This window comes from Tardiphaga sp. 866_E4_N1_4, from assembly GCF_052076075.1.
In the GTDB taxonomy this organism is placed as follows: Bacteria; Pseudomonadota; Alphaproteobacteria; order Rhizobiales; family Xanthobacteraceae; genus Tardiphaga; species Tardiphaga robiniae.
This window is the reverse complement of record NZ_CP197242.1, coordinates 2,816,727-2,873,552: the sequence shown is the minus strand read 5'-3', so window position 1 is coordinate 2,873,552 and position 56,826 is coordinate 2,816,727. Positions and strand designations below refer to the sequence as shown.

Here is a 56,826-nt window from a genome sequence, read left to right as displayed (position 1 = left end):
AAGGCAATGAGGCTTTCGTATGAGTGATATGCGTACTGCGCAACGTAAGATCTCGCCGGTCCTCGATCACGTGGTCATCAACGTGATGGGCCAGCTTGATGAGGCTGCTGCGCAATATACACGCCTCGGATTTCAGTTGACGGAGCGCGGCCACCATACGCTCGGATCCAGCAACAACCTTGCGATTTTCGGTACGAACTATCTCGAATTGCTCGGCTATCTGCCGGGGCGTGAAACGATGCGTGCAGATCTCTGGACACATCCGCCGGGATTGAGTGGTCTGGTTTTCAAGTCTGTCGATGCCGATCTGGTTTATGCGACACTGAAGGACAATACCGTTCCCGTCATGGAGCCAATGAGCTTCGCGCGGCCGGTCGAATTGCCGGGCGGCGCCCAAGACGCGCGTTTCAAGGTCATCCGCGTGGCGGGCGACGAAGTGCAAAACGGCCGCACGTTCTTCTGCCATCATGATACGCCGGAACTGGTGTGGCGCCCCGAATGGCAGACGCATGCCAATGGCGCCAATGAAATCGTCGAATTTGTCATCGCCTCGCAGCAGCCGGCACGAACTGCAGCGCTCTATGAACGCATGTTCGGCGCACCGCTCCTGACGCCGACGGATGGCGGCTTTTCGTTCAGCGCCGGTGCTGCGACGATCTTCGTACTCGATCCTGCAGCCGTGGCCGATCGCTACGTCGGGGCTGCGCTGGTCAGCCCGGATGGCACGGACCGCATGGTCGCGCTGGTGTTCAAGGTCGCGTCGCTCGACACGCCGCGCGCCGTATTCGATGCGGCCGGCGTTTCCTTCAAGCCCTGTGCGGGCGGCATCATCGTGTCGCATACCGACGCAGCCAATGTCGCTCTGGGGTTCACGGCGTGATGGTAGCGCTCCCTAATGATTTCACTCGGAGTTTTGCGCTCGACTATGACGGCGCGCGCGTGAAGTTTCGCAACGCTGCGAATGACGTCGGCGCTGCGTTGACCACTTACACCCATCCGGCGCTCAAGAGTCCGAATGGCCAGGATCTGTGCATCGATGTGGCGCGGCTCGGCGATCCGCGCGCAGCTTCGCAACTGGTGATCCTCAGCGGTACGCACGGCCTCGAAGGCCTCAGCGGTTCGGCGGCGCAGATCGGCTGGATGCAGAGCAAATTTGCGCGCACGCTTCCGCGCGGCGTGTCGATTCTCTTTGTTCACGCGATCAATCCCTACGGCTTTGCCTGGGGGACGCGGACCACCGAGAACAATGTCGATCTCAATCGCAACTTCATCGATTTTTCCACGCCCCGTCCGGGCAATCCGGGTTATGCGAAGCTTTATCCGCATCTCCTTCCGGAGGACTGGACGCCGGCAGCTCTGCAGATCTACGCCGACGCCGTGGAAGCCTTCAAGGACGCGCATGGCGATGACGGTCTGTTCGACACGCTGGCGCGCGGGCAGTACGACTTCCCGGATGGCTCCAATTATGGCGGCTCCGGGCGCGAGTGGTCCAATCTGACTCTGGAGACCATCATCGCCGATCATCTCGGCGCGGCCGAGCGCATCGGCTTCATCGATTGGCATACCGGCATCGGTGATTTCGGCGAGTCCTTCTTCCTGTGCTTCAACCCTGAAGGCGGCGCGCTTCATGCGGAAGCCGTGCGCTGGTGGGGGCGTGAACGCATCGTTGGCCAGAAGCCGAACAATTTTGCGCGGCCCAATTATCAGGGACTCGTATTTCACGGCATGACCAGGTTCCTTGGCGAGCGACCGATGGTCGGCGCAGTGATCGAATTTGGTACGCGTGGTACCAAGGTTCGTCGCGCCTTGCAGCTCGATCTCTGGCTGAAGTTCAAGGCCGAGAAAGATAGCGAGCGCGTTCGCATGCTGCGCGCAGACCTGCACGATTGCTTTGTCCCGGTGTCGTCGCACTGGCGCGAAGAAACCACCGAACAAGCCATTTCCATCACTCAACAGGCGGTGGAGGGGCTGGCAAGCTGGTCCCTCTCCGTCGCAGCCTGAATCAACGGAGCGAGATAGATCATGCGAGCAGTTGTCCTTTACGAACACGGCGATAACGATAAGCTGCAATTCACGGCGGATTATCCGACGCCGAAGGCCGGCGAGGGCGACGTTGTCATCCGCGTGCGGGCATCGTCGATCAACTATCACGACGTTTTCACCCGCCGCGGTATGCCCGGCATCAAGGTGCCGCTGCCTGTCATCATTGGCCTCGACGTGGTCGGTGAAATCACGGAACTCGGCGCCGGCGTCACCGGCTGGAACATCGGTGATCGCGTGCTGATCGATCCGGTCAACCGCGTCGAAGGCGGCCTGATGGGTGAGACCCAGGACGGCGGCCTCGCCGAATTCTGCCGCGCCAAGGCGCATCAGCTCGTCAAGATTCCGGACGGCGTCAGCTTCGAGCAGGCGGCCGCACTGCCGGTCGCCTATGGCACCGCGATCCGTATGATGAACACCATTGGTCAGATCAAATCTGGCGAGAAGGTTCTGATCCTGGGTGCCAGTGGTGGCGTCGGCGTGTGCTGTGTCCAGCTCGCCAAGCTAGCAGGTGCTTATGTGATCGCCTGCGCCGGTAGCGAGGAGAAGGGCAAGAGGCTCACGGAGCTCGGCGCGGACGAGATCATCCTCTACACCCAGTCCGACTTCATGAAGACGATCTATGAGCGCCACGGCAAGCCGCATCGCCGGCGCTTCGTCGAAGGTGGCGGTGTCGATGTGGTCGTCAACTTCACCGGCGGCGACACCTGGGTGAAATCGCTGCGCTGTCTGAAGCTCGGCGGCCGCATTCTGACCTGCGGCGCGACCGCCGGCTACTCGCCTACTGAAGATCTTCGCTTCATTTGGACCTTCGAACTGGAGATCAAGGGCTCCAACGGCTGGGAACGTGACGATATCACAAAACTGTTCGATCTCGTCGCCGCCAAGAAGCTGCAGGTACTGATCGACAAGACCTATCCGCTGGAAGAAGCGAAGGAAGCGGTGCGCGTCATTGAGGATCGTGCGGTATTCGGCAAAGTCGTGGTGACGCCGTGAGCAAGCCCGACGTCAAGATTCTGACGGCTGCCGAGATTCAGCAGATGCTGGACGTGTCGCCGTTCAATCTGTTCCTCGGCCTTGAGGTGATCAAGGCCGATCCGGCAACCCAGGAAGTGACGATGCGGTCGCCGATGCGGCCGGAATTCGAACGCCGACCGGGCTCGAAGCAATGGCATGGCGGCGTCATTGCTTCGGTCATCGATACCGTCGGCGATTTCGCCGTCGGCATGATGGTCGGGCGCGGCCTACCGACCGTGAATTTCCGCGTCGATTACCTGAAGCCGGCTGTCGATACCGCCTTGGTCGCCGTGTCGCGGGTGCGCCGCGCCGGCAAGAGCGTCGGTGTGGCTGACGTCGATGTGTTTGACGAAAAGGGGGCGCTGCTCGCCATCGGCCGCGGCACCTATTCGACGCTTGAAGCAAAATAATAGCAGGGCCGGGCAGCGCACGATGGCGGACCGATTCCTGTCTGCAACAAAGGAAGAACAATGAGCGGTTTTAGCAGACGTGATTTTTTGATGACGACAGCCGGTGCTGCTTTGGCCTCCGGCTTTGCCGGTTCTTCCAAGGCGGCAACCGGGGCGCCGAAGCGCGGCGGCACGCTGGTCGGCACGTGGGGCGGATTTGAGCCGCAATCGCTGTTCGTTCCAGCGGGTGGCGGCTCCAGCCCGTATTTCACGTCGACCAAGGTGTTCGAGCGGCTGATCCGCCTGACCGCCGATCTCAAATTCGAACCGGTGCTAGCTCTCGGGATCGAACCGGCAGAGGATTTTCGCAGCTACACGATCAAGCTACGTCCGAACGTCACTTGGCATGATGGCAAGCCGCTGACCTCGGACGATCTCGTCTTCAATGCGATCCAATACTGGAAGCCGATCTCCGCTGGCGTCACCCTCGATGCGCTGCAGACTGCAGAGGCCGTGGATCCGCTGACCGTGGTGCTGAAATTCAAAGTGCCGGTGCCAGAGTTCTTCCTCAAGTCCGTGCTGGCCGGCAAAGCCGGTCTCGTCATTCCCAAGCATATCTATGACGGGTCGAACATCATTACCAATCCGATCAACAACACGCCGATCGGCACCGGTCCTTTCAAGGTCAAGGAGTGGGTGCGCGGCAGTCATGTCGAATATGCCCGCAATGACACCTACTGGAATTCGGGCTTGCCCTATCTCGACAAGTTGGTGATCCGCTGGTGGCGAGATCCGGCGTCGCGGTCGGCCGCGTTCGAGGCTGGCCAGCTTGATATAGGCACATTCAATCCGATCCCGGCGCCGGACATCGCGCGCCTGACGGCAACCAAGAAGTTCGTTGCCGAGACCAAGGGCTACTCGAATTCGGCGTGGATCACGAGTGTCGAGTTCAACCAGCGTCGCGAGATCTTCAAGAAGCGCGAGGTGCGCCAGGCCCTGCTCCATGCGATCGACCGCAGCTTCATCGCGGATACGGTTTTCTTCGGTCGCGCGCGTCCCTCGCTTGGCGCTCTCCACTTCTCGAATTCGATCTTCTTCACCAAGGACGTTCAGGATTATCCGTTCGACGTCAAAAAGGCCGCGGCATTGCTCGATGCCGCAGGTTATCCGGTGAAATCCGGCTCGCGCTTCAAGATGAGCCTGGTATCGGCCGGGTGGTTCGAGGAAAACGTCAAGATCGGTCAGTACCTGAAGCAAGCCTTCGAGGACGTCGACATCACCGTCGATCTGGCGATCCCCGATCGCGCGACCTCGCTGAAACGCATCTACACCGACTATGAATATGACGTCGCGGTGTCGAACAATTCAGCCAGCATCGAGCCGATCCCGCAGACAACGCAATACTACACCACCGATGGTATCGTGAAGGGGGCAGCCTTCCGCAATGCCACCGGCTATTCCAATCCGAAGATGGACGAGACCGTCAGCAAGATGGCGATCGAGACCGATGAGAAGAAGCGCGTATCCCTGGTGCACGAGTTCGACAAACTCGCAGCGAGCGACGCGCCGGTCCTGCCGATGGTCGACCTTGAACCCGTGACGATCGCTCGTTCCGATGTCCGCGATCATTCGCTGACAGCGGACTTCATGGGCGAAAGCTGGGCCGAGGTCTGGCTGGACCGCTGAGAGCGGAGGCAAACGTGCGTCGCATCATCATCCGCAGGCTCGTGCAAATCATTCCGCTGATCTTCGCGGTCATTGTGATGAATTTTGTTCTGATCCATCTGGCGCCGGGGAGTCTGTTCGACGTGATGACGTCCGAACAGCAGATCACCGACCCGAAGATGCTGGATCAGCTGCGTCACACCTACGGCGTCGATCAGCCGGTGTCGGTGCAGCTTGCCAAATATATCTGGTCGGTGATGCGGCTCGATCTCGGCTATTCGTACCGGCAGAACGCGCCGGTGTTTGATGTGATCATGCAACAGCTTCCAGCGACCTTGATCCTGATGCTGGCGGCAATCGGAATTGCCTTGCTCGTTGGCGTCACAGCCGGCGTGCTGGCGTCGATCAGGGTCAACACGATCTGGGATAATCTGATCTCGCTCGGTGCGGTATTCTTCTTCGCTGCACCGAGCTTCTGGCTTGGCATCATGATGACGGTGATGTTCGCCGTGAAGCTCGGCTGGTTTCCGGTCGGCGGCATGCGCACCATCGGCGTCGACGAAAGTGCCTTCGGTGCCGTTCTGGATGTGATGCATCATCTCGTCCTTCCCGCGACGGCACTGGGACTGTTCTACGCAGCGACCTTCGCGCGCGTGATGCGGGCCTCAATGTTGGAGGTGGCCCAGCTGGATTTCGTGCGGACGGCGCGTGCCAAAGGCCTGTCGGGCGGTCGTGTGGTCCTGGCACATGTGATGCGCAACGCGATGTTGCCGATCGTTACGCTGCTCGGATTGCAGCTTGGCACCATGCTTGGCGGCAGCGTCGTCATCGAAGCCGTGTTTAGCTGGCCCGGCATAGGCAGTCTGTTGTTCGACAGCGTGATGAGCCGCAATTTTCCCATGGTGCTCGGTGTGCTCGTCCTCGGTTCGCTGCTGGTGGCTGTCTGCAACGCGACCGTCGATCTGCTGTATCTGCGGCTCGATCCCCGGATCAAGGCGAGGTAGATCATGCCGACATTGTTCTTCGACTTCGCCCGGCGCTTCGCCCGCAACCGTGCGGCGCTGGTCGGTCTGTTTCTCGTCCTGGTCGTCGTCGGTGTTGCTATTGCCGCGCCATGGTGGTTCCCGCGCAACCCGCTTCGTATTGTCGGGCGGCCGGAGATCTGGCCCTTCATGTCGTCGCGTTATCCGCTTGGCACGGATTCTCTGGGTCGTGACATTGCAGCGATGATTGCCCACGGCGCCCGCACCACGCTTCTAATCGGCCTCTGCGCCAGCCTGACCGCCACCATCATCGGCATCACTGTTGGCGCCACCGCGGCCTATGTCGGCGGTTGGGTCGACGAGCTGTTGATGCGTCTGACCGAATTGTTCCAGACCATCCCCAACCTGATCTTCGTACTGACCATCGTGTCGATCCTCGGGCAGAAGATCGAATATGTGACAATCGCCGTGGGCGTCGTGACCTGGACGCCGATCGCACGGCTGACGCGTGCCGAGTTCATGTCGCTGCGCGATCGCGAATTCGTGCAGGCCTGCCGCGCCATGGGGATGGGCAGCCTGCGGATCATGTTCGGCGAGATACTGCCGAATGCACTGCCGCCGGTGATTGTGCTGTCGTCGCTGGTCGTTGCGGGCGCCGTTCTGTTCGAGTCCGCCGTAGCATTCCTCGGGCTCGGCGATCCCAATGTCACCAGTTGGGGACAGCTGATCGGGGACGGCCGGACGCTCATTCGCTCGTCCTGGTACATCTGCGCAGTGCCGGGTCTTGCGATCATGCTCACTGTGCTGGCGCTCAACCTTGTAGGCGATGGCCTCAACGATGCGCTCAACCCCAAACTGCGGGATCGCTGAGATGATCATGGGCAGCAAAGCCGGTCCAGCGCCAATCCTCTCCATTGAGAACCTGCAGGTATCGTTGTTCACCCGCCGCGGCGTATTGCCTGCGGTCGATGGTCTGTCGCTGACAGTCTCGGCCGGCGAGACTCTCGCCATCGTCGGTGAATCCGGCTGTGGCAAGTCGTTGACGGCGCTGGCGATCATGCGGTTGTTGCCGAACCCGCCGGCAAAGATCGTCGGTGGCGCCGTCCGCTTCATGGGGCGTGATCTCGCGGCCTTGTCCGAGCGCGAGATGCAGCGGGTCCGCGGCAAGGACATCTCGATGATCTTCCAGGATCCGATGACATCGCTGAACCCTGTGGTCGCGGTTGGGGATCAGCTGATCGAGGCAATCAGGCGCCACACTGACGTGTCGCGCCACGAGGCGAGAGACCGCGCAATCGAATTGCTGCGCCAGGTGCGTATCCCGGATGCGGAGCGCCGCTTCAATGATTATCCGCACCAGATGTCTGGTGGCATGAGCCAGCGTGTCATGATCGCCATGGCGATTGCTTGTGGGCCAAAGCTCCTGATCGCCGACGAACCGACCACGGCGCTCGACGTCACCATCCAGGCGCAGATCATCGAGCTGATGAAGGAATTGCAGTCCTCATCCGATATGGGCCTTATCATTATCACCCATGATCTCGGCGTGGTTGCCGAAGTCGCCGACCGGGTGGCCGTGATGTATGCCGGCCGCAAAGTCGAGGAAGCGCCGGTGGAGGCCTTGTTCGAGCGGCCGCTGCATCGCTACACGCGGGGGCTGCTGGGGGCGACGCCGTCGGCACAGCGCCGACGTGGCAGTCGTCTCGTCGAAATTACGGGCAACGTGCCGGCACTGTCCGATTTGCCGCAGGGCTGCGCCTTCCAGAACCGTTGTCCCGATGTACTCGATCGCTGCCGTGCCGAGCGGCCGCAACTGGCGCCGTTGCTGCCGCACCGTTCCGCCGCCTGTTTTGCTGCCGAGAAGGAGTTATCGCGCGATGCCGCTACTATCGGTGCTTAGTCTCTGTGTCCAATACCAGAGCGCACAGGGCGTCGTGCGGGCGGTCGACGATGTGAGTTTCGACCTGGAGCCCGGCGAGACTGTGGGGCTGGTCGGGGAATCCGGCTGCGGCAAGTCCACGCTCGGCAAGGCGATCATGCGTCTGGTGCCGACGTCCGACGGACGCGTCTTCCTCGATGGTGACGATGTCACGCGGATGCAGGCCGGCGCGTTGAAGGCCTCGCGGAAGTCGATGCAGATGATCTTCCAGGATCCTTATGGATCGCTCAATCCGCGCCACGACGTCGGCACCATCGTCGGGCAACCGCTCAGCGTCGCCGGCTGGTCGCGCCGTGATATCAAGGATCGTGTCATCGAGCTGATGGGACAGGTAGGCCTGCCGGCCGATGCGATGCGGCGCTATCCGCATGAGTTCTCTGGCGGCCAGCGCCAGCGTCTCGGCATTGCACGTGCACTTGCGCTCAAGCCCAAGGTCATCATCTGCGACGAGCCGGTATCTGCGCTGGACGTTTCGGTGCGCGCGCAGGTCATCAATCTGCTCGAGGACCTGCAGCAGGCAACGGGCGTGTCGTATCTGTTCATCTCGCACGATCTTTCGGTCGTCGAGCATATTTCGGACCGGCTGATCGTGATGTATCTCGGTCGGATCGTCGAAACAGGCCGCAGCGAGGACGTCTGGGATAGACCGGCGCATCCTTATACGGAGGCATTGCTTGCCGCCGCACCGATCGCCGATCCGCGCACCGCACGCAGCCGCACCCGCAGCGTGCTGCAGGGTGAGTTGCCCAGCCCGCTCAATCCGCCGCCAGGCTGCAGCTTCAATACGCGCTGCCCCTACGCTCAGGCGCTTTGCCGCGAGGAGCGACCGATGCTGCGCGATGTCTCCGATGGCCGCAAGGTGGCTTGTCACTACGATCTGCTTGAACAACCCGCGGCGCTGCCACGGGTTGCGCGGGTAGCCAATTAAGTTCTCAGAAGTGGAGTATTGCCAATGCGGTGGAATAATCTCGGTGACCTGATCGATCGCAGCGGTGACCTTGATCGGGAGGCGGTCATCGATCTGATCGATCCCGCGCATCCCAGGCGCTACACGCACCGTCAGATCGACGAGATGGCAAACGGGGTCGCCCGGTATCTTGTCGATAGTGGTTACAAGCGCGGCACGCATGTCGCGATCCTGTCGTTTAACCGCGCCGAGTACATCATCTGCTATTTCGGCATCATGCGCGCCGGATGCATCGCTGTTCCGGTCAATATCAAGGCTGCGCGCGACACGGTCGATTTTGTGATGGACGACGCGAAGATCGCGCTGGCATTCGTCGACAATGCCAATCGGTCGATGGTGCGCGACGGCATTCCCATCATCAATTTCGACGACAGCGGCCCAAGCGGCTTTGCTGCGACCATCCAGCCCACAGCGTTCACCGCCGTCGAGACGACGCGGGAAGAGGTCGGGCAGATGCTCTACACGTCCGGCTCCACCGGCCGCCCCAAAGGCGTACCGCTATCGCATTACGGCCAGCTCTGGGCGATCTCGACACGTACCAGCGGTGCGCTCAATCAGGATGATCGCTACATCATCGCGCAGCCGCTGTTTCACATGAATGGCCTGTTCGCCATCAAGACGATTTTCGCTCAGAATGCGTCTGTGGTGGTGCTGCCGTCGTTCGAGACCCGCAGTTATATTGAGGCCATCGCCAAGTACAAGGTGACCGCCGCCACGGCCGTTCCCACCATGTGGGCTCGTGTCGTCAAGGAAACGGAACTGCTAGCGAAGAATGATATCACCTCGGTTCGTCGCCTGATGCTTGGGTCGGCGCCGATGACCATGGGTCTGTGGGACAGGATCAAGCAGGCGCTGCCCAACGTCGTAATGACGATGGGCTATGGTACGACTGAAGCAGGGCCGGCCGTGTTCGGTCCGCATCCCGACAAGATCCCGACGCCGCCTTTGGGGCTAGGTTATCCGATCCGTCTGGAGGATGTCCGGCTCGTCAACGGCACCGAGAACGAAGGCGTGCTGTTGATGCGCAATCCCGCGGTGCTGGATCATTATCACAATCTGCCGCAACAGACCGCTAAGGTGCTGACCGATGGCTGGTACTACAGCGGCGACGTGATGCGACGCGATGCCAACGGATTCTATTTCTTCGTTGGCCGTGCCGATGACATGTTCGTCTGCTCCGGTGAGAACATTTATCCGGGCGAAGTCGAGAAGCTGTTGGAGCGTCACCCGCAGATCCAGCAGGCGGCAGTAGTGCCGTTGCCCGACGAGGAACGGAGCCAGGTGCCGGTTGCGTTTATTGTCACGCGGGAGCAGCCTACGCCGAGCTTCGACGATATCCGTCAGTTCGCCATCGCCAATGGTCCGGCATATCAGCACCCGCGCCGCGTTGAATTCGTCCACGAATTGCCGTGGGCGGGCACCAACAAGATCGATCGCAAGGCGCTGATCGATCGGGCGCGCAGCCTGGAAGCCAGTCACGGCTGGTCGGCATGAGCGGGCTAACAGGGAAGATCGCGCTGGTCACCGGTGCAAGCCGGGGGATCGGTCGGGCTATCGCGCTTCGCCTGGCGAAGGACGGCGCAACTGTCGCGGTCCATTACAACGCCTCGGTCGATGCGGCGAATGAGACTGTAGCGGCCATCGCCGCTGCGGGGGGCAATGCCTTTGCCATCAAGGCCGATCTCTCGGAACGCAGTGGAGCAACTTCCCTGGCCGCTGGTCTAGGTGCCGAACTGACCAAGCGTTATGGCAGCCCTGCATTCGATATTCTCGTCAACAACGCCGGCGTCGGAAAACGCGCGGTCATTGAGGATATTTCCGAGGACGACTTCGATCTTCTGCTGCAGACCAATCTGAAATCGCCGTTCTTTCTGATCAAGGCACTGATGCCACATCTTCGCAATGGCGGACGTATCATCAATATCTCGTCGATGGGGACGCGTTCGGCCTATCCGACCATGGCCGCCTACGCGCCGGCCAAAGCGGGTCTGGAAGCGCTGAGCCGCTTGCTGGCCGTTCATCTCGGGGGTCGAGAGATCACGGTGAATTCCGTGATGCCCGGCGCGACGGCGACGGACATGAACATCGTCGCGCGCGACCCGGTGGCCAGCCGCGCAGTGGCTGAGACAATCGCGCTCGGCCGGGTCGGGCAACCCAACGATATCGCCAGGGTCGTCGCCTTTCTCGCGTCGGACGAAGCGGGCTGGGTCACTGGCCAGCAGATTGATGCTAGTGGCGGCCAGCGGCTGTAAGAGGCCACGGATTCAATCAACGCGCCGATATCACGATACGCGGTGGCAAATTCATCTTAGCGCTGCGTCAGCGGAGGCGTCGCTTTTGACGCCAGCCTGCTGCTCGAATGCGCAGCGATGATAATTGTTTATGCTCGCGAACTTTCAAATCTCGCAATAGCATTGCGTCACGATGGCAATGAACGGCAGAAATATTCTGCGTACACCTTTCATCGGAGGCAACTATGCTCGACGAGCTCGACCGCAAAATTCTCGCGGCACTCCAGGTAGACAGCAGCCTTTCCATGCAGGACCTGGCTGATCGCGTTGGCCTGAGTTCCACGCCGTGTTGGCGTCGCATCCAGAAGCTCGAAAGCTCTGGCTACATCAAGCGGCGCGTTGCACTTCTCGATGCAGACAAGCTGAATTTGGGTGTCAGCGTTTTCATCGCCGTGCGAACGAATCAGCATAACGCGGAGTGGGTTCAGCGTTTCCGGAAAATCGTCGTCAGCTTCCCCGAGGTGGTCGATTTCTATCGCCTGAGCGGTGATGTGGACTATTTGATCCGGGCTGTGGTCTCGGATATCCGGGCCTACGACGATCTTTATCAGCGGCTGATCGCCAAGATTGATCTGCATGATGTGTCGTCGATGTTCACCATGGAGCAGATCAAGTCGACGACCGAATTGCCGCTCATGAATGCTTTGGTGAAGCAGGGGCGGGGCGATATATCTTCGGCGGCGCATTCCCTGTCGCATTGAGAGGCCGCGGCTCCGAAGCTGCCGCATGGAGTGTAATCGTTCGTGTGCTGCGGGCAGCACCGTTCCACGATTTCTCGCTAGAGCGGCACGTGCCGGCTGATCGCATCTGGCGTCACTCTACGGTTCGATGGGCCGGGTCGAGGCATTATGTGCCCCAAACGAAAAACCGGCCGGTTAGGGCGGGGTCCGCGGCGGTCGTCTCGATTTTGGTCCGTCATTCAAAGCCACAAGCGTACAGCCCCCGCGAGGGGTCTGTTCCAAGTTCGTTTGAGTCCGGTGATACGGCGGCTGCTTATGCCGGTTGATTGGAACGGGCAGGGAACAGACCCCCGATATTCCCGTATTGAACCGCGATCTCGCGTTCTGTTCTGCCGCGCGCTGCCTGATTGTCAGGTGCCTCGGTCGGGAAAACTTATTGATTTAACAGGGGAAAATGGTGCTGCCAGACAGGATTGAACTGTCGACCTCTCCATTACCAATGGAAAGGCATCGTCTTTCTCGCGGTTTTGCAATGTGGAGGATGTGCAGGATGGCTGAAAACAAAAGGCTTTTCGCTTTCTGTTCTCATGGGCATCCTCCACACTTAGGGTCCTCTGTGTGGGACGACTGTGTGGGAAAGACAATGGCTATCGATTATCAGCCTTCCAAGCCGTCCGGAGCGGCTAGAGCTCCTCAAATCGATACGCCTGCGAAGCGCGGCAAACTGCAGCCTCGGAAGAACCCCTATTGGATCGGTGTCAGCGGAGGACGCGGCGGCGTCTCGCTCGGCTATCGGAAAGGCAAAGGCGTTTCAGTGTGGGTCGTCAAAGCCGTCATCGACGGTGATCGGATTGAGGCACGGCTCGGCTCAGTCGCGGACGGCGATGAGATTGCGGGCGAGACCCTGAACTACACGGCCGCGGTTTCTGCGGCCCTCGCGTGGGGGCGACAGCAAGCCTCGATCATTGAGGCGAGCCGGGAAGCAGATCGCGTCGCGGCGGTCCCGACGGTCCGATCGGTGGTTGAGGCTTACGAAGTGCAACGCCGCAAGGCCGCGGGCGGCAGGTCGACATCCGCCTCCGCATTGCTTGCGCATCTGCCGCCCGATAGCAAATTCGCCAAACTGCGACTGGCGCAGGTCAGCGAAAAAGCGATCGAAGAGTGGGTCGGCCAACTGAAGCGGCAACCTCAGTCGAAACCCTCGCGCCTGACGAAACGGCCGCGTCGGTCGAAAAGCGCGCCGGTCGCCAATCTGCCGCCGCTCAAACCCGCTTCGCGAAATCGCTTGGTAGGTGATCTACGGGCAGCACTAAACGTTGGCGCTGAGCGCCACCGCCGTGAGATCCCCGGACATGTCCAGGCTGAGATAAAGGCGGGCACCCGTAATGAACCGACTGAAGACGAGGCGCGGAAGCAACTGCTCACTGACGGTCAGGTTCGCGCGATCGTCGCAGGTGCATTCGAGGACGACGAGGACTTTGGTTACGTTGTGTTCGTCTTGGCAGTCACCGGCGCCCGTTTCTCTCAGATCGCCCGGTTGACGGTCGCTGACGTTCAAATTTCCAAGAACCGAATAATGGTGCCCAGCTCGCGCAAGGGCAGGAAACGAAAGCCGAGCCCGCCAGCGGCCGTTCCGATAGACGCCAACGCGATGGCGCGCTTGACTCCGCTGGTCGCGGGCCGTGACACAGGCGAACCGCTGCTACTTCGCTGGGCGCATAAGCGGGTACCGGGGCCGAAGCGTTGGGCGCGGGATGTAAGGAGGCCATGGGGGCCAGCATTTGAGACGTCGAAGTCCTGGCAAAAAGCGGTTCAGGCTTCAGGCCTGCCGGCGGACACGATCATGTACGCATTGCGTCACAGCTCAATCGTACGCGGTCTGATTGGTGGATTGCCGGTGAGGCTCGTTGCCGCTCTCCACGACACAAGCGTGCTTATGATCGAGAAGCACTACTCCGCGTTTATCATCGATATGACGGAGGAGTTGTCGCGCCGTCACGCCATTTCAATTGACACACAGCTTCCCCATCAGGCAGCGGAGTAATCGATAGCTTCACGATGCAATTGAAGACGGCGTGGGCGATGACAATAGGGCGGCCGTCGCGCGTTTCGGTTTTGATGACTGAGTGTTAGCGCTTAGCAGACTTAGGCGATGCTGCGTCTACCGCCGCTGTTTTTGCCAAGCCTCGTAATCAGGAGATCCTTGACGCGGGGCGAGCGTCCTTCGGAAGGCCGCCCATTCAGTTGGCATGTCGGCGAAGGCCGACAAGGCCCGAGCGATGAACTCGCTCGGCTCGTGCCGACGCAGCCCTTTTCCCAGAGTTGCACCGCACGAAGCCTATTGAACGTTGAGCCACAGTGGATGGTTCGCGCGGCACGCACCCACTCGGTAGAGCTTTGGGGAATGCTTCGCCCGTGCTGATATCCGGCAAAGTTCGCGGATCGCGGCGACGGCCGCTCGTTCAGCTTCGGCCATTGGAGCAGACGTATTTGGCGTCGGTTGCTCGGTGGCGAGGCCGTTCAGCAGAATGCGGGCTTCCTGATCGGTGCTGATCGCAGCGACCTTCAAGATCGATCGGCAGTAGCGGGCTTTAATGAGGCTTCGGTCGTCGCCCGTTTGGGTACTCAGCCGGTCAAACTCAGTGGTATTGGTCGAGATGCCGCCTTGGTCGATGGGACCATAGAACGGGCAGTCGCCAGCTTAGTTCCAGATGGGGCTGGATCAACGGGCTTTCAGGCTGTAACGCGTCCGCAGCTGTTTCTCGATGCGCGACACTGTAGTCGCGAAATCGGGATAGTGCCTTCGCTCAGTGCGGTCGTGAGCGCGGACCAATTGCCGTCCCCGATTGGAATTATTGCAACCCGGGCATTCCGCAGGGGCGTGCCGGCAAGCTCCTCGTGAAAGAGCCAGATCAGCTCGTCGGCGGTAGCGTTCTTCTTAGGCATGAAAGTCCGGGGCAAAGAATTTCAGAAGTGATCTCAACCCGGTCATTACCCCTGCCGCCCCTATTTTGTACAGACGAGTCTAGTTGTCATTCTTGGACAGCTGATAACGATCGCGCCGCTTCCTGTCGCCGGAGGCTGAAAAATAGGGACAGTAGAAGGCCCTTTGCTCCCGACCGGAACGCAAAGCGCGCTAGCCACAGTTTCATCTGCTTCGCAGTTAGCGGATCCAGTTTTCTCAACAACCCTGAAGACCGTCCCGTCTTTGCCGGGCGCCCCGTCTTTGCCGTCCTTGCCGGAGGCTCCGTCGCGACCGTCCTTGCCATCCTTCGGCTGCTCGCTGCCACAACCGGTAAGAGGGACGCTAAGCAATGTGATGCAGGCGAGGGCGAGTATCGATTTCATATAGTGCTCCCGATTTTCGACAGGATCCTGCCAGCGAAGATGACAGTTAATGCCGGGCCATTCGAGTCTCGCCATGGCGCAAAACTGCCTCGCGGTCCGCGCTTTGTCGAGAGGGCCGCGGCGTGATAGGCAAAAGGGCTAAGTCCACGGATAACGCCCGAGTGCGAGTGGCGGGCGCTGAGCGACAGGCCACCCGTGTGGGCTGCGGCCGTGGGCGACAACCAGGAGCGTTTAACAAGACCGATCCGTTGGCGATGGATGACGCCGTGCGCCTGAAGCGACTTCAAGCGGCACCAACCGCGCGCGCCAAAGGCTGGCTGGGGTAAAGCCGGCGACCGAGCTTTCCGTGGCTGGTTCGGGCCCGGTGTCGCCGAGACCGTGGAATTGGCGAGGTTCACACTGCTGCCACCCTCGGCGCGGCGGAGCCATGGTTCGGCGAAGTGGACAACGTAGGTGATGTGATCACCGTGCCGCCCGATGGCCCAGGTGCCATCAGCAAACACGGCGGTATGAGCACGCTGCACGATGCGCTGAAGAAGGCGTGGGACGCCGTCGGCGAGCGTCGGTCATCTGCCTATAGGGATCAGCGCAAGCGGTTCAATCCACGGACCGAGGCCCGCACCGATGACCGAGAGTATGGCGCATTGAGGGAGAAAAGGCATAGAGTAGACAGAAGTGCAGGGCCATATCCGAGTAGTGGCCATCATGCGTTACACTATTTTCAATTGCGAGGAATGACATAATGTGAGTACTTCAAACGAAGGGCCGAAGAGGTACTCGTCATGCCCGGACCGACTCGCCTATTTGCATTGGTCGCCATTTTAGCCTTCGTACTCGCGGCTCTACATGGAGCTCTTGCTGAAACATTTAGATTTGAGAGTGAGACTTCGCTTAAGACGTATTCAGCGAAATTGAGCGGTGACCTAGCTTACCCGGTTGGGCGTGGTCCATTTCCTGTCGTCATCTTACTTCACGCCTGCGGCGGTCTCGATAGATGGGGGAAGGCATCGCTTGGCTTGCTGGCTCGCGAATTCAACAAAAACGATTTTGCCACGTATATATTGGACAGTTTCTCCGCGAGGAATTTGACCGCAGAGACTGTTTGCGACCGACGAAGCGACGCGGTTGAGTTCAGGTTAGATGATCTGTTCAACGCAAAAGCTGCGCTTCAGAAGCTTCCTGGTCTTCAAGGTTCAAACTATTTTGCCGTTGGACAGAGCCATGGTGGAAGCGTTGCTATTTTGGCAGCGGTCAATTCCGCAGATCGACCGCCCTTTCGCGCCCTCGGTGGAATCTATCCTGACTGTCGCGTATTGCTGCATGGTCTGAAGATCAAATCGCCAGTTTTAATTCTTGCCGCAGACAAAGATGACTGGACTCCCTCGTCAGTTTGCGAACGGGCCAAGGACAGAGAGCGCCCAGAAGGATCAAAGATAGATCTTACCGTGTTTTCAAACGCACATCACGGCTTCGATCAAGATCGGCCCTCTATCAAATTCAAGGGGCATATCCTCGAATACAGCAAAGCGGCTACGAGCAGCCGCAAAAGCTTGGTCGAATTCTTCAAACAACACCTCGGTCGCGATTGATGTTGCTGGGTTTAGAGTAATAGCAATCAGCCTTGATTGTCGTCCCTCGTGCGCAAAAAATATAAAGTCATCGGCAGATTTGTCGCGGTCTCCTCGTTTGACATCAGTCGAAACACCGTAATTCTGCATCTAGCTAGTCCGCCCGCAGCCCGCAGCGAGGCGAAGCGGCAATGCCGGGAAACCCACTCTGGAGAGTTTAGAAGCACGTCACCACGTCCATCCGAGCTCCGCAGCTCTTGTATTTGACGCCGCGACCTGGAACGACATTGAATGACCGGGTAACAAACCGCCGGTTGGCGGATTGAAAAAAGGCTGCGGCGTCTTCACCGGCGACAGCATACTGCGCGGTGAGTGGTCCGGTGTAACGTTTGCTCAGGCGATCCCAAATCTCGTGGGCATCGCAAAGGTTATGTATCGGCCATAAATGCCGGGATCGCGGGCAGACCTCTCTTGATCCACTTGCTCGATATGAGAGTGATGTATTGGCCTATGGCCATCAATGATCCCGATCGGCTGTGGTCATAATGACCCCGGCGCCGGCGTCAGCACGTCGGTCTATCCGGCGGCTATCACGGAAATGGTTCGAAAGGAGAAAATCATTGGGGCGAGGTTGAGCCTCGTAGTCTTCTATGCACAGGATGCGACGTTGAACTTGTCTATCGCGCCATACCGCACTGCAGTGCACAGTTTGATATCGTCGCTGCGATCCTTACGACTTTTACGACGAGATCGTGGCGTTGGGCAGCGCAACGCAAAACGCGATGTTCATGGAGCCTCCCGGCTCAGGCCAGCACTTTTTCTGTAACGGGGAATGCTTGGGCCGCGGGCAAGGTTGGGAGTGGCGTGTAATTCACGCCGGCCGTAGCCATCGACTGGCGAGCGGACTAGGTTTTGGGACCGGAATTTTTAGAAGCGACCCGTTGGACGTCTGTCGCACCAAATAACGCCGTAAGGGTCAGAACGCAGAGGATGAAAACACCAACGCGGATGATAATTGCGACTAAATGAAACACCGTGGACGAGTAGGCAATGGTTGCCACGGTGAGCGCTTTCGCGGGCGATGCGCCAAGCATCCAAGCAGCCAAAAAGCTGGCGCATGTTACCAAAATGACATGCAGGCCCATGAACCGCTTCAGGAGGTTGATGAGGTGCGGTTTATCGCCCATCGGAACGCTCCATTTGGCCGAATGGTACACCAAACGGCACTGTCGTGGAGCGGAATCTGACAATTCGCCTGGCACGAGAAGGCGAAGGCACGCTGCATGATGGCAGGCAATCTTCGCTTACTCGAACAGCTCGACCATAACCAAGACATAGCCGACCGTCAGGCCGACGGCGACGGAACCGACGAATAGGATAAGGGCGCGCTTCATCGCCCATCTTTGCGCGCTCGCAGACGATCAATCCACCCCCAGTCGGATGAGTATAGCAATCCCAACGGAGATATTGACATGACAATCGCCGCACTCGTTGCGTCGGGACCCTTGCGCATGGGCGCAACGGGGCCGGCCGTGACTGCCGTTCAGATCGCTTTGCCAATGCGGGATACGACCTAGAGGCCGATGGCGGCTTCGGCACCATTACCCAGACGGCCCTCAAGGCATTCGAGGCGAGCCATGGGCTGGTGCCGGATGGGGTGGTCGACAAGCTGACCGCGGCCGAGCTCGACAAGATCTTCCCGCCGCCGTCGGTGCTGAAGGTCGCGCCCTGGCTGTCGACACCATGCGCCCATCACCTTAATGAAAGAGGCCCCGTCCTCGAAGGTGATGCCCACGAGATCGTCCGGCGCTATCCAGAGCTGAAGGGCAATGTCGGCTGGTACAATCATGACAGCATCCCATGGTGCGGCCTCGGGATCGGCTACGTCTTCGCTATGAACGGCATCAAACCGGCCAGCGCGCCGCTCTCGGCGCTTGCGTGGGCGACCTGGGGCCAGCGGCTCAAAGCTCCGACGCCCGGCGCCGTCATGGTCTATAGCCGCACCGGTGGCGGCCACGTCACGCTCTATGAGTCCGAAGACGCGAATTACTACCGCCGTGGCGGCAATCAGTCCGACAGCGTCAACGTCAGCAAGATCCCGAAGTCCCGCCCCATCAAAGCGATCCGCTGGCCGGCCGGCGTGCCGCTGCCGACGACGGGCCGGAAGATGGCGCGACCGGGCAGGCGGTGAAGGCTGGCAGCGAGGCGTAATTACGCCGCTGTTTCAGCAGGGGGGCACCGTTCCGGCCGCATCGGGAATGAATATGTGGCAAACGCGTCGAGTTTGGACTGCTCTTCACCGAGACGCCTCTCGATAAAAGTGCGCTCGAGATCTGTCAGTTCTGTTTCGAGCAGCCTGCGATACCGGTCGATGTTGCCACGGTGGCAACGCAGAAGTGCGAGCTTTTGGTCAATCATGATCGTCATCCCTAGACGGTCGTTCTGCCTGCGCCTGAATGAGATGGGTCGTCCCAGGCCGTAAGATGGTTCAGTCTTCTCGGTCGTCAAGATCAGAAAACTTTCTCAGAACGTGCCGTGCGACGGCGTCGCGACCGCTTAGAAGCACGAACGCGGCAGTCAGCAAGACGATCTGTAAGGTGGGATCAGAGAGCAGGAACATCGCGCCCTGACTACGCTGATTTCGCAAAAGCGTTCCAATCATGATCGCGTTATCCCACGATCAAATTGATTCAATTTAGAAACGCCAAGGGATGAGCGCGGGGCTGGCGCTCGGGAAGAGCCATGTCATCAAGAAATACGTCGCTAGTGCAAATGCCGTCGCGATCAATAGGCCGCGCAGAACGGCGACGATAGTGCTCAGTCCCTTCATTAGGCACGACATACCGCGCCCGGCGGCTCCGGGTAAATCCTAAAATACTGGAGAAGAAAACGATGAGCGACCAGCTCTGGCTTCGTCGCATTCCGGCGGTTCGGGATGACCGAGTCTTCATGGGCCGCCTTATTCGCCTTCGTCGGCGCCGCGCGCCTCGTCGCGCTCTACATCAACGGGCGGTGGCCGCGGTCACCGCACATTCGAATGGTCGGCGCTCTGTTCGATGCCGTGTCCTGGGTGCAAGTGTCAGTTCTTCTCTATGAAGAGGCCGGAATCAACAATACCCCCGTTCTCACGGGGTGCGCGGTTTACGCCCTGCTCGCAGCGTTCGAGCTATTCTCGATAGGGCGGCCTTCGATGCTCGGTATCACGTTAGCTTACGCTGCTGTCTTCTGCACGATCGCCGGCGCGATCGTGGCCATGGTCCGGGGTACCTCGCAGGGGGCAAAGCAAAGAAGCAGGCCATCCAATCGCGCCGATGGTCAACATCGCAACCGGCATCGTCGAAGCGAACCAATTCGCCGATTACATGAAGGTGCTGGACAAGCTGGCGATTGCCCTCAAGGGCCACGCCGAGGCGTTGGACCGCCAGCATCAAGTCAAATTCACGAACGCGCTCGAGGAACTGGCCGAGAAGGTCGACGAAGCTCTTGACGCCCGGCGCGAACATCCGCACCGGCGAAAGTAAGCGGCCCGACGTCATTAGATGCCGTCGGGCCTGACCGGATTTTCTTAGACCTTGGAGGATCGACTATCCGGCTCCTCAAATAATGACATCTAGTCGACAACGTTCCGGCCAATCTCTCTGGCTGCGAATAGTTCGTCTGCCTATGCCGCACCGTTGGAATGTTACCCGCACCCGAAACAGACGGATTCAGAACCTCGCGGCGACACGGACGGAACGGGGGGGGGGGGGGGCTCGGCGGCGTTGAGTTGGGGACAGGGAGACCGCCGAGCCAGGCCAACAGCCTCTGCAAAAGATGCTGACCGGCGGGAAAAGAGACAATAACGATTCTCGTTCCAGCAAGTCTGGCAAATGAAACGGCCCGACGCTCAACCGAATCCATGAGCGCCGGGCCAAGCCCTGGCGTGGCTTCTGGGGTCACGCCGGCCATCGAGCTCTAGCATCACAACCGAAGGAAACTCAATGATCCGCCTCTTTGCGGCAGCCTTGCTGCGCGCGCTATCCACAATGCCTGCAGCTGCTCAGGATTTTTTCGCCGGGGTTCGCTCGATCAAAGTCACCATGACCAAGGAGGGAACCTGCATCGCCAGCCAATACGGCGTTGGGGATGGCTACCACGGTCGCCGGACAGCCTCAGGCGAACGGTTCAACACCTACGCCCTGACGGCCGCGCACCGCACCAGGCGCTTCGGCAGCCACGTCACGGTGACGAACAAGGCCAATGGACGATCGGTACGGGTGCGGATCACTGACCGCGGGCCGTTCATCAAGAGCCGCTGCGTCGACCTGTCTCGAGCAGCAGCCGACGCAATCGGCATGGGCGGGTCCGCTCGGGTGACCGTCCAGTAACCCCCATAGAGCCGAAAGCGTCATCACTCGGCCTCAAGTCGACCTGCGCACGCCTTGTAATATGTGGAGTTGCGGTGCCACTTCTAATCAAGAACATCAATAACCATTGATTAACTACTCTTGGCCCGGCGAGCAAATTCAACGGAACCAGTCGTATTGCAACCGTGCGCTTCATCAATTCTTAGATATTGCGCCTCATGGTCCACGGACAGACTAGAAGAATCTAGTCGTGTTGTTGCGAACAGAAGGTTGCAAACATGTCCGGCATTACACTCTCGTCCTCCGTCCGTCAGAACCTGCTCTCACTGCAGTCGACCGCGGACCTCCTCTCCACCACCCAGAACCGCCTCTCGACCGGTAACAAGGTCAACTCGGCGCTCGACAATCCCACCAACTTCTTCACCGCGCAGGGCCTGAACAACCGCGCCAGCGACATCAACAACCTGCTTGATGGCATCGGCAACGGCGTTCAGATCATCCAGGCTGCCAACACGGGCATCACCTCGCTGCAGAAGCTCGTCGACTCCGCGAAGTCGATCGCTAACCAGGCGCTGCAGACCACGGGCGGCTACTCCACCAAGTCGAACGTCTCCACGACGATCACCGGCGCGACGGCTGATAACCTGCTCGGCACCACCACTTACTCCAACGCTACCGCAACGGGCAGTGTTCTGTTCGACGGCACCGCCGCCGGCACCACCGCCATCACGAGCTCGACCACGCTCGGCGGAGCCCAGGCGACCCTGACCAGCGCGTCGATTTCTAACAACGGCACCGGCGGTACCGTCGCGCTCTCGGCAGGTACGCTGCTTTACGACGCAGCCAGCGCAACAGGCGCTTTGAGCACCAAGGCGGCAACGCAGTTCACAGACGGCTCGACCCTGACGGTCAATGGCAAGACCATTACCTTCAGCGCCACCGCTGTCCCAGGTGCAGCCGCCCTTGCGTCGGGTTCTAGCCTGACCAGCACGAACACCGTAACCGACTCCAGCGGCAACTCGACCGTCTACATGGGCAACAATGCCACGACGTCGGTGGCTACGATCGGCGATGTGCTTAAGGCCATCGACGTTGCAAGCGGCGCCCAGACGATCACGAGCATCGACGCTACCACCAAGGTTGCTACGCTCGGTGGCGGCACTGCGAGCTCCGTGACTGCAGGCACCGCTCCGGCGGGTGCGCTGACACTCAAGACCGGTGTGGGCGCTGGTCTGTCGATCAGCGGCAAGGCAGACATGCTGAACGCTCTCGGCCTCACCGCGTCGGTCGGTAGCGGCACTGCAACGGCATCCGTGGAACCCGCAACTGCGGCTGGCAAACTCGGCACGCTGGTTCAGGCTGGTTCGACCCTCACCGTCGACGGCAAGACGATCACGTTCTCCAGCAAGCGTTCGGACGACGTGACCGCCATCGCTACCGGTTCGGGCAAGCCGGCCGGCGCGCACTTCACGACAGATGGCACCGGCAATTCGACCGTGTTCCTCGGTGACGCGACGGTTGCCGATCTGTTGTCGGCGATCGATCTTGCCACCGGTGTCAAAACAGCAACGATCGCGACCAACGTCGCAACCGTTACGACCCCGGCTGGTAACACCGCGTCATCGGTCGCAAGCGGCGCGCTGAAGCTCTCGACGGGTACCACGTCTGACCTGTCCATTACCGGCACTGGCAACGCCCTGGCGGCGCTCGGCCTGAAGGGTGCTACCGGAACTGACATGTCGTTCAATGCGTCTCGTTCGGCTGCTGATGGCGGCGTGAGCGGCAAGACCCTGAGCTTCTCGTCGTTCAACGGTGGCACGGCGGTTGACGTCACGTTCGGAGACGGCACCAACGGCACTGTGAAGTCGCTGAACCAGCTCAACGACAAGCTGGCTGCGAACAACATGACCGCCACGGTCGATGCCAAGGGTCTGCTGACCATCTCGGCTTCGAACGACTATGCGTCATCGACGCTCGGTTCTGTGAAGTCGGGCGGCACCTTGGGCGGCACGCTCAAGGACTCGCTGACCTTCTCGACTCCGAAGGATCCGGTGGAAGACGCGACGGCTCAGGCCACCCGCGCCAACCTCGTCAACCAGTTCAACGGCATCCTGACGCAGATCAGCACCACCGCGCAGGACGCGTCGTTCAACGGCGTCAACCTGCTCGGCGGTGACACGCTGAAGCTGACGTTCAACGAAACCGGCAAGTCCACGCTGAACATCACCGGCGTCGATTTCGGTTCGGCCGGCCTCGGCCTGTCGAGCCTGACCTCGGGAACGGACTTCCTGGACAACTCCGCGACCAACAAGGTGCTCAGCACCCTGAACGTCGCATCGTCCTCGCTGCGTGCCCAGGCTTCGGCCTTCGGTTCGAACCTCTCGATCGTGCAGACCCGTCAGGACTTCTCGAAGAACCTGATCAACGTGCTGCAGACCGGTGCGTCGAACCTGACCCTGGCCGACACGAACGAGGAAGCGGCGAACAGCCAGGCGCTGTCGACCCGCCAGTCGATCGCCGTCTCCGCGCTGTCGCTGGCCAACCAGTCGCAGCAGGGCGTTCTCCAACTGCTCCGTTAATCACGGCGCACTGATCATACGAAAACCAGGCGGCGGGGCAGAAAGCCCCGCCGTTTTCTTTTTTTTAACCATCGCGATGCGTAACTGCGGTTTGGAGATTGCTCATGCCGCTTAAAATGACGATGGAGCCGCAAGAGTGGCTCATGATTGGCGACACCCGTGTCGTTAACATTCACCCGCTGCAGGCGAAGTTCTCAATCGAAGGGGCAGCGCCCGTGCTGCGCCAAGCGCACACCATGGCGGACGCTGATGCGAACACGCCGGCGAAACGCGTGTATCTTTCGGTCCAAAGCCTTTACCTAGGGGTCACAGTAGATCCCAAACCGTATTTTTCCGCGGTTGAGGCGCTGATTAGGGCTGACCCGTCTGCGATGGACGTTGTGGAAAAGGCAAATAGAAAGATTGCCTCCGGCTCGTTCTACGGTGCTCTGCGCGAGTATCGAAAGCTCGTTGAGCAGCCAGTGTGAGGCTCGCGGACGCATTAGCTTGATGGTCCGCACTTCTGGAAGAAGATCTGCCCCGCAGCATCAAATTCGAAGTCAGCGCGGACGCCGGAGCCGCGGCGTAGGTGACGGCTGCACCCTCACGGGCAGGCTGGAGATCGTCTAAGTCCGCCGCTGGATAATCTCGCAGGCGTCGCTCCCAATATACGCGCAAAGCCTCGCGGCCGTTGATAGTCGTCGCGCCGCCGCAACCGCACTCGATGGTTGCGATGTCGGAATAAAGGCCGAGAATTGTTTCAAGGTCGCCGGAGCGATAAGCATCGAGCCAATCAACTGCTGCGGCCATCGGGTCAAAGGACATCTTCCTCACCTACTTGCCAAATCGTGCGTCTAGCAAGCGAGTTAGATGCAGTCTAATGAATGCGCGCTGAACGGTTTTATTGGCGCGGGACCACGCGGTTGGAAGTGGCCGACCTTAGTCTTTGGAATGCTGCGGCAACGGACGGCAGTCGCATCAGAAGGCCGGGCCCAAAGGCGCTGTCACGGTGCGCCGGCCCCGCTTTGCCGCGGAAGAGCGCCGGATGGATCTCTGGTCAAAGGCAGACCGGCCCGAGCCTCAACAGCCCATGCTTGCTCGTAATATTCGATTGCCATAGCATTCAAGCGGTCGCGAAGTTCTTGGCAATCCGCGAGAAGCGCAAGCTCTCGGCACTTCTCTGACATTGACCGCTGTCGCGCGGCCTCGTCGATTGCCTTAAGCTGAGCGGCAGTAATAACGGGTAGCGGTTCGTCGAAGCCAAGTTCACGCGCTTTTTGATGTGCCGATGTTACGCTGCGATGAAGGTCAGCGGCGAGCTTCGATAGGCTTGCCTGCCTTCAGACCTGCGTCGAGCTCGCGTTGCTCCGCGAATGTCCAACGTCCCGATTTGAGATAACTAGGCAACGAATACCCTTGATCCTGATCTTGCCGACGAATTGCCAAAGAGCGGCAGCTTCGAAGCCAACGATAAGTAGTAGTTCTAGGTTCCCTCAACAAAGCGAAAGCGCCGGGCATGGATGCGATGAGTTGAGGATCTCGTTTTCGAAAGCGGCGAAAGAAAAAGCCTCAGTCGGTTAAAGCGGAACAGCATGGCGTCTGGAAATCCCGCGAGGGGGCTTGGCAGGGTCGTTCCGGGTTTGCTAAAAATTTGCGAATGAGAAGACTGATAAAGCTAAAACCCCCGAGCAGTCGTAAGTGGACAGAGGCCGACGTGGATCGACTAAAGTCGATGCTGATGGCCGGACAATCGGCTGAGGACGTAGCAAAAGATCTCGATCGATCTATCAACGCGGTCCGGATCCAAGCGACAAAACTGCGCTTATCGGCATCGAGCGATCTTAGACGTCGAAATATGCGCAACGAGGCGCTGCAGGGCAGGCACGAGCGTCGTGCATCGCCTTCATGATGATGTCGATGTCCCGCATCACCGATCCCTCACAAGCTTGGGGCGGTTGCGCCACTTAGGATCCTTATCGACCGAGTGGTAGACCGGCGTCCCTTTGGGCCATAGAGCCTGCAATATACCAAGCCGTGCGAACTCGATCGGCCCGCCATGGTCGGCAGCCTGGATCAGGACATGCGCCGCGTTCTGCCACTCCTTTGTGGCCTGCTTCTCTCTCGGCAATCGGGTGATGTATGCGCCGGCATCCTCAAGGGTAGTCAGCTTTCCGCCAGCGGGCAGGGCAATGGGCTCGGGGAAACGGGCAGACCATGACATAAACGAAACTCCGCGACGGAATGGCATAATGAGATGGGGCAGCGTAGCTTAATCGGCAGTCGGCAGCCTTCGCATTGTGAATTCAATGCCGCCATCAGCAGTTGGCCGGAAACGTTCTATCATCGTCATATATGCCTCCACCGGAAACTCTGCGAGATAAGCGCGCGCTCGCCGCCTGGCGTCTTCCACGGGCAGTTTAAATGTCTCGCGGACAAACCCATCGTTAAGTCGAAGCTTTTCACTTCGCGATCCAAGACGATCGCTCAACGACCGGGGTCTCATTTCACAATCCTCAACTCGCCATAGCCGTTAATCAAACGCTCCTGAGCAGCGACCACCTCGTCGCGGTCCCAGATTTCTAGCATTCGCTGCAGAACGGCTTTCGGGTCGCGAGGTCGCGGCTCTATGTAATCCGATAACACGGCCTGCGCGTCTTCCATGGCCTTCGTGATGATGTCGATATCGCGCATTACAGATCCTCGCGGAATCCTTTGAACACCGGATGCCGTAACTTCCCTTCGGCTGATTTCGCTCGATACTCTATCTCCGCCAGCAGGGATGGCTTTACCCAGACGGCGTCAGGCTTCTTGATCTTCTGGCTGTAGGCTTGAGCCTTCTGCACCAATGGAGCGAGGCGCTTGCGAACGTCGGTCACCGTGCCGGGCGTAAAGCCGTGGTCGACTTTGCCTGCATAGATCAGTCGGTCGCCGTCTTGGCGTCCGACGTAGAGACCGTCGAAGCGATTTTCCTTCAAAGCGAAGCCGACGATCTGCAGAGTCTCGCGCTGTCGGCATGTCATCTTGACCCAGGCGTCAGTCCGGTCGGATGTGTAGCGGCTATCGCGTCGCTTCGAGACCACACCTTCCAAGCCCATCTCGCATGCGGTCTTAAGCATGTGCGCGCCGTCGATATCGAAGCTTTGACTGAGCAGAATATCGCTGCCCTTGAGCACTTTCTCCAATTCGGTCTTTCGCGTTGCCAGCGGCGCTTTACGCATGTCGTAGCCGTTTAAATACAGGAGGTCGAAGGCATACATTACAAGCAGGTTGGAGGGCCGGCCGGCGCGCAAGACTTTCTGCAAGACAGCGAAGTCTGTTGTGCCATCCTCGGCCGGGACTACGACTTCACCGTCGATGATTGCCGACTTGGTTTTCAGATGCCAAGCATCAGTCGCGATCTTCTTGAAACGCTCCGTCCAGTCGTGGCCGCGGCGCGTGTAGATGTGAATGCCCTCGTTGGCGATGTGCAACTGCACGCGGTAGCCGTCGAACTTTACTTCATGTATCCAGCGGTCACCCGACGGCACCTTACCGATCGAAGAAGCGAGCGCTGGCGCAACGAATCCGGGGAAGGCCGCTTTCACGCCACCTTCCGGGACTTTCGGTTTGGGATAAGGCATCTTACGGCCTAGGAGCTTCGGGCACCGGAGTGGCCTGCGGGGCGGTACTTCTCACCTTCTGCTGCGACACGCATAGAATGCCTTGCTCAGCTTCGTCAGCGAGCAAGCGGAGCAGGCGAGCCTTTTCCGGATCCTTTTCCGCTAAGGCAAGACGCCGATAGCGGACGGCACGGGGGTCGGTCATGCGAGCCTCAAATTCAACTGGCGCTCGCGGCCGGCGTGACGCAGCACGAAGTCTTCGATCGAGGAGCTCAGGTCTTGATGGGCAGCATCAGCGCGGCGCTGGATCTGGCGCGCAACATCTTCTGAAACGTCGTCGGCCCAATGCTCGAAGGTGTTGAAGGCGATGACCTGCTGAGGGTCGTTGTACCGTCCGGACATCAAGTCGCGGATGACAGTCTCAAGGTTGGTTTCGCCAGCGTCGGCTTCGCGCCAGGCGCATCCGGATCGCTCGAAGCAGTCAAGAACGAGATAAACGTTCTGATCGCCGATATTCGGCACGATGGATGGTGTCCAACGGGACTGACGCATACTTGAACTCCGACGCAACTGACGGCGGATTCAAGCTCCGTTCACATGAATCGTTCCAGAACCTATTGGTTTGAATCGAGTTTTCGCCATAAAGCGGACGTTGACCTTCCAATTGATAAATATACTCTCAGCACGTCAAACGGGAGAGCGAACCATGACGGGCCATATTCGGTTTGTTGTCGCGGCACTTGTCGCAATGGTCTTTCCGAACGCGGCGCCTGCGCAATCCGCCGTGACGACAGCGATGTCGTCCGAGCAAGCGCGCGAGGAAATAGCGTACACCATTGGTGTGCAAGCTTACCTGTGGGGTTACCCGCTACACTACTACAGCCGCAGCACCCCGAAGGGACTTGAGGTCGGCGGCACGTATCTCAATGATTTTAGAAAATTCACGGAGCAGAAAACGGCGAAGGACAAATTTGTCGTTACGCCGAATAACGTAACGATTGACGCTTACGGGACCGTGGATTTAACCGCAGAACCGGCTGTTGTTTTTGTCCCGGCGCTATCCGAGCCGAGGTGGTATCTCGTGCAGATCGGAGACTCCTTCGACGAAATTGCTCATATCATCGGGGGCAGCAAGCCGGCGCAGCCGGGAGTCTACCTCATTACCGGCCCCGACTTCATCGGAAGTCCTCCCGGTGAAATGATTGAAATAAGGCTGCGGACGAAGATAGGTCTTGTTGCTGTTCGCATACTCGCAAGTGGAGCGGCCGACCTGCCGAAAGCGGTCCAGGCGCAAACCGGCTTTCGTTTAATGCCCCTTTCAGCCTATTTGCGATCGGGCTTGGCTTACAAACCACCGCAGCCAAGACCTCTTATGGCGTTGTTTGAGAGCAAGGCACCGGCAGAAATTCGTTTCTTCGACGAGCTTGGCGACGCAATGAGAAAACGCCTTCCTACTTCCGCAGATTCAGCCAGCTCGCTTGTCGCATCGTTTCGTCAGATCGGATTGAGCGTCGGCAATGGCTTCGAATGGCAGAGTCTGGACGAACCGACCAAGCGCGGTCTGGCGCGCGCCGCAAGGGCTGCTCCGCAAATCATCGATAGCAAATGGGCCGCTGCCGGTGAAAAGACCAACGGTTGGAATTACACATTCGCAGGCGGACGAGCAGGCTACGACCCAGCCTTGCGCGCCGCACTTGTGAAGTATGAGCTGGGTGCGCTGCTCCCCGATCAGGTTCTTTATCCAAATACAAGCGAGGACGATAAGGGAGAACAACTGGCTGGCGTACGCATTGCATTTTGACGCTGGCAAGCTGCCGCCGGTAGCAACGTTCTGGAACTTGGCGATGTACGGAAGCGATATGCTTTTCGTGGAGAACGATTTCGGCCGTTATAGCTTTGGCAGCACTACAGAGGGATTGAAGAAAAACTCCGATGGTTCCCTGACTGTTGTGATCCAAAAAGACAAACCCGCAGATACGTCGAATTGGCTCCCGGCACCGACCGGAAATTTCAACCTCACATTCCGTTTCTATGGGCCACAAACGCCTGTGCTGGATGGTTCGTACCGCTTGCCGGCGATCAAGCGGGTCAACTGAGGTTCACTTGTTTCGGACCCAAGGCGATATCCGGTTTGAGTCTGCAATACGGCTAGCAGACATGCGTCGAGTCTCGCTCATGATCCTCGATTTATGAGTATCCCTTGCCTGTTGGCCATTTCGGCTTGGTGCCGGCGCGGGCCTCTGCCTTCCGTGCGGCGTCAATTGCATCTTCGGTCATGCCCGGCCTGAGTCCTGACCAAACGACCTTAAACCGTCGTTTGCATTCGTCGATGTCGCTGCAGATACCGCGATGCGCGGCCGGCTGCGGCTGGCCGGGCAGGTTGACGCCCCAAAACCAGTTGGGCTTGCCCATTGGCGTGCCTGGCTGCTGGAGGATGCGGCCGACGGTAATGCCTCGCCAAATCACCACATAGTCGTTGGGACCAGCGACATCTCCGTTGAGACGGGTGGGACGCATGCGAAGTTCGTCGTCGTAATTCATAGGGCAGGCGCTTCGTCTTTCTTCTTGCCACGGGCGATGATCTTTAGCGCGCCGTCGGGAAGAGGGCGCTGCAGCTGCATGGCCTCCTCGGCGGGAGCATTCATCCACGTCGTCAGATCCTCTGGCTTGGTCAGTATCACCGGCATGGCTTTTGGGTGGATGGCGCCGACTTCGGTGTTTGGCTCGGTAGTCAGGAAGGCGAAGAGATCGTTGGTGGTCTCGCCCTCTTTGACCTTACGAACCGATGTCCAGTTGGTCCAAATTCCTGCAAAGAACGCGAGAGGTCTCGTCTCATCGAACGCAAACCAGATGTCACCACCCTCAGCTTTATTGAACTCGCTGAAGGATGTGAACGGCACCAAGCACCGCGATTCAACACCGAGCCATCGCTTCCAGTGCTTGCTGTCGAGGTTGCGGATGTTGGTCGCCCCGCTGTCGGGCTCCATCCGCAGCAGTTCCTTAAAGTCAATCTGCATGCCCTTGTCTTGGAGCTTGGCGGCGCGCTTTTTAGCGGCCTGCATCTGGGCGAATTGCGAGGAGGGCATGCCCCAGCGCGCGAGCGTCAACTCGGTCGCGTCGGCCTTGTTGCGCACGATCGGGGCTGGATAGTCAGGAAAGATGCCGGGCATTGCGGGCAAGTTTCCGGTGCTGTCGATGTCGAAGGAGAACAGCCGGCGGATGGCGTCCTGGTTCTTCGTCATCGAATACAAATTGCACATGCGCTTCCTGTCGATTACGTGCCCGGTGCTCGTCCGGTGATGTGAGCTATGTGGGCCATGGTCTCTTCATGTATCCGCAGGGTGAATGCCACGCCACACGGGCATTGGACCGACCCAGACAAATCCCTATAGCCGGCATCCCATAGCGCGTATTTGTTGGCCGTCCACTGTTTCTGCCGGCGCGAAGCCTCGAATTCAGCTTCGGTGCGTTGTGGCAAGAAGACCTTCCATGCGACAGAAAATGCGGCGTGAGCCGTTTCGAAGGTCGGCGCGTTGCCCCTGAAACATTGATCCCGATGGAGCGGGTAAAAGCCGCAAGACCATTTCCAGATGCCAGACCTCACCGGGTTCGGATCCCACTCTTGCTGAGTGATGGCACCGACCTGCACGTCGCCGTAGCAGATTTCCCAGGTCTCAAAACGATCATCGGTGCGTCTCCGTGTCGGCTCTGGCATCATGGCGTCTCCACACCATGCCGTGGGCCGGGCGCCAACTGCAGCAATGTCGCGAGGGGCCGCTTGCCGCCGATGGAACATTGTTCGCAGCGCAGGCGGGTCGCGATATCGTGGATGCATGTCGTGTCGACATGCGGGAGTACAGCCAGGCTGACGTCGCGCTTGATCCGACATCTTGAGCATTCAATCTCGAGCCACGGAAAGCCGCCATTGATTGCCTGATCGACCGTCGGCGACGGACCGATCGGCTCGCCGTCCGCCCACATGCGCTCGTTCCAGCTTTCACACGACAGCTTGTCGGCGTCCCGGATCAGCGACTCGCCTTTGGCCCGCAGCTCATCCGCCTGGCGCGCGAGCATCAGCGTCACGCCGCGCGCCTTCGTCAGCTCCTTTTTGAGAGCTTTGCGGTCGCCGCCGGATAGGGGCGTGGGGTGATATTTCGGAGCCATATGGGCGTCCAAGCGTGACGGTCAAAATGGAAAATAAAATGCTACGTCATCTCAAAGGACGGCCAGCAGACATCCTCCTCGAGGCGTCCTGTGCGTTCTTGGCAGCCGTCGTCGAGCAGCTTCATCCCAACATCTTTCCAGATCGCGTGGGCGCCGTAGACGCGCACGGCATCGACGGTCTGGATCTCCACGATCCGATCGCAGCGACGGCAGGTCATTCGCAGTATGCCGGGGAATTTCCGAAAGGCGACGTTGCTGGACGGGCACGCCGGTGCGGATCTAACCGCGCGGATCCCGGACGATGGAATCCCAGTACGCCTCCGGCAGATCGTCCGCAGGGCCGGGCAAGGCGGGTCAGGTGGGCGGCTTGGCATGGAGGCCAGCTTTTCCATCTGTTTAGGCGTCGGCATCCGCCAGCTTGCAGGTCTATCGCTCATGTTGTTAATTAGAACATAGAGAGAACAAAAGTCGAGTCCGCTCAGGTTGAAATTGAACAAGGCGGTTTCTGAAACGACCTGTTTTCATCCGCAACTGCAACGGTAACCGTGCGTTTTCCGACCTAAATCGGCGTTGGGAAACGAGGGTGGCTTAGTTTGAAAAACCAGCTAGGCTGACACCTCTCGGAACTATCCGGTGTGCTGTACATTCGGAGGAGGACGCCAATGCGCTTCATTCTCGGTATTGTTATTGCAGTGATGGTAGCCTGCCCTGCGGCAGCGGAGACTAACTCGACCAACTTCAAAATTCAAAACGGGAAAATCATCCTCGCTCAGATGCAGTGCAACTGCACTGGGGAAAATATAAGTTGTCGCTCTCGCTGCCCCGGCTCAGGAACACAATGTATCGCGGCCTGCGATGCTGCACAACGCGAGTGCGTAAAGCGCTGTAATTGAGGGAAGGCCGCTTCAGTGGGCGGCCTCTTTCACCCCAACTTCGTACTCGCCGAACTGGGCCGCTCGCTGTTTTCAACCTTTTAGCCACTCGACTGCGATGCGCTCTCCCTGGGAATGGGGAGTGCGCCGAGTGCCACATCGAGCAGTTCAATACGACGGAGGGTGAGCCGGGGCTTCGACGCTGCAACGGTCAGGCGCGAAGCCGCGCGTATGCCGACGCCTTCGCAAAGGGCGGCAATGACTTCAATCTGCTTTTCGCGGGGGAGTACGTTCACGAAGCTCATCCTTCGGGTTGAAGGGATGGCCTGTGCGAGACTCTAGCAAATCAGCCTTGCCGGGCGTATATTTGCTGGAAGGCCATTCGCATCGGGCTCATCCCCGGGGCGGTTGATCGGGGCTGGTGCGGTTGCCGCCGCGCCGGTTGGCCGCGCAACGCGTAGGGCGCGACCCTGACGAGGAATGAAAGAGGCCGCCCACTGAGGCGGCCTTTTAATTTGGGGGCTGTGAGGCTGGCATGAATTCGAACGAAGCGGCGCCGCAATTGGGGCAACAGTCCATCTCAGTTTGAGCCCGCTCATTGAACTGGAATACAGCGGCACTCCACTTGAAAATATGACTGCAATCGATGCACTCGAACCACGAGTCCAGATTGCGATCTGTTGAGCCAGGTTCAGTGGGGTCCGATGTCTGCATTCGGCGATGTTAGGCCATATTGGCCTGTTGGTAAATCAGGCCACTGCCATTTTCAAACTAGGCCACTGAGGTCGGAAACAGGCCAGTACCCATATGCGCATCAGTAAGAGCCGTCCTTTGGCTCCTCGTGCTTCTGAAGGATCAGCACCACGCCGAAGAGAAAATGCCCGAGGTTAGAAGGTCGAAAAGATGGTCCTGCATCCCGCCATTTTAGCGGATGGCAGGCGGGCGTTATCCTGATTGCCAGGGGCGTGGCCTAGCCCCATCGCAAGTGAAGATTAGCCTTCGTGGCGGGTGCCTCATTTTCGATATAAGCGTCGACCTGACCGTCAACCGAATGGGGTGAGTTGCGGTCGTCGCTGTCCGGCGGCCGCACACGGGTTGATCCGTCGATCTGTTCAACGAAAACAAGAAAATCCGCTTTCCGCCCTACCTGCCGCAGCACGTCCAGCAACAGGATGCTTTCAATAATGAGCGGCCTATCGCCTCGTGCCGTCAGGCAACGCGTAATATCGTCGACCTTCCAGCGAAGCGGATCCTTTCCTGAGAGGAATAAGTCCAGATGGATCGCAGGCATTCCAAATTGCCACGCAAGCCAGCTTGCCAAGGTCGATTTTCCTGCTCCACACCGGCCGTCCAAGCCGATGAGAACCGAATTCCGGTTAGTACCAATCAACGCGTTGACCTTACCGTAAAGCTCGCAATATTCCGTCGGTGATTTATGCATTTCGATCTTTGGTCAGCAGTCAGTAGCGCTCTCGGGCGCGGGTGCATCCATGGTGGCGATATGTCAACGCAGACACGATTGCGCGCCGCCATCCTATGACAACGAAGGTCTGGCGCTTTCAGCATTTTAATGTTGAGCGACATCTGATCGATGTTAACGGTAAAGCGCGGTCATCTTGAATTGTTGATAGAGGGCGTCAATACAGTATGGGCACCCAGCAACTTCTTTACTGCCCAGGCCCCGCCGCCTAAGACGCAGATCACGACGAGGAAAACGACTATTAACTGACGCCCATAGTGCTTGCGTTTGCGCTCCGCTTCCTCATGCTGGACCTGTCGGCTGAGTACTGCCTGGGCTTCGCGAAGCCGGTCGTCACGTAACTTTCCGCTCTCAGTCAATTCGCGAAGTTTGGCCGCGGGGTCATCCGATGTCATGCTAGTCTCCGGCATCTGGGAAAATGTCTGTAAATGCGCCGTTCAGGGCGCCTATTCCAAAATTCAGTCAGACCGATAGGGTGGAGCGCGGTGGTCAAAGCAGCTCAAAAATGCAATCGATCGGCTCAACTATTGAATAACCAGAGTTCTCGTAGCGAATTCCGACTTGAGTCTTAAATTGCGCGCTCATGAGCTTTTCTTCAAGGGAACCATTTCGACAGCGATCCGGATGCCACCGACTTGCCGGCGGCCGAGTTGATCGTCGAGTACTTGCATAACAAGGCCGCCCGCTGTTCCCAAAATAGACCGGACAGTCGAGCAATATGCGACTATCTTCTGACTTCCCCGCAATTATTCCACGTCGAAGAAGGCGGCGATTTTTGTCTAGCTGAGCATCGCGACCAAGCGACGAAGGGTGGGAGCGTTGCACCCCTATCTTACGGGGAGCGACGCAGCAAGTTCTCGGGTTCTCGATTTCGGAAGGGTTATCGTCGCCAGCTTCCATCCCGCTCCATCGAACCGAAAGCTAATCGCGGAGTAATCATCGCCACTGTGAGCGTCGCTCAGCCGGATGCCGATCTCAGCAATGTTGACTGGGAACAGACGGGGGATGAATCTCAATGCATCCATCGCGTCAATTTGAGTGAGTGGAGGAAGGGTGAAGGTTTCAGCGCCGTCGCCCACGCTGCCAGTCTTTAAAAGTTGTTTGAGATTTTCGGAGGAAAGAAGTTTCGTCAGCATAGCGTCAGCCAAGCTGGCACCGTAGGTATTGGCTAGCAGCACCGTTGTTCGCTTAGCGCCCTTGCCGACGCGCTCAAGGTAAGCATCGATGATCTGCTCGGTAAGGGATCTCTTCAATCGGTCAAGATCTGTCCGGGCCAGTACCGCTGCGCCATCTCCGGCCCTTACCGCATCGACAAAACGCGAAGTTGAGATCGCCATTGATGTGACGTAGGCGCCTGTAAAAATTGCAAGTGTCAATACGATCAATGTGACACGGCGCATGGGCCCAATCTCTCGGATGATATCGGACGTAAGCTCGAAGGTCCCTGGCATGTTCCAAAGGAAAGCGCGACGTGATGCCGCGCCTCTCCATCTGGGATGCCATCATGAGGGCACCTGGTTTCCGTTGAGCATAGTCAAACGAGACAAAAACAAGCCGCCCGGGCATGACGCCGGGCGGCTGTCTGATGCGGTGACCGGTTCATCTTAGCGTTATCCAACGTCACTGGCCGCAATCGTCGAAGTGGCTGTAAAGAGAGAACCAACACCGTCGATGTGGCTACGGCACCAATGGTGTACCAACAGGCTTCGTCATAGTGTCCCATTAAATCGATGATCCCTCGCGTCGGTTACCCAGAAGACTGCAACATATTGGGCAACCGTGTCTTTCACTTAGTCGAAACAATCTATGCGTATCAGCCTGTAACCACAGCAGCCACCGGGCATATCCAGCCCCAGAACGGTCGCTTTCGCTCGACCCGGTGGCTTGCCTGCCCCGCTCCATTTTCCATTGCAGTAGTTCGTCGCAATCAAATCGGGTGACGCATGTTTTTTCTTTTGAGTTGGCGCAAAGAAATCAGAGCCCAGCGAAGGGCATGGATGCCTACTGTCTCCCGAGCAAGCAATTGCCGAAAGTTGTGCTGAAGCGAACGAAGTGGGCAGGCAAACAATGGCTATGATTGAGCTTAGTAATACAATTGTTCTCATGTGGGCGATCCTCCCTACTTAGTCGAGCGAGACAAAACTCCATCTTGAGGCAACGGAAGCATTGGTGAGCCGGACGGCTTCCATCACTTCTTATCCGTGCCATGCTTATTCCGAAAGTTTCCGCTCCCGGGGGAAAACAAAGGTCGTCGAGGTTCGCTCAAACTGGCGCGTATAGCCCCGGAACGAACATCGGTATGTAAGCTCAAGCACCCATCTCCCCGAGAGTTTCCATTTGCTAGAACGCGAGCAAGCTGGACCATCACTGCCTACAGGATTGGGGCATCGCGGCATCATCTCCGCAAACAGTCTTACAATGGTAGTAGTTGCAGCTGCAGATATCCATGCATTCGACGTAAGCTTTCGGGAGAAGCTTCCGGCACGCTGATGCACAGGTATTGGACACTTTCTGACAGGTGCGTCCTTGCTCAATTGTGCATGCCACATCCCGTCTCAGATTGAGCTTGTGGCCAAGGCGGTCGGGCAGCAGGTACGTTTGCTTCCATCCTTCGATAGCACCGTCAGCGTCGCCCCTTGTAGAAAAGCCAAGCGCCAGCAGAATTACAAGAAAAAATGCTCCAGGCCTGTTCATCAGCGCGCCCTAACATTTGACTTGCCAATTAGCTTCCGCTCCTTTGTGGGCCGGGGTGGGGCCAATCGCCTCTCAATAATCTTTCATCAATGTGGACGATGTGGCTACCATGATGGCCAACAGCACCTGCTTTGTCGCCAAAAACTTCCTCCCTGCTACGGTTATGCTGAACATCACTAATTGTCGCATCTCGCGCCCCTTAACCGGAGAAGCTGATTTGCAGGTACGCACCACCTTCAAGGTCTCGGGCTGGCCCTCGTCATCGGGCTACGCGTGAGGCTCCCGTACAAACTCGGAATATTGCGCCGCCGCTGCAGAGCGATTGCTGTTTCAGCAACCAAGAGAGCGTCATGATGAATGTCAACTCCTGGGCCAGAAATCATTCGGGAACGGGAACCTGAGTTTGTAGGTACGCTGTACCAGCACTCAACTTCGCCTGTTCCAGTGGATCGAAAATGCACAAGGAAGAGCGCCGCACGAAATCAGAGATGGAAGACTTTGAATCTCATCGACATGCGAATTCATCGACGTACTGCCACCTGATGCTGCTCACGAAGCTGCTCACACCCACCATTCGCCATGCGAAGGCGCTCGATCATGACATCTGATCAGTTGCCTCGATCTTATCTCAAGGCTTTGGCGGGAACATAGCAATGGTTGCAGCAACCGCTTCGATTTGCCACGAGCAGTAGTAGTCAGCGGGCGCCCGTGGCGTACGAGCTATGCGGGCATCAATACAAACTCGCGTTTGAGTTTCGTTGAATGTGTAAGATGCGTCGCAAGAATTCGCGGTCGCTGCTGCTCCACGAGCATTCGGAATAATTTTCGGCCCGGCAACGAATGAATAGGATTGGGGAGCGTCTAAACATTTTGTCGGGCTAGATGCGACCCCTCCGACCGAATAAATTTCGGGTATAGAAAGCGATACAGCCACTGTCTGTACAACGGGAGACACGCGAGGCAGTAGTACGTCTGAAATGGATGACTTTGATCCATCTTCCGATGATGAGAATGACATTACAATCGGAACTACCGTCCAGGCTGAGGGAACGACCATCTGGACGGTACACTCCTCGCCTGGCTTCATAACGAAGCCCTTCTTAAAACACTCTTCGCCAGCAAGGGCTTTCACGTTGGCGTCCAGAAAAACGTCATTCATAAGAGTGAGAGGAAGCTGCTGCTTGCCTTTCTTAAGGCTGTCTTGCATGTACTCGAGGTGAAAAAAAACTTGGCGTGCACCATCGCCTATAGGCTCGAAATAGGTACCTAGACCGCCACCTTTCTGCAACATGCAGTCTTTCCAAGCGGAAACGATTTTTGCCTGTCCACTAAGCATGAGAAGTGAGCCACTCTCCCGAACTGCTAAATCGAGATCGAGGGATTTTGACATTTCGCTTTTTTGCGAGCGTGCCCAATTTCCTTGCCCCTCCACAGGAATCCCTTCGATGGGGAATTTGGCTCCTGTTTGAACACTTTGAGCATCAGATTTTGAAGTCGATGTTCGAGCAAGCACTGCAAGCGTTATTTCCCGAGTTTGCTTGAGATCAGTAATGTCCATCACTTTGTTGATCAGGACGTCCTTACACTCGTCACGCGCCGCGGCCACTTGCGGGAAAAGTGCGATAGTGACTGCCGTTATGAAAAGACGAGTCAACATCTTCGGCCTCCACACTTTGAAGTTGAATGCTAACACCCGTTGGTAACGGCGCAAGCAGAAATTGGACCGGTGCAGTGCCAGATGTTTTCTTCTGCGCCGCAATACGCCGAGGGTATCGCGCGGTCTATCAAGCCCCGTGGGCCCGACTAAAGCGATTTAATCCGTTGGCTACTTCAGCTGAAGCCCCAAAGGGAAATCAAGATTGAGCCCGAGCGTGGTGCGGAACGTATCAAAGCAAGTATTTTGGTCAATCTGATCGATGTCTTGCGTAGCCTGAGAGTGGCCTCGAACGTAGAAACGCCGGAGGCCCAATTATCGGAGTCGGCATCATTACGCAGGCGTTGAACGGTGAATGGATAGTCTGGCCTCGGGAATGATGGCGGTGCGAGAAGGAGCCGTCCGAGATCTGTTGCACGCGCAATAGCCTTCCGTCGCGTTTGACGCATCGGGCAGCCTGGCGTTGGATCTGCAGATCACGTTCGATCCGACCAACGGGGCGCTTGTGGCCGCGGCTGTGGCCGGCACGGCAGCTGATCGCGAAGCGGCCGCAGCGTCGGCCCTGAATGCCGCGCTGTCGGCCATAGCGTCAAACGACGCCCGGCTGCTCGCAGAGGCCGCCGCTGCGACCGTCAATCTGACCGGCTATCTCACAAAGGCCGGAAACCTAGACGGGCTCGGCAGTCAGTCGACATCGCGCACCAATCTGGGGCTCGGAACCGCATCGGTGCGCGACGTAGGCGTTGCGATCGGCAACGTCGTGGAGATCGACGGTTCGGGCAAGCTGCCGGCTATCGACGGCTCGAAATTGACGAACGTCGATGTGCTGCCCGTAGGCACGAGCATCTATGTCAACGGCAACGTCGCGCCGACCGGCACGATTAAAGAGAACGGCGCTGTGCTTAACCGCGCGGATTTCCCCCGGCTGTGGGCCTTCGCTCAAACGTCGGGAAATCTAGTCTCCGAGGCTGCGTGGGGGGCCAATCTCGGCGCCTTTTCCACAGGGGATATTATCAGCACGTTTCGCATCCCCGACAGCCGCGGGTACTTCATCCGGGGTTTCGATAACGGTGCCGGCGTCGATCCCGGGCGCAGCCTAGGGCAACTGCAGTTGGATGCATTCAAGGTGCATAATCATCAGAGCGGCATGGGCGTGGTTTCGCTCATTAACTTGCAGTCAGGCGGCTCGTATACAGGTGTTGCCAACGTGCAGACCGTTGACACCGGCTCGACCGGGGGCGATGAGACGCGACCGAAAAACGTCGCGAAGCTGGTGTGCATCAAATACTAATCGGCCGTCCAATTGGCCGGCTCTATGTCAGTATGCTACGATAAAATATCGAATTAGAGCAGGGCATAAATGTGGGAATGGAAACCAAAGACTTTTGGACACTCGGTCTTGCATTGCTTGCCCTCGCGGTCTCGACCAGTTCTGCAATCTATCAATACGTGAAGGACCAGAAGGCCGAGCGAGAGAGCCGACTGCCCGTCATCGCGATTAGTGTATCTCGGCCCGGCATCGAGCGGCATTTTGCGTTGCGCTTTCAGTTTCAGAATAAGGAGTACGCGGATGCAACGATCAACTCGGTGACATTGATTTCACCGAACGGATACCACTTGGGTGCGGCAACACAGCCAGTTGCTGAAAACGCAAGAGATAGAGTGCCCGTGCCGGGATTTGACATCGTTGAGTCCCGATTTAAGCCGCTAACCCTTCCGGTCAACAATGGCGAGACAATCCCGAGACAAGGTCAAGCCACGTGGTTCTGTTACGTCGTTGTGCCTGAGGAAGCCGCGCTGCCGAGGGGCACGATTGTCTACCTGGATGTGAAACTTAGATTGCGGGACAACGAAGATCGCGAGGTCACGGTCCGCCGCTTCGCCAAGCTAATCGACTAGCCAAGAGCGCACGGCTGTGTCTGATGAGTCTCGTCTCTCAGCGTGGCTGCGAGGTGTTTTCCATATTGTTGCATTATTTTGTTACACACGCGACTGAACTTGTTTTAGTCACCTGTGCTCCAAGTGGTAGGGTGATTCTGATGCCTAAGATCGAATGGGATGGTACTGCGCTTTCCGGAAAAGCTGATGTTGGCGGCCGGTTGGTCGATGTTGTCGTAGACCGTGGCACTATTCATCAACATGCCGCCGGATTTAGCGACGCGCTCTCGTGGGAGATCGATCGCTTCCGAGAGGAAATATTCGATAAGCTGCAGTCGTTTTTCGCACTCAAGTACACTGAGGCTCGATTAGTCATTGAACCGCGCAGATCAACTGTGCCCGAGGATGTACCCATCGTTGCTCGGGTGCGCCATATTGATGTGCGCTAGCCGATGTTCATGGCTTTCCAACTGCATCTCGACGATCGGATCGTGCACCATCAGCGCGTGCCAGTTGACTGCTCCTGAATGATGAGCATGGTCGTCGCCGGAGCCCATGTTTACTGATTCAGTTTCATGGCTGAAGACAAAACCATTGCTGTCGTGGCTCACGACAACGTTTGGGGACGGTGCCGCGTCGGGAGAGCCGTCAACATGTGAGACCGCTTTGAAGACAAACTGCTCTGGCTGTTTAGCCGCTGACATCGCCAAAAGCTGATCGGTGTGAGTGCCGTCGACCGAAGTCGGATCGGAAGAAATCGCCGCGCTCGTGATAGCATGCGGAGCCGGGCTCACTGAGAAGTGCACTGGTGCGCTGCTGAGCGAACCATTTGATGCAGTCGCCCAAATCTCGTGAGCGTCTCTAACTGCTCCAATGGTTATTTGCGCAAATTGTGCCGCAGTCAGGTCGACCGGATGTGATGCATTCAGTGGGGTGCCGGCAAGATAAAGGGCACCTGTTGCTTCGCTAGAGACATCCTGAATTCGCCACGTCACCGCTGACAGATTGTCATGGAAGGTAAGCTGACTGGCGAGCGGGATGGGTGGGGCGCCAGCTACCTCTTGCAGATGGACTGCCGTGACCGAAGGCGGTGTGATTACGGGTGCCGATACTCCAAAATGTACGGGCGCACTGCTGAGATAACCGTCAGATGCTGTGGCCCATATTTCGTGATGCGAGGTCACTACGCCGATCGAAGTTTGGGCAAACTGTGCGGCCGTCAGCGTGATCGGGGAAGCAGCAGTGACGGGAACTCCGTTCAGTAAAAGAGCGCTACTGCCATCGGTCGACACATCTTGAATCCGCCAGCTCACCGCCGGCAACGGGTCACCCCCATAAGACAGTTGCGCGGAGAGAGCGACCGACCCGCTTCCTTGTTGTTCATTTAGGTCGGTGGCCGTCAGCACCGGAACCGGTCTTGGGGCCGGTAACACCGAAAAATGGACCGGCGCGCTGCTGTAAATGCCGTCCGAAGATGTCGCCCATATCTCATGGCTGGATGTAACCGCAGCGATTGAAACCTGGGCAAACTGCGCCGCAGTCAGTGTGACTGGCGCGGAAGCCACGAGCGGCGCGCCATTAAGCAACAAGCCACTCGTTCCGTCTGATGAGACATCTTGAATTCGCCAGCTCACAGCTGGAAAGGCGTCGCTATAAGTTAAATGTGCCGAGAGCGATGAGGTCGGCGTGCCGGCCGTTTCGTAGAAATCGGTAGCCGTCACAACCGGCACAGAGCGAGGTTGTGAGGGCGAGACCGTAAAACGGACCGGCGCGCTGCTCAACGATCCGTCGTTCGCTACCACCCAGATCTCGTGATCGGAATAGACCGTGGCTATCGTGAGTTTTTGGAATTGCGCGGCCGTCAAGGTGACTGGCGTCGATGCCGACAGCGGGACTCCATCGAGCAAAAGGGCCTTTAGTCCGTCCTTCGAGATGTCTTGAACCCGCCACGAAACAGCTGGGCGCACGTCGGTGTATGTGAGCTGCGCCGATAGCGAGATCGGAGTATAGTTTGCCGCCTCAGTGAGGTTTCTCGCGGTGAGGACGGGCGGCAGCGCAGCGGGGCCGTACAAATATTGGATAGCGGCGATATCGTATGGCTGGAGGTCGGTGAGCGCTGGATTTAGGTAAGCGCCCATGATCGAGGGATCTCCCGAGTGGTGATCCAAACCAATCGCGTGGCCGATTTCGTGCAGCGCGACCTCGTAGAGTGTCGTATCGGTCCACTGTTCAGCATTGTCGATGCCGATCTCAGCGAAGCGAAATGATGACCCGCTGTAGCTGTAGCTGGCTTGTCCCAGGACTTGGCCGGGGCCATCAATACCTGTGCTTCCGATTCGGATATTTACGGCCGAGCTGTCTGCTACTTGTACAAAATCTAGGTTCGCTATCTGCTCCCATCGCGCAAAAGCAGCGCTGATGTCGGCTGAAAAGTTTGCGAACGTGGAATTGGCCCATGAAAAGAAATTGCCTGCGCCAATGCCAAAGCTCCACGTAATGGTTCCGCCGCCGGAACCGATCGCGGTTGACCCCCATTTCTCGCCTTCGAGGGATATCGAATAAGCCACCACGTTTCCCCGCTGGATCGAACTACGTGAATTCTTGGAGAAGCTGCATCAACAGCGATAACACCAGGTAAATTCGATCATTACTCAAGGAGGTAATTGGGGAGGCAGGGCGGCAAGCCGAATTGAGCGAGCTGCAGGGCGTTGATCTCCGCTCCCGCGGCAAGGCGCCGAACACGTCCGGCACGACGCAAGGCATCTCGAATGTCCTGACACCTGAGACGATCCAGAGCCGGTTCTACGCCTACAAGCGCGGTCAGACGTCGCTCGGCTTCATGCTGACGGCGCTCGGCTCCGTGGCGGCTCGCAGGGCCGTCAGGGGTGCACAGGGCGAGGCGATCGAGAAGCTGCTCGACAAGGCGCTGCTCGATCCGGATCTCGCCGCCGATCTGCTGAAGAACGGCAACCCGGCGAACCGGGCCGCGCTGGCGCGCACCGCCAAGGCGTATCTGCCGGGCGAAGCATCGCACCTGGCCGAGCTGCTGGCCGGCGAGCCCGAGGATCCGGCGAAAAGCGCGATTGTGCGATAGGGTCACGATCGCGACTGGGATGACGTCGGCAGACGTGGTCGAGACGCTGACGAGGTGTTCCTCACCTTGGTAGGTCAAAATCGCTCAGGCGGCCTTCTCTATCGTCGTCAGAGCCCTAGCGCCAAAAACGGCAATGCCTCGCCGGTGGCGATTAGCCGTCCGACTAGCCTACATACGCTGATCCAAACGCATGTGAGGGATAAACATATCGCAATGACGGTCGGCAACAGAAATTCACGTTGTCATTTCTGCTCGCGTTCAAAACGGTGGCAGCGACAAGGTCAGGTGTGATTCGCGTTTGTCAAATGCCGCCGAGCCAGGGCGTAGCGGCCGTGTCGCACCTGCCTGCCTTAATATGCTTCGCGCAACGGCAGCGCTCTTATTCGGCCTCTCAGGCTGTTCTGGACGCAAAAGCGCTTGTTCCGACTCGCTAGCATAAGTTTGTTGGTGGGGGTAGGGCTTTGGCACGGCACGGACTTGTCGGTGGGGAGCTTAAGATAACCGGAAAGCGGCGCAATATCGCGTAATGCAGCAAACTACCTTGACCCAAACCTCTGGAAGATGCTCGCTAGTTCCGTCTTCTAAGCAGCGAAAGTCGCCTTCTACAGCGATCGTACAACGAAGTGTGAGAGCCCCTTGAACACACAATCCATTGGAGTGACGGAGACGGAGCGCCTCCTGGCGCAGTTCTGCGACAAATCGTTCCTGCGCCTCTGGAGCTACCCAAACCCATACAAAGACGACGGGCATGAGCTATGCGACTTGCTCGCGGTCTTCGACAACCATGTCTTCATCTTCTTCGATCGCGAAAATCATTTGCCAGACACGCCAGATAAAGATCCGATGGTCGTCTGGAACCGCTGGAAGCGGAGCGTGATTGACCGCCAGACGAAAACCGCGCACGGAGCAGAGCGCTACATACGCAGCGGCCGATCAGTCTTCTTGGACGCGAAGCTCTCCCAAGCATTTCCTCTGGCCATCGACCCGGCAAAGGCGATCATTCACAAAATCGTCGTTGCGCATGGTGCAAAAGAGGCCTGCGAGCGCGCGTCGCCAGACAACGTGTACGGTAGTCTAGCGATCACCTACACCGACGACAGCGACGCATTTTCGCGCCCGTTCCATGTTGGCATCGACAGGACGAACCCGGTCCATATCTTCGACAGCCATAATATGCCGATAGTCCTTGGCGAGCTTGACACGGTAAGTGATTTCTCCGCGTACCTTGATGAAAAAGTGCGGACTGTTAATCGGTTTCGGTACCTATCGTACTGCGGTGAAGAAGACCTGCTTGCCCACTACTTAGCAACCTACGATCAGAGCGAAAAGCGGCACATAATCGGCCCGCAGAAAGCGGGCTTTGATGGTGTGATGATCGGCGAAGGCGAATGGCACGATTTCGTGCGTTCGGCCGTCTACAAGCATACGAAGGATGCGAACCAGATCTCATATTTCTGGGACGACCTGATCCAGCGAACATGCCGGAATAGCCTGGCTGGCCTCCTCGGCGGGAATTCCAACATCTATGCTGGACAGAGCGCCATCTACGAGATGGTAAAGGAACCACGCTTCATGCGCCGGGGCATTGCCGAACGAATGCTTTCTGCGGTCGAACGGTTTCCCGAAGGTGCCGGCGAGTTCTCGCGTCAGGTGACCTTCCTTCCATCCATACAAGCGGACGTCGGCTATGTTCTGATGCAACTGCGTGCTCCGGCAAGCTATCGAGCGGAGACCGACTATCGAGACAAGCGCCGAGACGTGCTGGAGACAGCCTGCGGCGCTGCAAAGAATAAATTCACCAATCTAGTTAAGGTCATAGGCATTGGAATTGATGCCCCAAAATTCTCTGATGGCACGAACGCCGAGGACTTCATCCTTTTGCCGTGCGAGACGTGGACTTCGGAAACGAAAGAGCATTACCAAGAACGGAACAAGGACTGGAACTTTTTCGAGACCGAGAACCTGCGCCAGCACAATGATCGAGTGACCCGCTTCGTTCAACCGCCTCGCACCAGAGCAAAGAATGCTGAGAAGGTCGGTCGCAACGCTCCGTGCCCATGCGGCAGCGGCGCCAAATACAAAAGGTGTTGCCTTGGTCGCTAGTGCTAACTCACTCAAGGAACATGAACATCAATGCCCTTTGACTATGCTGATGCGTTCCCTCTCCCGCTGCATGTCATGCCGCAAAGGCTGCGAGACCTCCTAGCGCCTGTCGGGTTATCTCCTCGTGTGATGGTTGACGTTGCGGCTAACTTACAGATCGATCAACACGGTCCGAACGCAGAACGTCTACACCTACAGATGGCCGTAGTTCCTGGAGCCGACGGACCGATCGGCACTGTGCGTGAAGCCGATCAAGGGGTGGTCCAATACTCCGTTCCTTTCGGTGACGAACCTGGATGTGAGGCGCAATTCACCCCGTCGATTTCTGGTCATGATTACATCGTGGCAGCTTGGGGAGATGGATCGTTTTTTAGCTACAACCTGGCAGAAAAGGTTTGGATGACTCTTGGCTTGAGCCCTCGATGTGTCGGCAACGATCAGCAACGCCTGGTCTACGACGATCTGGGACTGCCTGAATTCGGCGTTGCCGAGGGCGAGGTGTCGAGCGATTATCACTGGAGCTTAAAGCGGCCCGTATTCTGGCGCATGACCAACGAATATCTCCGCCGTTACCTCTGGCTTCGTGGCGCGCGTGGCGTCCGCGTTTTCTACTATTCGGCTCAGCTTGCTGACACTCCCGAGGTCCGGGCTCATATGCAGCAGCAGCGCCAGGTCGTGCTTAAACCCGCCGACGGCGTGCCATGGTATGAACTTGATATTCGCGAGCACCGGGACGGGCTCCTGTTGCAACTGACCGCGTCGGTGGAAGCGGTATGGCCACAGCTTTGCCCCGAGCAAACCGCTGAGGGCATCCTATGGCCTGGCGTCGACCAGCCGATGACCCATGCTCGCGCCGATTCGCTGGTGATGCGAGATCTCGTTTACCTGGATGATCGGTTTCTCGAGAAATATGAGCAAAGCGCCTTCTACGACACCATGCCAGGGCGCGCTTGGGGGCACTGGTACAGCAGTCCATCGTACCGAGGCGAGTGGAGCTTCACGGAATGCCGTCGCGTCGGTCGCAATCTGATCCAGGTCCCCATAAGAGAGCTGTATAAACCAAAGCCAGAGCGCGAAATACTCCACGCCCGGTCATTTGCGGTTGCTGCAGCCGTTGCGGCCCAACACGATTTGAACGAAGAGAATATCGCCTCGAAAGTAGACCGTCTTGTCCACGCTCTTCTGCGCTTGGGCGACGGTCTCTCTAAATTGGGGGCTCTCGTTGGTCTCGATAAGTCTCCAATTGAGATCACAGGTTTTGATCGCAGGGAAATCGCCGCTAACGGATGGGCATCGTATCCCGCGCTCAGTAGGTTGGCGCAGGTGGCGCCCCTTGATATGACACAGCAGGCCTTTCTTGCTCGTTGTAAGAGCATGCATGAGGTCTGGCAACGTATTCCCAACGGATATCTAAAGTCGCTACTGGAGAAAGCAGGCTGTCCCAGAGCGGCAGTCAAAGACCTTGCAAGCCTAAAGCTGTTGCAAGCGCTGCTCAACGTGACGCAGGCGCTGAATGTCCACGAAGAGGCAAGCGATGCATTTGCTTCTCGCGACGAACGCGAGGGCTGGAAAGATCGTAACGAGGCTGTGGCGGCCTTGTTCTTGAACAACGACCTCCGCATTGCGGATGCGCACGAGACAGTTGAGAAATGCCTCGCGGCGCTGCAGCAACTTGGTTTCGATACGGCCAATGTGAACGCCGGTTACGGGAGGGCGCTGGATTTCGTCATGGACGGCGTTATCGGAGCACTCGGCACTATAGCAAGCACCCTTGAAGACCTCCTGAGCCGCACCAACGTCGAATAAAGCAACCACCGCCTGGTCGTCTCAGCTAAAACCCATTGCTTCTGGGCCATAAAGCCGCGCAAATCCAAGTACGGTATACTTGCACGGCGCGAAGTTCGCCGTCGCGTATGGTCGCATTGATCGTCATGTGCGGCGAATTCACACGGGTCTATTCGGTGATGGTGCAGGAATCTTCCGACCCGCCATTTCCGCCCGCCCCGCTTCGTCTGACGCATCGCTACGATCTGCGGCGGACCGTCCTGCAACCTACGTGCAGAGCCTCGGCCACGCCCAAGGCGCGCGCTTCTGAGCACCGTTCTGGTCGACCGCCAGCGAAGACACAGGCGCGATAGGCCCATAGCCCATCGCTAAACCCTGACAGGCGGGCGGATCCCAACACGCGCTTGAGCTTGGGCATAGATTTCGACAGCGCCTGCCATAGCTACTGAGACGGCTAGCCCGAACGGCACCAACTCATCGATTTTGTCCGGCTCCCGCTGGACAATCAGTCGAACGGATGAATTCGCAGTCAGCGCTGGTGCCCGATCTCCCTGCCATCGGCGTGAGAAAACCGTTCCTTTGCGGGACTGATTGATATCAGGCTGCGTTTTTATGGGCTCGACACGCAAATGGTCGAAATCGTCAGGCTCTAGCAGTGAAAGCCTCACCGAGCGATATGACTGTCGACCTGGATGCACGGGCGTGAACCAAGCGAGGGTAGCCGTCATAGAATGCGGAAGTGCCTTCCCGCTCATGCAAGCCGGAAGAGGAATGTCGACCGAGCATTGTTTCTCGCGCCCGATGGTACCGACTGCCCAGAATGTTGCTCGATCTGACGCACAATTAATGGCGTCGTCGGGACTGACTAGGCCATAGCCCACGAACCGACGAATGTTTTCTTTCTGCCGGACGTGATTCGAGCCCGCTGGCCCGAGCACTGACTTTATCAGTGCGGCGCTTTCATTTGGCCATGTTGCGGTGTGTACGAGAAGCGCCTTGAGTAGGGCCGCACGCTGATGATGGGGTAGCTCAAGAAAAGCAGCGCCGTAAGCTGCTTCTAATCCATCATGTATCCTGTGGGCGGTTCGCGAAGCCAAAGCAGCAGCTGCGCTTGTTCCGCATGTGTAATGCTCCCAATTAGTTGCTCCATCCCGCGGCGGTGCCGCGACTTTCAACCCGTGCGGACGGGCTGCACTGCTTGGCTTGACTGACAATGTTGCGCCGCTGCTAACCATCAGAAGATGTTCGCGCGAGCCAGGCAGTAGGATATCGGGCTTGACGCTATTTGCGAAGCCAGGGCCGAGGCCGCTCGACGGGTTCGCGGCAATCATCGACTGATAGGGGTCAACTCTGCCTCGCGCGCTTCGACGTTCAGTTGCGCTTACGGCGTCAATATTTGCGGCGCCAACGGAGATGCCGTTGACCGTTTCTGACGGCGAAAGAAGTCTTCGGGTACCAATCAAACTCGACAGCGCCGTTAGCGTGTGCCTTGCCCGGTCAGGGTGAGTTGTACTCTCAAATGCCGCCATATTGGGGACGGCAGAGATCTCGAATGGTTGGCCGTGATTGCCGGCGCTCACGCAGAACAGAATGCCGTATCGATGCGCAAGCCTGTCAATCAAGCGTGCCCAAGGCGAGAGCCTGCCCTGGAATGGCTTTCGAGCATTACCGAGGGAAATATTAATGATCAGTACGTTTGGTGCGGTCGGTTCTTCTCCCTCTCGCATGGCAATTACTGCGCGGTAGATCAGATCGACGATCAATTGATCGGACGGAAACTGATCGCCCGCTCCAAGCACAGGCACGCAGTGAACACTGCGTGGCAGCGCGGTCTCTGGGCTGTTCCGATCACCATGGGCAATAAGCGACGCCATGGCAGTGCCATGCGTGCGCTCTGAGACAAGGGCGGCCGCTTCAAGCTCAAACTGATCGTCCACTGTCAGGCGTCCGCGTAGAAGCGGGTGTTCCGAAACTGGAACACCATCAAGCAATGCGAGAATGGGCGCGCCATTTGACGGCGGTAAAGCGGCGGCTGTCGGAGGTGGCAACGATGCATCCGCGGTGTCTACTGTAGACGCCAAACTCTGAGGGCGAATGTGCATGATAGGATCCATGCCGCTGATTCCCAACGATGAGCGCTCAGTAACGGCTCGCAAGACCTCGACGGGCAACTCCGCGAGGATAGCGTGGTAGGCGATATCGTCGATCCGGCACCTTGAGAGGATGCGGCCGCCCGCAGCTTCTATGGCGCTCACTACTTTGCCTTCAGCAAGGAGTTCTGCATCGTTCAATCGAAAGACAAGTTCTATTTCGACGGGCAGTCGATCGCCGTCGTTCATGAATGCTATTTCTTCCGCCAGTATCTCGCGGTCACCTTCTTGGACACGGTCGGCAGGTCCCCAAACTCTCAGCTCCTTTAGTGTAGCAAAAACATCTCGCCATGGCGTGAAGCCGTCAGCCATCGGTTGGCCGGCCACCCACCGCTTCCAAAGCGATAGAATGCTTTGCAATGCGGCGGCGTCTGGGACTAGCAGATAGGCTTCGGGTTTTTTATCCACATCGTCGGCTTCCAGCTCTTCTTCGTCGATCAACTCCAGGCCAGGGACCTTTCGGATCGCATTCGCAAATGTGCTGATTTCTCCGCGAACTTCGAATACCAACAGGCGTTCAGGCGCCAGTGCTGCAGGGTCGGCCTGTAAGGTCAATCCAGCTGGATCGCGCGAAAGAACTTGTTCTAGGCGGCGGAAACGAGGGCCAAAGTTGGCGTTCTGAGCCGCGACACTGTACTGGTCAGGCCTCTTTATGTTGCGCTGTCTTCCGGTGGGCTTTGTGGTTGGCTCGCCCGGCTTTACTTGAAGCAATGGTTTCGTTGGGTCGATTGCCATTAAGGTTCTCTGGTTTCACTCGCGCGGACCAGAACTCAAGTTCGGTTTTGATCGCGGAATCAATCGATGTGCCACCGAGACTAAGTATCTGCCTTCTGCGAACGTTCTGACAGAAGTCGAGAACTTCCGCGTATGACGTAGCCTGAAGGTTATGAGCGATCTCGGCAGCTGAATAATTTGGACGGTCTGGCCAGCCGGTATATATGCGATCGATGTAAGCTGCAATCTCTGAAAGTTGTGGCGCCGGAAATGCTATCTTGAGTTGAAATCTGCGCCATACGGCGCGGTCGAGTAGTTCGGCGTGATTGGTCGCCGCGATCGTCAGGACGTAGCTCGGCAACTTGTCGATCTGCATCAACAGGAACGATACGACCCGCTTTATCTCGCCAGTTTCGTGGTCATCCCCCCGTTCTTTGCCGATTGCGTCAAACTCGTCAAAAAATAAAACGCAGGCTTGTGTCCGAGCGTAATCAAATAAAGCGCGAAGGCGGGCGTTCGTCTCGCCTAAATAGCTGCCCACGAGGGCGTCGTACCGAACCACGAAGAATGGAAGTGAGAGCCCTTCCGCGATCGCTTCGGCGAACGAGGTCTTGCCGTTTCCGGGAGGGCCCGACAGGAGCACGCGGTGTCTCGGTTCAAAACCGTTTGCGCGAAGGACGTCAGCCCGAGCGTGCTCTTCGATCAACTGCATCCCCTCGGCCTTGGCCGGTAGCGGGAGGATCAGGTCATCAAGAGAAACCCTAGGGGTCACTTCAAGAATGGTGTCTTTGCCAGATGCATAAGGCGATCGCTGCGACGTCACCAAGCTGGGAGGCGTAACGGAAACCGTCTGCAGCACCCGCTCAAGACGATCCGCTAACCCGTGATGGCTTTTTGCGCGTTCGTCTGCCACTAAAGCTTCGACCGTTGATCGCAGCATCGGCTTGTCGCCGGACACGCCAGCGCGAACCAGGGAAATAAGAAGATCGCTCTTGGCCATGATCGGCAGCCTATACGGATGTTTGCGGGAACGCACGGCTACAGGCAGCGGTAGTCTGTGAACAACAGAAGGGCGAACGGCGTTCCCTGAAGTGGACGTCATGACAGCGCTTCGGCTGTCGAGCATATTTTCTAACGGTTAATGCACCGGAAACCCTGTTTCGACGAGGCAGCGACATGGCGCCTATAATCTTGAGCTCAACACTCGACTCAAGTCGAGCCCGAGGGCACCGACCCACTTTTCTCCGGAGTGAGGCTTTTGCGCTTCAGTTTTGATCGTGGCCGGCCGCCTCAACGGGCAAAAACGTAAAGCAGAACGGTGTTGAGAACGCCGGTTCCCGGCCTCCACAAGCGCTGCACGCGAAAAAAGACTGTCGGGGGCGATAGGCGCGCACCCTCACGCGCTTCTGAGCGGAATCAGCGCTGAGGTCCCGAATGTGCTATGTGGGAAGCAAATGTGGGAAGAAAGCCTAAATGTTAGAAAACACTGAGAAAAATGGTGCTGCCAGACAGGATTGAACTGTCGACCTCTCCATTACCAATGGAGTGCTCTACCACTGAGCTACGGCAGCATGCTGGGTGCAGGAATCAGCCTCGAGGGCGCCTACCAAGCGGGGCGATCCTTGCCACAAGGTCACGGGCGGCGCAAGCGCGGGTGGCACTTAGAATGCATCATTATAACAGGGGTGTGGTCGGCCTGTTGCGGTTGCAGCCGCCTTGCGCTTCGCCATTGGCGAGTCGATCCGGTTCCCCATGGCCTCGATAGCCGCCGGCAGAGCCTTCATTGGGCGGATCATCACCTCGAAGTCGATCATCTCGCGTGATCCGTTGAAGGCGGTTATGTATGGGGTCACAGGATCCAATCTGGCGCATCTGTGCACGCCATTCGATCGACCATGACAGCCATGACCGATAAGCCGAGCAAACCCGCCAAGGAAAGTGCAACTGCCCGTCAGGACAGGCTGCGCCAGGCGCTGCGTGAAAATCTCAAGCGCCGGAAGGTGCAAATGCGCGGGCGCGCCAGTCAGGCCGGCGATGTCGTCGCAGTCGAGGCGTCATCGGATGCCGATAAGATACAGGACTTCTGTTCAAGACCCGTCGATCCCGATCGGGATTGATGGCACCTGTCCGCCGCGTGAGCATGCGAGTTTAAATGTCATCAGAATCCCAGGCATCATCCAGCGCCGAGCTGCCGGCCTACGCGCCGCGGGCGGCGCTGCCGCGTCACGATCAGACTTTTCCCGTGCTGACGGCGGCGGAGATCGAGCGGATGCGCCGCTTCGGTGAGATCCGGCATTATAAGGATGGCGATTGCCTGTTCGAGACCGGCAAGCCCGGTCCCGGCATGTTCGTGGTGTTGTCCGGACATGTGACGATCACCCAGCGCGACGGTTTCGGCCGTATCACGCCGGTGGCCGATCAGTGCACCGGACAGTTCGTCGCCGAGATCGCGCAACTGTCGGGCCGCGTCGCGCTGGTTGACGGTCATGCTGAAGGCGATGTCGAGACGCTGCTGATTCCGCCGGAACGGCTGCGCGCACTGCTGATCGCGGAAGCGGATCTGGGCGAGCGCATCATGCGCGCGCTGATCCTGCGTCGGGTGAACCTCCTGCAGGGCAGCGCCGGCGGTCCGGCTTTCATCGGCGCAGCCAATTCCAGCGATGTGATCCGCCTGCAGGGCTTCCTCTCCCGCAACGGTTATCCGCATCATCTGCTCGACCCAGCAACGGACAAGGACGCCGCCGATCTGATCGCGCGCTACACGCCGTCGCCGGAGGATCTGCCGCTGGTGGTGGTGGCCGACGGCACGGTGCTGCGCAATCCGTCATTCTCCGAACTCGCTCGCGCGATGGGCATGATCAGCCATATCGCCAAGGGCAAGACCTATGACGTTGCCATCGTCGGCAGCGGACCTGCGGGCCTGTCCACCGCGGTGTATGGCGCGTCCGAAGGCCTGTCGATCGCGGTGTGCGATGCCAAATCATTCGGAGGACAGGCCGGCGCCAGCGCGCGGATCGAGAACTATCTCGGCTTCCCCACCGGCATCTCCGGGATGGCACTCACGGCGCGTGCTTTCAATCAGGCGCAGAAGTTCGGCGCCGATATCATGATCCCGGCGGCCGTGAAGTCGCTGGACTGTTCACGCAAGGACGGACTGTTCGCTCTTGAACTTGACGACGGCGATGTCATGCGTGCCAAGGCCATCGTGGTGGCATCGGGCGCACGCTATCGCCGGCCGGATATCGAGCGGCTCGCCGATTTCGAAGGTCGCGGCGTCTGGTACTGGGCGTCGCCGATCGAGGCGCGGCTCTGCAGGGAGCAGGAAATCTACCTGGTCGGCGGTGGCAATTCGGCAGGTCAGGCGGCGGTGTTTCTCGCGAGCCAGGCCAACAAGGTGCATATGGTGATCCGCGGCGGCGGCCTCGGCGCCAGCATGTCGCGCTATCTGATCGAACGCATCGAGGCGACACCGAATATCGAGCTGGTCTTCAACACCGAAGTCGTGGCGTTGGAGGGGACGCAGGAGGCGGGGCTCGAACGGATCTGTACCCGTAGTCGGCTGTCCGGCGAGGAGTCCTGCGCTGACATCCGCAATCTGTTCCTGTTCGTCGGCGCCGATCCCGCCACCGAATGGCTGGCGGATTGCGGCGTCACCCTCGATCGTCATGGCTTCATCATCACCGGCATTCCCGCCAATGGCCGCAGCGTGCAGGCGCTGGAGACGTCGGTGTCCGGTGTCTTTGCGGTCGGTGATGTGCGCTCGGGTTCGGTGAAGCGTGTCGGTGGCGCGATCGGCGAGGGCGCCCAGGTGGTGGCGGCGCTGCATGGTTTTCTCGGCGATACGGCCACGCCAACCCTTTGAGCTCATAACGGGAGATCATCATGCCGAAAGGTTGCACGCATATTTCCGGCATTCGCGATGTGACACCCAGCGCACTCGGTTGCGATGAATGCCTGAAAACGGGCAGTATGTGGGTGCACTTGCGGATCTGCCGGACCTGCGGTCACGTCGGCTGCTGCGACGACTCCCCGAACAAGCACGCGACCAAGCATTTCCACGCCACGAAGCATCCGATCATCGAAGGCTACGATCCGCCCGAAGGCTGGGGCTGGTGCTATGTCGACGAAGTCATGTTCGATTTGTCGGATCGAAAGACCCCGCACAACGGGCCGATTCCGCGCTACTACTGAGACAATCGTCCCGACGCGGGCGACGTTTCAGTGGGGACTTCATGCACATTTTTACGATCGGACGCCGGGCTTTGTTGGGTGTGCTGCTGGCCGTCCTGGCAGCGCCGTTTCTCCCCGTATCCGCTTCAGCGCAAGCTCCGCAAAGCCGCTTCGCCACCATCAACGGCGTCAAGCTGCATTATCTCATTGCGGGCAAGGGCGATCCGATCGTGCTGCTGCATGGCTATGCCGAGACCAGCCATATGTGGCGCCCGCTGATCGCGAAACTTGCGGCCAGTCATACGGTGATCGCGCCGGATCTGCGTGGCTTCGGCGATTCCGACGCGCCGGCTGATGGCTACACCAAAGCGGCGATGGCACGCGATATCCATGCGCTGGTGGCCGGCCTGAAATATCCCAAGGTGAAAATTGTCGGCCACGACATCGGTCTGATGGTCGCCTATGCCTACGCTGCGCAATATCCGAGCGAAGTCGATCGTATCGCGTTGATGGATGCCTTTTTGCCTGGTGTTGGCGACTGGACGCATGTCTGGCTGTTGCGCGACCTCTGGCACTTCCATTTCTACGGCAAGACGCCGCTGGCGCTAGTCGCGGGCCGCGAGCGCATTTACCTTGAGCACTTCTGGAATGATTTCGCCGCGAACCCGAAGAAGTCGGTGCCGGAAAAGGACCGCGTGTTTTACGCCAAGGCCTATGCGAAGCCCGGCCATATGGCAGCCGGTTTCGAGGTCTTCCGCGCTTTTGAGAAAGATGCCGCCGAGTTTGCCGAACTTGCCAAGACCAAACTGCCAATGCCGATGCTGGTTCTCTCCGGTGAGAAGGCCGGTGGGTCTTTCCTGATCGAGCAAGGGCGCCTTGTCGCCAGCAATGTGGACGGCGTTATCGTCAAAGGCTCAGGCCATTGGCTGATGGAAGAAGCCCCCGATCAGGTGATCCCGAAACTGGTTGAGTTTCTCAACAAGTAGGATTTCGCGGCTCTATTGATCGAACGCGAAAGTCTTGAACGAAACGGCGCCTTGCACGCAAATCTATATGATGACTATCAGCCAAAAACTATTGGCAAGTTCCCGCGCTGCACCCTAAGATTTGAAAAGTTCTAAAGCAGGGGTGCATCATGGTCCTAGGAATGAGCTTGGCAACGTTCACGTTGCTTCATGTGGTGGTCAGCCTGATCGGAATTGTTGCTGGCTTGGTCGCAATGGTCGGGTTGTTGAAGTCAAAGCCGATGCCCGGCTGGACCGGTCTGTTTTTGCTGACGACGATCCTGACCAGCGTGACCGGCTTCTTCTTTCCGGTCGAAAAACTGCTGCCGTCGCATGTCATCGGCATCATTTCGCTGGTGCTGCTGGCAGTCGCCTGTCTGGCGCTGTACGGCCAGAAGCTGGCGGGGCGCTGGCGCTGGATTTACGTGCTGACCGCGATGATCTCGCTTTATCTCAATGTGTTCGTGCTGGTGATCCAGAGCTTCCTGAAGGTCCCGCCGCTGCATGCGCTGGCACCGAGCGTGCCGCCGAGTGAGCCGCCTTTTGCGATCGTTCAGGGCATCGTGCTGGTGTTCTTCGTCGTCACGACCTTCCTTGCGATCAGGAAGTTTCGCCCGCTGCCGGCCGGCTTCGCCTGACCGCCGGGCGGCGATCTCCCGCCGATAGCCGCTAGGCTTTGCCTTTTCGGGCGGGCGATTCCCGAAGGATCGCCCGTATCTCGCCGAAGGTGCGCTTCACAAGCGCCTCGGGTCTTTCGCCTGCGTCCTGCGCCAGCCAGATCTCGCCGCCGATCCGCATCGCGCCTGTCGTGATCATGGCGACCAGCCGCGCCTGCAATTGCCCGGATTTGTCTTTGGCGCGGTTGCCGAGCGCGGCAGCGATGGCGCGCTCCATCTTTTCGTATTTCACGTGGTCGCGCGCGCGCAGCGCGGGATTGCCGTGCTTCAATCGCGCAATGGCGATCGCCTCGGAGCTCTCGAGCTGCTGTGCCATCGAGAGCAAAGCATTTTCCGCGGCCAGCAGCATCGGCTCGTCCGCGGGCCTTGCGGTGATCGCGGCCACAAGGAAATCCGTGCTGGCATCCTGCCACGCCAGCACGAGGTCTTCCTTCGACGCGAAATAATGGAAGAAGCTGCGGCGCGAGATCTCTGCGGCGGCCGCAATGTCGTCCAGCGTCGTTTCCTCGAAACCGCGCTTAAGAAACAGCTCCATCGCGACCTTGGTGAGCCGCTCTCGCGTCTGCTGGCGCTTCCTTTCGCGCAGGCCGGTCGGCGGCGCAGCAGGTGCCGCAACCGATTCCGCTTCTGTTTTCCTCGGCTTAGCCGGCATCCTGGCGGTCACAACAATCCTCGATCTGCACCTATTGCAAGTTTGCACTGAGTGCACATTTATGTCCGGCGGCCGCGCCGCGCAACGATTCTCGATCCTGGGGAGATATAAGCATGACGGACTGGAGCATCGACCATATTCCGCCCATGACCGGCAAACTGGCCGTGGTGACCGGGGCGACAGGCGGCCTCGGCTTCGAGACGGCAATGGCGCTTGCGGGAGCCGGCGCCGAAGTGGTGCTGACCGGCCGTAGCGACACCAAGGGGAGCGCTGCGATTGAGCGCATCTGCGAGCGACATCCCGACGCGATCATCAGCTATGAGCACCTCGATCTCGCCAGCCTGG

Annotated in this window: 55 protein-coding genes, 1 tRNA gene and 1 pseudogene (1 of these 57 cut by a window edge); 35 read left to right on the top strand and 22 right to left on the bottom strand. The window is 58.4% G+C overall.

The window, feature by feature from the left end; all coding sequences use genetic code 11:
- The first annotated feature begins 19 nt into the window (after positions 1-19).
- The 14 genes from AB8B20_RS14105 (at position 20) to AB8B20_RS14040 (ending at position 16,908) form a co-directional block, all read left to right on the top strand.
- Positions 20-880 carry a VOC family protein gene (locus AB8B20_RS14105; RefSeq protein ID WP_439074954.1) on the top strand — a complete coding sequence of 287 codons (861 nt, stop codon included), beginning with the start codon at positions 20-22 and terminating at the stop codon, positions 878-880.
- The gene (locus AB8B20_RS14100) at positions 880-2,001 is read left to right on the top strand and encodes a M14 family metallopeptidase (protein ID WP_439075068.1); all 1,122 of its coding nucleotides are present in this window, start codon (positions 880-882) and stop codon (positions 1,999-2,001) included. The genes AB8B20_RS14105 and AB8B20_RS14100 overlap by 1 nt, the downstream gene beginning before the upstream one ends.
- Before the next feature lie 21 nt (positions 2,002-2,022).
- Positions 2,023-3,036, top strand: coding sequence for a quinone oxidoreductase family protein (locus AB8B20_RS14095; RefSeq protein WP_439074955.1), 1,014 nt, complete (start codon positions 2,023-2,025; stop codon positions 3,034-3,036).
- On the top strand, positions 3,033-3,467 hold the full coding sequence (locus AB8B20_RS14090; RefSeq protein ID WP_093756972.1) for a PaaI family thioesterase: 435 nt from the start codon (positions 3,033-3,035) through the stop codon (positions 3,465-3,467). Before AB8B20_RS14095 ends, AB8B20_RS14090 begins: the two co-directional genes overlap by 4 nt.
- A gap of 90 nt (positions 3,468-3,557) precedes the next feature.
- The gene (locus AB8B20_RS14085; protein ID WP_439074957.1) at positions 3,558-5,132 is read left to right on the top strand and encodes an ABC transporter substrate-binding protein; all 1,575 of its coding nucleotides are present in this window, start codon (positions 3,558-3,560) and stop codon (positions 5,130-5,132) included.
- Between the two features lie 14 nt (positions 5,133-5,146).
- A complete protein-coding gene (locus tag AB8B20_RS14080; protein ID WP_439074959.1) occupies positions 5,147-6,115 on the top strand; it encodes an ABC transporter permease in 969 nt (322 codons plus the stop codon).
- Between the two features lie 3 nt (positions 6,116-6,118).
- The gene (locus tag AB8B20_RS14075) at positions 6,119-6,964 is read left to right on the top strand and encodes an ABC transporter permease (protein ID WP_089266085.1); all 846 of its coding nucleotides are present in this window, start codon (positions 6,119-6,121) and stop codon (positions 6,962-6,964) included.
- Between the two features lie 7 nt (positions 6,965-6,971).
- The gene (locus AB8B20_RS14070; protein WP_439075069.1) at positions 6,972-7,994 is read left to right on the top strand and encodes an ABC transporter ATP-binding protein; all 1,023 of its coding nucleotides are present in this window, start codon (positions 6,972-6,974) and stop codon (positions 7,992-7,994) included.
- Entirely contained in the window at positions 7,972-8,961 is a 990-nt protein-coding gene (locus tag AB8B20_RS14065) for an ABC transporter ATP-binding protein (protein ID WP_093756967.1), read from the top strand. The genes AB8B20_RS14070 and AB8B20_RS14065 overlap by 23 nt, the downstream gene beginning before the upstream one ends.
- A 24-nt stretch (positions 8,962-8,985) precedes the next feature.
- Positions 8,986-10,494: a class I adenylate-forming enzyme family protein gene (locus tag AB8B20_RS14060; RefSeq protein WP_439074961.1), complete on the top strand. Its 1,509-nt coding sequence runs from the start codon at positions 8,986-8,988 to the stop codon at positions 10,492-10,494.
- Positions 10,491-11,252, top strand: a complete 762-nt coding sequence (locus tag AB8B20_RS14055) for an SDR family NAD(P)-dependent oxidoreductase (RefSeq protein ID WP_439074963.1) — start codon at positions 10,491-10,493, stop codon at positions 11,250-11,252. The genes AB8B20_RS14060 and AB8B20_RS14055 overlap by 4 nt, the downstream gene beginning before the upstream one ends.
- A 224-nt stretch (positions 11,253-11,476) precedes the next feature.
- Positions 11,477-11,992 carry an Lrp/AsnC family transcriptional regulator gene (locus AB8B20_RS14050; RefSeq protein WP_089266090.1) on the top strand — a complete coding sequence of 172 codons (516 nt, stop codon included), beginning with the start codon at positions 11,477-11,479 and terminating at the stop codon, positions 11,990-11,992.
- Between the two features lie 622 nt (positions 11,993-12,614).
- Positions 12,615-14,015 carry an integrase gene (locus AB8B20_RS14045; protein WP_439074965.1) on the top strand — a complete coding sequence of 467 codons (1,401 nt, stop codon included), beginning with the start codon at positions 12,615-12,617 and terminating at the stop codon, positions 14,013-14,015.
- Between the two features lie 2,086 nt (positions 14,016-16,101).
- Positions 16,102-16,908, top strand: a complete 807-nt coding sequence (locus AB8B20_RS14040; protein WP_439074967.1) for a dienelactone hydrolase family protein — start codon at positions 16,102-16,104, stop codon at positions 16,906-16,908.
- An 884-nt stretch (positions 16,909-17,792) separates the two neighbouring features.
- Here the strand turns inward: AB8B20_RS14040 and AB8B20_RS14035 are convergent.
- Positions 17,793-18,074, bottom strand: a complete 282-nt coding sequence (locus tag AB8B20_RS14035) for a hypothetical protein (RefSeq protein WP_439074968.1) — start codon at positions 18,072-18,074, stop codon at positions 17,793-17,795.
- Positions 18,075-18,451: 377 nt separating this feature from the next.
- Here AB8B20_RS14035 and AB8B20_RS14030 point away from each other — a divergent pair.
- A pseudogene (locus AB8B20_RS14030) lies at positions 18,452-18,559 on the top strand (peptidoglycan-binding domain-containing protein); the annotation flags it as partial.
- Positions 18,533-19,078 (top strand): TIGR02594 family protein, encoded by a 546-nt coding sequence (locus AB8B20_RS14025; protein WP_441253326.1) that lies wholly within the window; start codon positions 18,533-18,535, stop codon positions 19,076-19,078. The pseudogene AB8B20_RS14030 and the gene AB8B20_RS14025, both read left to right, overlap by 27 nt.
- A 20-nt stretch (positions 19,079-19,098) precedes the next feature.
- On the opposite strand, the gene AB8B20_RS14020 is transcribed toward AB8B20_RS14025, so the two are convergent.
- Positions 19,099-19,305 (bottom strand): hypothetical protein, encoded by a 207-nt coding sequence (locus AB8B20_RS14020; protein WP_439074969.1) that lies wholly within the window; start codon positions 19,303-19,305, stop codon positions 19,099-19,101.
- Between the two features lie 893 nt (positions 19,306-20,198).
- Between AB8B20_RS14020 and AB8B20_RS14015 the strand changes: the two genes are divergently transcribed.
- From AB8B20_RS14015 to AB8B20_RS14000, 4 genes are all read left to right on the top strand, one after another.
- A complete protein-coding gene (locus AB8B20_RS14015; RefSeq protein WP_439074970.1) occupies positions 20,199-20,408 on the top strand; it encodes a hypothetical protein in 210 nt (69 codons plus the stop codon).
- Positions 20,409-20,966: 558 nt separating this feature from the next.
- Positions 20,967-21,254: a septal ring lytic transglycosylase RlpA family protein gene (locus tag AB8B20_RS14010; RefSeq protein ID WP_439073078.1), complete on the top strand. Its 288-nt coding sequence runs from the start codon at positions 20,967-20,969 to the stop codon at positions 21,252-21,254.
- A gap of 257 nt (positions 21,255-21,511) precedes the next feature.
- Complete coding sequence (locus tag AB8B20_RS14005) at positions 21,512-23,812, top strand: DUF1522 domain-containing protein (protein WP_439072941.1); 2,301 nt, start codon at positions 21,512-21,514, stop codon at positions 23,810-23,812.
- A gap of 104 nt (positions 23,813-23,916) precedes the next feature.
- The gene (locus AB8B20_RS14000; protein ID WP_439072940.1) at positions 23,917-24,279 is read left to right on the top strand and encodes a flagellar biosynthesis repressor FlbT; all 363 of its coding nucleotides are present in this window, start codon (positions 23,917-23,919) and stop codon (positions 24,277-24,279) included.
- A gap of 1,439 nt (positions 24,280-25,718) precedes the next feature.
- Here AB8B20_RS14000 and AB8B20_RS13995 read toward each other — a convergent pair.
- From AB8B20_RS13995 to AB8B20_RS13980, 4 genes are all read right to left on the bottom strand, one after another.
- Complete coding sequence (locus tag AB8B20_RS13995) at positions 25,719-26,012, bottom strand: hypothetical protein (protein ID WP_439072939.1); 294 nt, start codon at positions 26,010-26,012, stop codon at positions 25,719-25,721.
- Between the two features lie 278 nt (positions 26,013-26,290).
- A complete protein-coding gene (locus tag AB8B20_RS13990; RefSeq protein WP_439072938.1) occupies positions 26,291-26,482 on the bottom strand; it encodes a hypothetical protein in 192 nt (63 codons plus the stop codon).
- Positions 26,482-27,411 (bottom strand): non-homologous end-joining DNA ligase, encoded by a 930-nt coding sequence (gene ligD / locus AB8B20_RS13985; RefSeq protein WP_439072937.1) that lies wholly within the window; start codon positions 27,409-27,411, stop codon positions 26,482-26,484. Before ligD ends, AB8B20_RS13990 begins: the two co-directional genes overlap by 1 nt.
- A 180-nt stretch (positions 27,412-27,591) precedes the next feature.
- Positions 27,592-27,912: a hypothetical protein gene (locus AB8B20_RS13980; protein WP_439072936.1), complete on the bottom strand. Its 321-nt coding sequence runs from the start codon at positions 27,910-27,912 to the stop codon at positions 27,592-27,594.
- A gap of 184 nt (positions 27,913-28,096) precedes the next feature.
- On the opposite strand from AB8B20_RS13980, the gene AB8B20_RS13975 reads away from it, so the two are divergent.
- Entirely contained in the window at positions 28,097-29,191 is a 1,095-nt protein-coding gene (locus tag AB8B20_RS13975) for a DUF1254 domain-containing protein (RefSeq protein WP_439072935.1), read from the top strand.
- Entirely contained in the window at positions 29,181-29,486 is a 306-nt protein-coding gene (locus AB8B20_RS13970) for a DUF1214 domain-containing protein (protein ID WP_439072934.1), read from the top strand. The genes AB8B20_RS13975 and AB8B20_RS13970 overlap by 11 nt, the downstream gene beginning before the upstream one ends.
- 91 nt (positions 29,487-29,577) lie before the next feature.
- Here AB8B20_RS13970 and AB8B20_RS13965 read toward each other — a convergent pair whose 3' ends face one another.
- The 9 genes from AB8B20_RS13965 to AB8B20_RS13925 all read right to left on the bottom strand — a co-directional run bounded on the left by AB8B20_RS13965 (position 29,578) and on the right by AB8B20_RS13925 (position 35,306).
- Entirely contained in the window at positions 29,578-29,931 is a 354-nt protein-coding gene (locus AB8B20_RS13965) for a hypothetical protein (RefSeq protein WP_439072933.1), read from the bottom strand.
- Complete coding sequence (locus tag AB8B20_RS13960) at positions 29,928-30,650, bottom strand: SOS response-associated peptidase (RefSeq protein ID WP_439072932.1); 723 nt, start codon at positions 30,648-30,650, stop codon at positions 29,928-29,930. The genes AB8B20_RS13965 and AB8B20_RS13960 overlap by 4 nt, the downstream gene beginning before the upstream one ends.
- 14 nt (positions 30,651-30,664) lie before the next feature.
- A complete protein-coding gene (locus tag AB8B20_RS13955) occupies positions 30,665-31,108 on the bottom strand; it encodes a hypothetical protein (protein ID WP_439072931.1) in 444 nt (147 codons plus the stop codon).
- Positions 31,105-31,554, bottom strand: coding sequence for a hypothetical protein (locus AB8B20_RS13950; RefSeq protein WP_439072930.1), 450 nt, complete (start codon positions 31,552-31,554; stop codon positions 31,105-31,107). Before AB8B20_RS13950 ends, AB8B20_RS13955 begins: the two co-directional genes overlap by 4 nt.
- 41 nt (positions 31,555-31,595) lie before the next feature.
- The gene (locus tag AB8B20_RS13945; RefSeq protein ID WP_439072929.1) at positions 31,596-31,772 is read right to left on the bottom strand and encodes a hypothetical protein; all 177 of its coding nucleotides are present in this window, start codon (positions 31,770-31,772) and stop codon (positions 31,596-31,598) included.
- Between the two features lie 755 nt (positions 31,773-32,527).
- The gene (locus tag AB8B20_RS13940) at positions 32,528-32,722 is read right to left on the bottom strand and encodes a hypothetical protein (protein WP_439073087.1); all 195 of its coding nucleotides are present in this window, start codon (positions 32,720-32,722) and stop codon (positions 32,528-32,530) included.
- A gap of 674 nt (positions 32,723-33,396) precedes the next feature.
- Complete coding sequence (locus AB8B20_RS13935; RefSeq protein ID WP_439072928.1) at positions 33,397-33,867, bottom strand: hypothetical protein; 471 nt, start codon at positions 33,865-33,867, stop codon at positions 33,397-33,399.
- A gap of 170 nt (positions 33,868-34,037) precedes the next feature.
- Positions 34,038-34,301, bottom strand: coding sequence for a hypothetical protein (locus AB8B20_RS13930; protein WP_439072927.1), 264 nt, complete (start codon positions 34,299-34,301; stop codon positions 34,038-34,040).
- Positions 34,302-34,733: 432 nt separating this feature from the next.
- A complete protein-coding gene (locus AB8B20_RS13925) occupies positions 34,734-35,306 on the bottom strand; it encodes a DUF2939 domain-containing protein (protein ID WP_439072926.1) in 573 nt (190 codons plus the stop codon).
- A 1,749-nt stretch (positions 35,307-37,055) separates the two neighbouring features.
- On the opposite strand from AB8B20_RS13925, the gene AB8B20_RS13920 reads away from it, so the two are divergent.
- Positions 37,056-37,208 carry a hypothetical protein gene (locus AB8B20_RS13920; RefSeq protein ID WP_439072925.1) on the top strand — a complete coding sequence of 51 codons (153 nt, stop codon included), beginning with the start codon at positions 37,056-37,058 and terminating at the stop codon, positions 37,206-37,208.
- A gap of 20 nt (positions 37,209-37,228) precedes the next feature.
- Here the strand turns inward: AB8B20_RS13920 and AB8B20_RS13915 are convergent, their stop codons facing one another.
- Entirely contained in the window at positions 37,229-38,257 is a 1,029-nt protein-coding gene (locus AB8B20_RS13915) for a hypothetical protein (RefSeq protein WP_439072924.1), read from the bottom strand.
- Between the two features lie 460 nt (positions 38,258-38,717).
- On the opposite strand from AB8B20_RS13915, the gene AB8B20_RS13910 reads away from it, so the two are divergent.
- The 3 genes from AB8B20_RS13910 (at position 38,718) to AB8B20_RS13900 (ending at position 40,581) form a co-directional block, all read left to right on the top strand.
- The gene (locus tag AB8B20_RS13910) at positions 38,718-39,545 is read left to right on the top strand and encodes a phage tail protein (RefSeq protein ID WP_439072923.1); all 828 of its coding nucleotides are present in this window, start codon (positions 38,718-38,720) and stop codon (positions 39,543-39,545) included.
- A 77-nt stretch (positions 39,546-39,622) separates the two neighbouring features.
- Positions 39,623-40,153: a hypothetical protein gene (locus AB8B20_RS13905; protein ID WP_439072922.1), complete on the top strand. Its 531-nt coding sequence runs from the start codon at positions 39,623-39,625 to the stop codon at positions 40,151-40,153.
- A 140-nt stretch (positions 40,154-40,293) separates the two neighbouring features.
- Complete coding sequence (locus tag AB8B20_RS13900; protein ID WP_439072921.1) at positions 40,294-40,581, top strand: hypothetical protein; 288 nt, start codon at positions 40,294-40,296, stop codon at positions 40,579-40,581.
- On the opposite strand, the gene AB8B20_RS13895 is transcribed toward AB8B20_RS13900, so the two are convergent.
- The gene (locus AB8B20_RS13895; RefSeq protein WP_439072920.1) at positions 40,522-42,699 is read right to left on the bottom strand and encodes a matrixin family metalloprotease; all 2,178 of its coding nucleotides are present in this window, start codon (positions 42,697-42,699) and stop codon (positions 40,522-40,524) included. The genes AB8B20_RS13900 and AB8B20_RS13895 overlap by 60 nt on opposite strands.
- 122 nt (positions 42,700-42,821) lie before the next feature.
- Between AB8B20_RS13895 and AB8B20_RS13890 the strand changes: the two genes are divergently transcribed.
- The 3 genes from AB8B20_RS13890 to AB8B20_RS13880 all read left to right on the top strand — a co-directional run bounded on the left by AB8B20_RS13890 (position 42,822) and on the right by AB8B20_RS13880 (position 47,135).
- Positions 42,822-43,226 (top strand): hypothetical protein, encoded by a 405-nt coding sequence (locus tag AB8B20_RS13890; RefSeq protein WP_439072919.1) that lies wholly within the window; start codon positions 42,822-42,824, stop codon positions 43,224-43,226.
- A gap of 636 nt (positions 43,227-43,862) precedes the next feature.
- Positions 43,863-45,329 (top strand): SEC-C metal-binding domain-containing protein, encoded by a 1,467-nt coding sequence (locus AB8B20_RS13885; protein WP_439072918.1) that lies wholly within the window; start codon positions 43,863-43,865, stop codon positions 45,327-45,329.
- A 30-nt stretch (positions 45,330-45,359) separates the two neighbouring features.
- On the top strand, positions 45,360-47,135 hold the full coding sequence (locus AB8B20_RS13880) for a hypothetical protein (RefSeq protein WP_441253325.1): 1,776 nt from the start codon (positions 45,360-45,362) through the stop codon (positions 47,133-47,135).
- 347 nt (positions 47,136-47,482) lie between these two features.
- Here the strand turns inward: AB8B20_RS13880 and AB8B20_RS13875 are convergent, their stop codons facing one another.
- From AB8B20_RS13875 to AB8B20_RS13860, 4 genes are all read right to left on the bottom strand, one after another.
- Entirely contained in the window at positions 47,483-49,999 is a 2,517-nt protein-coding gene (locus AB8B20_RS13875) for a S8 family serine peptidase (protein WP_439072916.1), read from the bottom strand.
- Entirely contained in the window at positions 49,905-50,978 is a 1,074-nt protein-coding gene (locus tag AB8B20_RS13870) for an AAA family ATPase (protein ID WP_439072915.1), read from the bottom strand. Before AB8B20_RS13870 ends, AB8B20_RS13875 begins: the two co-directional genes overlap by 95 nt.
- Positions 50,979-51,474: 496 nt before the next feature.
- A tRNA-Thr gene (locus AB8B20_RS13865) sits at positions 51,475-51,549 on the bottom strand.
- A gap of 90 nt (positions 51,550-51,639) precedes the next feature.
- Positions 51,640-51,792 (bottom strand): hypothetical protein, encoded by a 153-nt coding sequence (locus tag AB8B20_RS13860; protein WP_439072914.1) that lies wholly within the window; start codon positions 51,790-51,792, stop codon positions 51,640-51,642.
- An 81-nt stretch (positions 51,793-51,873) separates the two neighbouring features.
- Between AB8B20_RS13860 and AB8B20_RS13855 the strand changes: the two genes are divergently transcribed.
- The 5 genes from AB8B20_RS13855 (at position 51,874) to AB8B20_RS13835 (ending at position 55,790) form a co-directional block, all read left to right on the top strand.
- Positions 51,874-52,095, top strand: a complete 222-nt coding sequence (locus AB8B20_RS13855; protein ID WP_439072913.1) for a hypothetical protein — start codon at positions 51,874-51,876, stop codon at positions 52,093-52,095.
- A 35-nt stretch (positions 52,096-52,130) separates the two neighbouring features.
- Positions 52,131-53,840, top strand: coding sequence for an FAD-dependent oxidoreductase (locus AB8B20_RS13850; protein ID WP_315843663.1), 1,710 nt, complete (start codon positions 52,131-52,133; stop codon positions 53,838-53,840).
- Between the two features lie 20 nt (positions 53,841-53,860).
- The gene (locus tag AB8B20_RS13845) at positions 53,861-54,169 is read left to right on the top strand and encodes a UBP-type zinc finger domain-containing protein (protein WP_439072912.1); all 309 of its coding nucleotides are present in this window, start codon (positions 53,861-53,863) and stop codon (positions 54,167-54,169) included.
- Between the two features lie 41 nt (positions 54,170-54,210).
- On the top strand, positions 54,211-55,134 hold the full coding sequence (locus AB8B20_RS13840; protein WP_439072911.1) for an alpha/beta fold hydrolase: 924 nt from the start codon (positions 54,211-54,213) through the stop codon (positions 55,132-55,134).
- Positions 55,135-55,283: 149 nt separating this feature from the next.
- Complete coding sequence (locus AB8B20_RS13835) at positions 55,284-55,790, top strand: hypothetical protein (RefSeq protein ID WP_439072910.1); 507 nt, start codon at positions 55,284-55,286, stop codon at positions 55,788-55,790.
- Positions 55,791-55,821: 31 nt separating this feature from the next.
- On the opposite strand, the gene AB8B20_RS13830 is transcribed toward AB8B20_RS13835, so the two are convergent.
- Positions 55,822-56,493 carry a TetR/AcrR family transcriptional regulator gene (locus tag AB8B20_RS13830; RefSeq protein ID WP_439072909.1) on the bottom strand — a complete coding sequence of 224 codons (672 nt, stop codon included), beginning with the start codon at positions 56,491-56,493 and terminating at the stop codon, positions 55,822-55,824.
- A gap of 101 nt (positions 56,494-56,594) precedes the next feature.
- On the opposite strand from AB8B20_RS13830, the gene AB8B20_RS13825 reads away from it, so the two are divergent.
- On the top strand, positions 56,595-56,826 hold the 5' portion of the coding sequence (locus AB8B20_RS13825; RefSeq protein ID WP_439072908.1) for an SDR family oxidoreductase. It continues 704 nt past the right edge of the window; 232 of the gene's 936 nt are visible here — the first part of the coding sequence; it begins with the start codon at positions 56,595-56,597; its stop codon lies beyond the right edge, outside the window.

Coding starts and splice junctions, on each gene's coding strand:
- AB8B20_RS14095 (WP_439074955.1), top strand. CDS start 2,023: ATGCGAGCAGTTGTCCTTTACGAACACGGCGATAACGATAAGCTGCAA.
- AB8B20_RS14000 (WP_439072940.1), top strand. CDS start 23,917: ATGCCGCTTAAAATGACGATGGAGCCGCAAGAGTGGCTCATGATTGGC.
- AB8B20_RS14105 (WP_439074954.1), top strand. CDS start 20: ATGAGTGATATGCGTACTGCGCAACGTAAGATCTCGCCGGTCCTCGAT.
- AB8B20_RS13950 (WP_439072930.1), bottom strand. CDS start 31,554: ATGGCTCCGAAATATCACCCCACGCCCCTATCCGGCGGCGACCGCAAA.
- ligD (WP_439072937.1), bottom strand. CDS start 27,411: ATGCCTTATCCCAAACCGAAAGTCCCGGAAGGTGGCGTGAAAGCGGCC.
- AB8B20_RS14015 (WP_439074970.1), top strand. CDS start 20,199: ATGGTCAACATCGCAACCGGCATCGTCGAAGCGAACCAATTCGCCGAT.
- AB8B20_RS13870 (WP_439072915.1), bottom strand. CDS start 50,978: ATGGCCAAGAGCGATCTTCTTATTTCCCTGGTTCGCGCTGGCGTGTCC.
- AB8B20_RS13915 (WP_439072924.1), bottom strand. CDS start 38,257: ATGTTGACTCGTCTTTTCATAACGGCAGTCACTATCGCACTTTTCCCG.
- AB8B20_RS13860 (WP_439072914.1), bottom strand. CDS start 51,792: ATGATCGACTTCGAGGTGATGATCCGCCCAATGAAGGCTCTGCCGGCG.
- AB8B20_RS14075 (WP_089266085.1), top strand. CDS start 6,119: ATGCCGACATTGTTCTTCGACTTCGCCCGGCGCTTCGCCCGCAACCGT.
- AB8B20_RS13850 (WP_315843663.1), top strand. CDS start 52,131: ATGTCATCAGAATCCCAGGCATCATCCAGCGCCGAGCTGCCGGCCTAC.
- AB8B20_RS13920 (WP_439072925.1), top strand. CDS start 37,056: ATGCACAAGGAAGAGCGCCGCACGAAATCAGAGATGGAAGACTTTGAA.
- AB8B20_RS14065 (WP_093756967.1), top strand. CDS start 7,972: ATGCCGCTACTATCGGTGCTTAGTCTCTGTGTCCAATACCAGAGCGCA.
- AB8B20_RS13855 (WP_439072913.1), top strand. CDS start 51,874: ATGACAGCCATGACCGATAAGCCGAGCAAACCCGCCAAGGAAAGTGCA.
- AB8B20_RS14045 (WP_439074965.1), top strand. CDS start 12,615: ATGGCTATCGATTATCAGCCTTCCAAGCCGTCCGGAGCGGCTAGAGCT.
- AB8B20_RS14035 (WP_439074968.1), bottom strand. CDS start 18,074: ATGGGCGATAAACCGCACCTCATCAACCTCCTGAAGCGGTTCATGGGC.
- AB8B20_RS14070 (WP_439075069.1), top strand. CDS start 6,972: ATGGGCAGCAAAGCCGGTCCAGCGCCAATCCTCTCCATTGAGAACCTG.
- AB8B20_RS14085 (WP_439074957.1), top strand. CDS start 3,558: ATGACGACAGCCGGTGCTGCTTTGGCCTCCGGCTTTGCCGGTTCTTCC.
- AB8B20_RS13990 (WP_439072938.1), bottom strand. CDS start 26,482: ATGCGCGATATCGACATCATCACGAAGGCCATGGAAGACGCGCAGGCC.
- AB8B20_RS13875 (WP_439072916.1), bottom strand. CDS start 49,999: ATGGCAATCGACCCAACGAAACCATTGCTTCAAGTAAAGCCGGGCGAG.
- AB8B20_RS13955 (WP_439072931.1), bottom strand. CDS start 31,108: ATGATGCCAGAGCCGACACGGAGACGCACCGATGATCGTTTTGAGACC.
- AB8B20_RS14060 (WP_439074961.1), top strand. CDS start 8,986: ATGCGGTGGAATAATCTCGGTGACCTGATCGATCGCAGCGGTGACCTT.
- AB8B20_RS13995 (WP_439072939.1), bottom strand. CDS start 26,012: ATGTCATGGTCTGCCCGTTTCCCCGAGCCCATTGCCCTGCCCGCTGGC.
- AB8B20_RS14100 (WP_439075068.1), top strand. CDS start 880: ATGGTAGCGCTCCCTAATGATTTCACTCGGAGTTTTGCGCTCGACTAT.
- AB8B20_RS13960 (WP_439072932.1), bottom strand. CDS start 30,650: ATGTGCAATTTGTATTCGATGACGAAGAACCAGGACGCCATCCGCCGG.
- AB8B20_RS14010 (WP_439073078.1), top strand. CDS start 20,967: ATGACCAAGGAGGGAACCTGCATCGCCAGCCAATACGGCGTTGGGGAT.
- AB8B20_RS14055 (WP_439074963.1), top strand. CDS start 10,491: ATGAGCGGGCTAACAGGGAAGATCGCGCTGGTCACCGGTGCAAGCCGG.
- AB8B20_RS13845 (WP_439072912.1), top strand. CDS start 53,861: ATGCCGAAAGGTTGCACGCATATTTCCGGCATTCGCGATGTGACACCC.
- AB8B20_RS13900 (WP_439072921.1), top strand. CDS start 40,294: ATGCCTAAGATCGAATGGGATGGTACTGCGCTTTCCGGAAAAGCTGAT.
- AB8B20_RS14020 (WP_439074969.1), bottom strand. CDS start 19,305: ATGATTGACCAAAAGCTCGCACTTCTGCGTTGCCACCGTGGCAACATC.
- AB8B20_RS13905 (WP_439072922.1), top strand. CDS start 39,623: ATGGAAACCAAAGACTTTTGGACACTCGGTCTTGCATTGCTTGCCCTC.
- AB8B20_RS13840 (WP_439072911.1), top strand. CDS start 54,211: ATGCACATTTTTACGATCGGACGCCGGGCTTTGTTGGGTGTGCTGCTG.
- AB8B20_RS13930 (WP_439072927.1), bottom strand. CDS start 34,301: ATGACATCGGATGACCCCGCGGCCAAACTTCGCGAATTGACTGAGAGC.
- AB8B20_RS13880 (WP_441253325.1), top strand. CDS start 45,360: ATGCCCTTTGACTATGCTGATGCGTTCCCTCTCCCGCTGCATGTCATG.
- AB8B20_RS14040 (WP_439074967.1), top strand. CDS start 16,102: ATGCCCGGACCGACTCGCCTATTTGCATTGGTCGCCATTTTAGCCTTC.
- AB8B20_RS14050 (WP_089266090.1), top strand. CDS start 11,477: ATGCTCGACGAGCTCGACCGCAAAATTCTCGCGGCACTCCAGGTAGAC.
- AB8B20_RS13965 (WP_439072933.1), bottom strand. CDS start 29,931: ATGAATTACGACGACGAACTTCGCATGCGTCCCACCCGTCTCAACGGA.
- AB8B20_RS13975 (WP_439072935.1), top strand. CDS start 28,097: ATGACGGGCCATATTCGGTTTGTTGTCGCGGCACTTGTCGCAATGGTC.
- AB8B20_RS14005 (WP_439072941.1), top strand. CDS start 21,512: ATGTCCGGCATTACACTCTCGTCCTCCGTCCGTCAGAACCTGCTCTCA.
- AB8B20_RS13935 (WP_439072928.1), bottom strand. CDS start 33,867: ATGCATAAATCACCGACGGAATATTGCGAGCTTTACGGTAAGGTCAAC.
- AB8B20_RS13925 (WP_439072926.1), bottom strand. CDS start 35,306: ATGCGCCGTGTCACATTGATCGTATTGACACTTGCAATTTTTACAGGC.
- AB8B20_RS13945 (WP_439072929.1), bottom strand. CDS start 31,772: ATGACCTGCCGTCGCTGCGATCGGATCGTGGAGATCCAGACCGTCGAT.
- AB8B20_RS13835 (WP_439072910.1), top strand. CDS start 55,284: ATGGTCCTAGGAATGAGCTTGGCAACGTTCACGTTGCTTCATGTGGTG.